Raw genomic sequence first — 57671 nt, forward strand, 5'->3', positions numbered from 1 at the left:
AAATTAAAATCGTTGCTCTCGAAAAAATGACTAGAAAAAAACAAAAAAAAGAAAGCATCTCTGATACTCTCTTTTTTGACTATTCTTATTTTGTTAAAAAAGCGATTGGATCGACCAATTGCGCTTGGCTCAAGCTAGGCGATGCACTGACTTCAAAGTGCAGGTGTGCGCCTGTGCTATTGCCCGTACTACCCATGAGGGCAATCGTTTCTCCTTGTTCCACTTGTTGACCAACCTTCACAAGGTTCTGTTGATTGTGGGCATAGAGTGTCGTCATCCCGTCCTCATGGAGAATCGCTACATAATTCCCCCAAGAAGGATGAACCTCTGAACGAATGACCGTTCCAGATTGACTCGCCAGGATTGGAGTCCCAAACGCTGCAGCAAAGTCAACGCCCCGATGAAAGCTTCCCCAACGTGGGCCAAAAGTAGAAGTGACAACGGCTTTTTCAACAGGAAAAAGATACGTCTCACTTGCGGTCACATCAGGTTTTTTCTGATCATAACGGGTCAACGCATAGGCTTCGATCAAAGCTGTCAGTTTTTGAGCATATGTCGTATCTGTGGCATACCGACCAGTCAAATAACGGGCAGCCTCTTGATAAGAAGCCGCTTCTGATTTCCATACGCCTTTATAAAAATCAGACTGCTGCCCGACCCCTTCTTTCAACAAGCGAGCATAGTCCATCAATGACTCTTTGTAGCCAGTATATTGGCGGAACGTTGCCGTGATCGTATAGTGATTTCCCGTACCATCATCTTCTTGTGTCCGAAAAGCGACACCCTGTCCTTGATAGGTTCCTTTGATACCAAAGAGATTGAAGTACGGCGCCTGACTCAGTCTGCTTTGCCCGCCACCTGACTCTAAAATAGCCTGTGCAATCATGACAGAAGCGTACAAATCATTTTTCAAGCCGATTTCTCGGGCATCTTCACCAATTTCTTGGATAAAATCCCACACTTCTTTTACTGGTGTGACCGTCAAGGTCGTTTCGCTGCCTTGCTGCGGTGTCGGATCGGATTGACTTGGCGCGCTTGGTGCTTGGGTACTTGGTGGCATGATTGGTGACACAGCCGCCGGTGTTTCTTGACTTGCATCACTGTTTGCTTCTGGTGTCGGTTTCGTTTCTACAGGTTTTGACGGTTTGGGCTTCTCTGGCTGCGTCTCAGGTTTGGGTGCTTCAGGCTGTGTTGGTTTTTCTGGTTTCGGTGCTGGCGTTGGTTCTTCTGGCTGAGAAGGCTCTGGCTTACTCGGTAGCTCTGGATCTGGCTCTGGTTCTGGCTCTGGGGTCGGTTGGGGTTCTTCGGTTTGCTCTGTTCCCTCCGGCGCTGTCTCAGATCCTTCTGGTACACTTTCTACAGGTACCGATCCTTGCTCAGAATCGGGCACTTGTCCTTCCACTGCTGGAGCGGTTTCTTCGATCGTCCCTGCTGTGCTGCTGTCACTTGCTTGTGCAGCTGTTTCTGATGTTTGGGTAACGGTCGTACTTTCCGATGCAACAACCGCAGCTGAAACTGGCACACCAGCTAAAAGTTGTCCGCAAACCAAAAGAAGCGCTACCCCTTTTTGCGAATGCTTCATAGGCGAAATCCTTTCTCTTTCTTTTTCCTCTTAACAACCTCTATTGAAAAAACATCTTGCCATCCAATTAGTAAATAAATATCAATTCTCTTTTATTATACTACGCTTCGTTTTTTCGACTCAAGCAAATGACTCCCGCCCTAGCAAAAGAGAACGAGCTTTTGGAGAATGGGTCTACTGGTAAAAGATCAGGTTTTGCATCCAACGCATTGTCGATCCTCGGCTTCAGCAGTTTTTTTCTGTTGCCTAAGATCCTCTGGCGTCATCAGAAAAAAACACTGTTGTTCAAATAGGCGGCTGCCCGTTGAACAACAGTGTTTCAATTGTCTCTTCTTGCTCCATTGGCTTTTTATCGAGCGTTGGGACCCTTTCTATTCGTGCTTCATTTTTCTCAAGTTTATGTATGATTTTTGGCAATTGGTTTCTCAGGTCCTTGCTATACTTACTCTGAAGAATTGATATTCTTAGAAATTTTCTGCTGGCAGTCAGAGTCTTCAAGGGACTATGACTAAAAACGCCGAACAGTTGAAGGTTTCATTATCTGTGCAAATGATTATGCTATAATTATTGAAACTTATTTTGTTGGAGGCTGACATGAAAACATTTCAATTAAAATTCATGCGAAACCGCACGTTGATTCGCTGGCTGCAATTGTTAAATGAATTTGAGAAAAGTCCCACCCGTACATTGGGAGAACTTGCTGAAGTGACCGAAAGCAGTACCCGTACGTTGATTACTGACATCGCTAGCCTGCGAGAGCACTTTAAAGGGGCGATTGCGATCCATACAGCAAAAATCGGGTACCTTTTTGAAGTAATCGATCAGGATAGGTATCGAAAGCAAAAGCAAGAATTAGTAAATGATGAACCGATTTTCCAAATTTTAGAGAGTATTTTTTATAATGAGCAGCAGTCACTCCTTGATTGGAGCTTAACGCTTAATATTTCTGAACAAGCACTGATCAGCTATTTCCGAAAAATACAGCCTTTTTTATCCCCTTTCGGTTTAAAAATCAAAACTGACCCCGTCTCTTTGGCAGGTTCTGAGATCGATATCCGGAAATTTTTCTGTCTTTTTTACTACGAGTCTGACATTAATGTCCACACGCTATTCCCTTCGATCCATGTCCAAGATGCGGTGATGGAAATCACTGATCTTTTGGAAACGAAGGCCTTACAGAGCTCTTCGTTTTCTTATTTTGCTTATATCCTTTATATTAGCGTGGAGCGCAGCAAACGTGGTTTACTTGCTGCCCCCTTCCCTCAACTCAAGGAGCTGATCAAAAAAAATGATCTGCTGTTTGATTATGAGGCGCTAAAAACAATCATTCGGCGTTATTTTCATTATGAATTCCCTCAAGAAGAAGCCGTCTACCTTTTGACGTGTATCATTTGTCGCCGCAAAATCAACACCGACCTAGCAGCCAGCGAAGCGTTTTGCCGCAATTACAACCAATGGCCAGAGATCAAACAGATCACTGCAGATTTTTACGCACAAAATCGTGGGCATAGTTTGGATGAACAAAAAGACTTGCTTTGGCTAGAATCTTTTTTCATCGTTGTCAAACTCCGTGAATTGTTATCGCCAACGATGAATATCAATATTGACGACCTCAATGACTTTGTCCAAGAAAAGTTTGCCGCAGAATTTGCGAAAAATCGCCAGTTTCTCCTTTCCCACCCGCTTGTAAAAAATCTCTATTCTCTCGATCATTTGGATGATTTTTGTACAATCCTCACGTTCCATATGGAAGCAATTATTGAAGAGAATTGGGGCAAGCCGCGAATCATTGCCGTTATTTTTGAAGGCAATGAATATGTTTGCGAGCATGCCGAAAGCATTATCCGAAAATATCTAGGTTTTTATCATGAAATGTACTACCCTGATTCAAACGAACTTTCCCATGAGTACTTAAAGGAAAAAAATATCAACTTGCTGATCACCAACTACCCTGAATATGCGACGGAGTATTTGCTAGATGTCGAAAGCGTCTTATTAAAATCGATACCTGATGCTGCCGATTGGAATCATCTCTTGAATCGGATCAATCCAAGGATTTTGCGATTAGTTGTACTTGATAATACATGACGATACCACCATCCGAATAGAAAGAAGCACAAAAAAGCAGCGAAGCGTTGGCTTCACTGCTTTTTTGCGTTCCATTCGATTCAAGACCACTCTACTGGCGATCAATTATTTTTGCTGCCTGCTGCTTATTCGGCAGCTTCAATATCTTTGGCAATTTTTGCGACATCGATCTCCCGCTGCAAGTAGTCTTGGTTGTCGATAGGAAAATGCTGACGAAATTCGGCTAGTTCCATCAATTCGACTTCACCAGCTGCCACTTCAAAGTCTAAGACATGGCCAGCAAATGTCCGATCATCACTAATAAAATGCAGGTGGAAACCAGCAGCCGCAGCGCCGTGGAACAACAGCGGGGTAAAGAATCCGACGATCGTTCCGCTGATATTTTCTGTCTGAAATTCGGGCTGATGCTGGATGATCTCAATGAATTTTGGATATGGTTTTTCTTGCTTTGGGGCAACGCGGACGTGCATCTTGGTAAATACCCCATGGATTTTGACAGCGGAAAACAAATTCGGGCTGACTTCGGTCAGGACGTGGTTTTTCACTTCTTCATCGGTCATTTCTTGGCTAACCTGCAGGTGCTTCGCCGCAGAAAAATCAACAACTGCCGCATAGGGGGTTCCTTCATTGCCTTGGAGCACTTGCACCTTGCCCGATTCGTCTACATGGTAGATTTCACCATCTAAAATAATCACTTCACCATTGGAACCAGCCAATGTACCGATCCCAAAGTTGCCATATTCAAGCATTTTGCCGATTTGCTCCGTGCCATCCATTAAATCCTGCATCAACCCACCTAGGGTGCCATGCTGATATAAATAACTTTTGCTTTTCACTTTCATCTTGCTGCTCCTTTGGTCTTAATAAAATTGATCAGGTAGGATCGTTTTGCCCAGATCGGCATTATCTGAATAATCCACAGGGATATCAATGATCACTGGACCATCCGTTGCAAAGCCTTCTTCGATGGCTGCCATCAATTCTTGTTTAGTGGTTGCCCGTAGGCCTTTGGCACCAAATGCTTCGGCATATTTTACGAAATCAACGGGTCCAAAATCAACCCCAGAAGCACGATCATATTTCATTTCTTCTTGGAATTTCACCATATTGTAAGTACCGTCATTCCAAATCAAGTGAATGATGTTTTGTTTCAAACGGACAGCTGTTTCTAACTCTTGGGCAGAAAACAAGAAGCCGCCATCGCCAGATACAGAGATCACTTGAGTATTTGGTCGCACGAGCGCTGCAGCAATCGCCCATGGCAAAGCGACCCCTAAGGTCTGCATGCCATTACTAAAGAGCAGATGCCGTGGCTCATAACTACGGAAATGACGGGCCATCCAAATGTAGTGGCTGCCGACATCCACCGTTACCGTCATATCGTCGGTCACTTCTTGTTGCAAAGCATCGATGATTTCCAAGGGATGCAAGGTATTGTTACTGCCTTCGACATCCGCTGGTTTTTCATTGAGTTTGGTTTGCAGCGTCGTTAAATAGTTTTGGGCGTCTTCGCTCAAGTGATACTGATTGATGGCTTTTGATAGTTGTTCAATAATTTTCGCGATACTGCCCATCAATTCAACTTCTGGCTGCATAAATGGATCGATCTCCATCGGTACTTCATCGATGACGATCACGCGGGCATCTTTTTCCGCATTCCAGTTGCGGGCTTCGTATTCGATCGGGTCGTACCCTACAGCGATCACTAAGTCGCTGCGTTTCAACAGCATATCACCCGGCTGATTGCGGAATAAGCCGACGCGGCCAAAGAAATGCTCTTCTAATTCACGAGAAATGATCCCAGCACCTTGGAAGGTCTCTACGACAGGCAACCCAGTTTTTGCAACTAAATGACGAATCGCTTGTGTTTCTTTCACGCCTGAAGCCCGCATCCCTAAGAGTAAGACAGGCAGTTTGGCTTCTTTGATCCGATCGACGAGTGCCTGGATATCTTCTGCATCGGCACTGCCTAATTTAGGCGAAGATAGAGGTTTGATCGCTGCCCCTTGAACGGTTCCGTCTGTCACATCTTGAGGAATGGATAAAAAGCTCGCCCCTTTTTTCGCTGTTTTTGCGATGCGAAAGGCGTTGGCAATACTTTCAGAAAGGGTTTCAGGATCTTGGACTTCACTGCTGAATTTCGTGATCGGCGCAAACAACGCCGCATTATTCATGCTTTGGTGGGTCAATTTTGAAAGGTCAGAACGCTTCACTTGGCCTGCTAGTGCCAAGACGGGATCACCTTCGGCAGTTGCCGTGACCAACCCAGTCGCTAAATTACTGGCTCCTGGTCCGCTTGTTGCAATGACGACTCCTGGCTCTCCTGTCAGGCGACCGATTGCTTGTGCCATAAAGGCCGCGTTTTGTTCATGTCGTGCCAAGATCAACTCTGGTCCCCGATCACTCAACACGTCAAACACGCCATCGATTTTTGCACCAGGAATCCCAAAGATATAAGGCACCCGATGATTCTCTAAACTTTCAACAATGATTTCTGATCCTTTTGCACTCACTGTATTACCTCTTTTCAAAAACTGTATTAATCACAATACATATAATAGCACTTTTTATTTATTTATCAACGAAAAACACTTATTAAAATCTGTATTATAAAAACGAGTTTTTTTAGAGAGCGTTTGCATCTGCTTCAGACTGCAGGTGTACGTCTTTCAATTTTTCCGACAAAAAAAGGAGTGGATCGCTCCACTCCATACATCCTTTTCTGTCTCAGAACACCGCATAAAAAGAAGCTTCTTTTGACGGTTTTTTATTCTGCGGGGACATTTTTTTCCGTCAGCCATCCGACAGCCAGTGTCATGGCCGCTCGTGCGGCTTGGGTCTGATCCATCGCATTGACCATCACAAAATCATGGATGATCCCTTGCATCCGTGCTTGGGTGACTTCCACGCCAGCTGCTCGTAAATGCTGCGCATAGGCTTCCCCTTCATCCCGCAAGACATCTGCTTCGCCTGTAATGATCAACGCTGGCGGAAGATCGGCTAACTCCTCTTTGGTCGCGCGTAGTGGAGAAGCAGTCATTTGATCCCGCTGTGTTTCATCCGTCGTGTATTGATCCCAGAACCATTGCATCCCTTCTTTGGTCAGAAAATAATTTTCACCGAATGCTTCATACGAAGGCGTATCAAAGCGGGCATCTGTCACAGGATAGAACAATAATTGCTGTGCGATCGGAATGCCGCCACGGGCTTTCGTCAACAAGGTCATAACCGTCGCCATGTTCCCACCTACGGAATCGCCAGCCACGGTCAAACGGCTAAGGTCTAAGTCTTTGACATCGACAAATCCTGGTAATTGCTGCAAGACCGCATAATTTTGTTCGATCGCCGTTGGGTATTTTGCTTCTGGTGAACGACTATATTCAGGAAAAATGACGATCGAGTTGGTTCGTACCGCCAATTCACGGATCAATTTATCATGAGTCGCGGCACTGCCGAAGACCCAGCCCGCGCCATGGAGATAATAAATGACAGGAAGAATCGCATGATTTCCTTCAGGACGAACAAAACGAACATTGATGCTCCCCCATTCGCCTGTATCTACGGTCTGATCTTCTATCTCAACCGCCAATTTATTGACGGGTGACTCTTGGACTTGTTCCAATAGTGCGCGCCCTTCTTCTGGCGGTAATTCATAGATCCGTGGGTGCGGTGCATTTGCCTCACTAAATTCAACGGCTGCTTTTTCCAACGAAATTCTATCTGTCATACGATTCTCTCCTTTTGTTTGAAATCGTTCGTGTTGAACTTAAGGGTACCACCAAGTCATTCTGATGCAAAGAATCTTGCTTCCTTCTGCTTCCAGGTATTTTGTTCGACAAAAAAGGTGGTTTTTGCACTCTTAACTGCCTTGCCTTCATCACCGATAACTGTAAGACACTCGCTGTGTAAACTTCCAAAAAAACTGAAAGGCGTAGGTAAGTACGTATGAAATTAACATTAGATGAAACACAAAATAACCGTCTGCTCGCTGCTATTTTTCAAGAACTCGCTGTCATAGTCTTTGATCCGCAAAAAGAAGTTGTTTTCGCCAATGCCAACATGACGGATATCCTAGGTTATAGCCAAGAAGAAATCATTGGCTTGCCGCATCGGACCTTTTGTTTTGACCATTATGCTGCCAGTACGGATTACCAAACTTTCTGGAATCAACTGCTTTACTCAAAGCAACGGTTTCAAGACAAAATCATTCGGAAAAACAAACAAGGAGAAAAACTGATTTTAGAAGGGATTTACTTCCCCGTCCTCGATGAGCAGCAAGAAGTCGTTAACGTCGTCAAAATCGCTTTTGACATTACCCAAAGAGAACAAGCCTTAGCGGTCACTATCAAAAAAGTGCAAGAAAGTGCGGCTTCCCTGACACGACTTTCTGCCAACGGACACCAGCAAGTCGATCATTTGTCAGAGAACTTGGCGCAAGTCAAACAGCTGTCTGATCAAAATCAAGCAACGACCCATGCCTTAGAAATGGATAGCCAACAGGTGACAGCGGTGCTGCATGACATCGACCGCATTGCGCAACAAACCAAACTACTGTCCTTCAATGCTTCCATCGAAACGGCACGGATCGGCGAACAGGCAGCTGGCTTTCGGGTGGTTGCGGATGAAATGCAAAAATTAGCTGAACAGACCAAGCAGTTGACCCAAACCATTGCCGCAACCATGCAAGCCATCAACCAACAAGCCTTAGTCGTGTTAGATAGTGCCGATTCGACGACCATGAAAATCAGTGATTCGCAAAAAAGCCTCGCTGCCGTTTTGCATTCTTACGACACGCTGCGAACGACGGCCAGTCTTTTAAACGATGAAGCCGAGTATTTATCAGAAACCAACGACGCTGAGTTGGAAACCTAGAAACCAAATGAATAAAAAAAGAGCGCCGCTGTTTGCGACGCTCTCTTTGTTTTTTTGACCAATAAATTGATTCCCTATTTGATTTCATCGATACTCAGCACTAGCCAGCCTCCCACTCTTGCAACAACTGCTGTAATTCTTGCAAAAATGATTGGGTCGCAAAGCCCAATGCTTGAAGAGGAACACGATATTCCTGTTGAACCACCAAAAAACTGCCAAAGATTTTATGTTGGAACGAAAAGGAAAGAGTTTTCCAAATACTCCACGAAAAACTGGCTATTCGTTTTTCTTTCTTTTCGTACGTGCACAAATACACTCGCTCGATACCAAAAAGTAGCCCCGCATTCGCTTTCTTGCCAGTCATCTGTGCCGTTAGCAGTGCCAGAGGCGTCTCCGTTTCAGGCACTTGAAAACTGGTAAGGACTTGTCTTTGCCATTGCCGTGGCAGCACTTGTCTTTCCCCAGAAAAATAGAACAAAAAATCTTGCTCTTGCAAAAAAGCATTCAAACGAGTTTGCCGCTCCTTGACTGGATCGCGTGGCGCCTGCTGAATCAAAGACGTCTGATTCATTGCCGATTGCTTTGACTGCTTGTGATCACTTGAACCCCCTGCCGCTGAGGAGTTTCCTAGGGGAAGAGGATCCATCGTTTGGTTGGCAGCAGCTGATTGACTGATTTTCTTCAGCAAAAAAGCAAGATGCGTCAACGAAAGCTGTTTTGCTGTCATAGGATTGGCATGCGGCCTTTTGGTAGGATCGAAAGATTGTTTGATCACCATTTTCCCACGACAATACAGACAAATCGCCGTGCCAGCGTCCCAGTTGACTTCTAGTTCTCCTAGGCAGTGGGGGCATTGAATCGGAATAATATCCATTGAATTATCCTTTCGTTTCGATACAGGCATCGGAGCTATCCGTTGTAAAGATACGGATCGTATTCCAGCTGACAAACGCCAGCAACACTAGCAGCGATAAGCCATAAAAATCAAAATACCAAGTCAGGATTGCTAAAAAAAGAATCAAGGCAAATTCATACGCCATGTTTTCCAGACCGCTGTAAAATACTGTCTTTCGGACGAGTTTCTTCCTACGGGCTTCAAAAGCTTTCTTCACAGCAGCCGTTGATCCATCCGACTGACTCAACGCCTGAGAAAGTTCTGCTTTGAATCTTCCGTACTCTGAGAAAAACTTGACCTCTGGTACGAGCAAGAAATACCAAGTCGCAAGACAAGCAATCAGCAAGATGACCGCTGAAGCGAGCAGACTAAAGGCAACAGCAGGCATTAAAAAGCCACCAAAAAGAACATTTAAAAGGGTCCCTGAAATTATTCCGAATGAAAAAAAGGTATAGCAGAACTGCCAAAGGACACTACTGGTTTTGGAAAAACTTTTCTTCACTTGCACCAGCTGCTCACATTCAGGAAGCTGGGTTGGAAAGAGACGTTCAGCATCGGTGCCATCAGCCACGAAAGAATAGGTTTGGTTTCCGTACTTGAATTCGCCAATGTAATAAGGAAAATACAGTTTTTCCGTATCACATTGTTTCGGAAAAAGAGTCAGTTGAACCTCATTAGCAACATCTGATCCCACCAAATGGTCTTTGGCTTTTGCTTCGAAGACTTCCAATAGATGGGTATCAGAGAGTGCCGCTTCTCTGGAAATATCAAAGGGTAGCACCTGAACGTCTTGGCTAAGTGCCGAAAACTGCTGCATATCCGTGCAATAGGCGGCTCCTTTTTGAAGATGCAGCGGCAGCTTACCATTGATACTGTAATCCGCTTCTTTTTGGGTATCCGTAGGGAAATATTCATTGAAAACCGTTGTGTTCCCGCTGTTATGTAAAGAAATGTCGGCAGTAATGCGCCCACTCTCCCTCTGCTGTTCCTCGTAGACATAGCTCCCTCTCACTTGCGCATCATAAGCAATTTGAAAATAATACATCGGGATAAATACACGTTTTAGATGAACCATCTCTAGCTCAAAAAAGATACTTTCCGAGATGGTGTCTTGCCAGGCTAGTTTATTTTTCAACGCAGCTTCACATGCCTTTTCATCATAGGCAAACGGATAAAATCCTTCTTTGACGGTCCCTTGAATGCGTGGCAACTCTTTCAGCGAGACGACTTGGTTTGTTTGTTCCTGGTTTTTTTGTTCTGGTTTGATCAACAGCTCATTCAAGCAATACTGACAGACTGCTTTTCCTGAGTCCCAATCAACTTCTAGACGCCCTAAGCAACTGGGGCATTGGATTTGTGTGATTTTCATTTTTTCTCCTTTTTTATGAATCATTTTTTTCAACAAGATGGCTTATCAAAAAAACCGACGAATGTTCCAAATAAGGGTAGCGATCACGACCACATAAGCAAGCGTATCGAGCCATTCATAATATTTCCTGATTCTTGCAAGATGCTTCCCACGCTTCTCATAGTTTGCTAACAAAGCTGTCCCAGCCGTTTTCTTACCTAATAATTCTCTTTTAAGCTCATCTCTAAATTTTTGGACTGTTTTGAGATACTGTTCTTTTAGAAAGTGCAACACTATCCCCGATACTACCCAATAGACGGCAGTTGGCAGGGAGCTCATGACAATCCCCCCTATGACAGCCCTGAATACTCTTCCTAGAGGGATCCATTCAGAAATGAATAATGCAAGGAACAGCAGGAGCACGCCTAACGTAAAAAAGAGTACAGAGGACCAGCCAAAAACCTTGCGAGCTTTTGAAAAATTCGCAACCGTTTGTAAGGTTTCTTGGCATTGTGGGATAATCGGCAGCTTCATTCGGTCAGGATCTTTGCCGTCGATCGCAAATTCAAAGGATCGCTCTTGGTACTTGAAGATGCCCATATACAGGGGAAAGTAGAGCTTTTCTGTAGCACAGCTGATCAGGGAAAGATCTAGGTGCAGCTCTTTTAGATGATCGGCAGATTCTTTCTTCTGGATCACGGCATTCGCATGGGCTCTCAGTTCCGCTTGTTTTTCAGAACCAAAGAGCGCCTGCTCTTGCTCAATATCAAAGGGAAAAACATGAATAGCATGTGCTGAGACTAGCTGTTGAAATTCCTTTTGATCGGTACTAAAGTGCGGTTTTCTTTTCATTTCATCATTGACCTCGAAGCTCTGAGGAATTTCTTGCTCGATCACCTCCGAACTGCCGCATTGATAGAGTATGACCGTCTCATCTGGATGGTCGCCTCGCTTCTTTTCCCACGTGGTCGTATGCGAGCCGTCCCAAGCAATGGAATGGGTATCGTAGCCAAAGGCCCCCTCCCAGTGCATCGTATAGGTCACCTGAAATTCATAAATCGGAATAAAATATCGTTTTACCTCGCTGACTTCAAGATGAACGACAATGTCCTCAGGAACTGATTCCTGTTGGATCAGCCATTTTTTCAAGGCATTTGCTACCTCGTCTTCATTAAAGGTAAACGAATAAAACCCTTCTTTGACTTCTTGAAAAACTACGGGAACCTGTTCATTCGAAGCTTCTTGCGTTTGTTTTGGCGGCGAATGTAGGACTGACTTCGTTAAGCAATACTGGCAGACTGCTTTCCCTGTCTCCCAGTCAACGGTTAACTGACCCAAGCAGCTGGGACATTGGATTTGTGTGATTTTCATTGCTTCTCCTTTTGCACATACTGATTTTCTTATCAATGAAGTGGCTTGGTTGCAAGTGAGAGGGAATATTTTTTTATGGTGTTAGTTGGGGGAAGCAGCGAAGGAAAGCTGCTTGTTTGCAGGTAGTTGCTCGCTCTCATCCGTTTGTTCGAAACATTTTTTCCAGTGATGAAGCAAACAAGTGTATTCGTACCAAGAGCTGTTTAACCAAAAAAACAACCGCAAACGAAAAACAACTCTTTTCTATATCATTTTATAATAAAAAATACCTTAAATCTATTTAATATTGATAAAAATAATTGCTAATTTGCTAGTTGAGCTTCTTCCGTACGCTCAGCAACCCTTACTAGTCGGTTATTGATGGCGGATACGTTAGTAAAAATGTTATAATTAAAATATTCACAAGAAAGGAATTGAAAAGAGTTATGGGGATGTTTATTTTTGTTATTGGTTTTTTGACAATGGTTGTAAGCGGAATCTTTTTTATTCTTGGATTGATCAAGAAAAAGCCGCTTCGCAACAAAATCGTTATTTTTATGGGTGGTTTTCTCTTATTGATTGGCGGGGCACTATTGACTCCTGCAGCAACACCGGAGCTTCACGTAGATGAAGCAGAACTGGTTACGAATGAGCAAGGCGAAGCGGCGATCACTGGGCGAACCAACCCAGAAGCGCAACTGACGATCAACGGGGTGGAGGTTTCGCTGGCGGACGAAACATTTTCTTATGCTGTCCAACTGGAAGATGAAGAGGAACAGGAATTTACTCTCCAAACCTCCATGGGTGGAATCACTAAAGAAGAGGGCGTCACCGTCAAACCTTCTCACGCATTCCTAGCGAGTTTGCAAGCTGAAAAACAAGAACAAGAAGCACTGGTAAAAGCCGAGACGGCACTGGCTCTTGCCGAAACCCAGCCAAACCAAAAGAATTACAACGAAGCCGTGACGCTGATTCATGCTTTAAGTAAAACCTACGAAGATCTCGCTACTCGGCTCGCGGTAGTTGAAGACCATCTTGCCATCGGCAAAGCCCTTGATACTGCTGAAGCTTCTCTTGAACGCAGTGATTTCGATCAGGCAAAAGAATTGGTCGCACAAGCGGTTTTGAATAAGGAAACGTTTGAAAGTCGGTTATCCACTGTAGAAACCAAGATTTCTGAGAAAGAAGCAGAAGCCCTCGTTACAGAAGCTGTCCAAGCGGTGGAAGCAGCAGAGGCGGAACTGACAAAAGACCGACTCGCTCAGGCAGAGGATGCCGTCGCTCGTCTCAAGACCCCCGATGAGGAATTAGCTGCTCGAACGAAAACAGTGGCGCAAACGATCATTGCCAACGAACAAGCAGCCGCCCAAGCCAAGGCGGAGGAAGAACGACAAGCAGCGGCAACTGTGCCAGAACAAAGCCAGCCAGCCGCTGCTAGCAACCAAGCCCAAACGTCGGTCCTCGTTACACCAACAGGTTCGAAATACCATACGAGAAAATGCGGCAACGGTACCTAAACGCCTGCAACTTTAGCAGAAGCGCAAAGTCGCGGACTTACTCCTTGCGCAAAATGTTTTCCGTAATAGCCACTAAATTTTGCAACGAAAAAAAGACAAACCTCATTTTTGTCTAAGGTTTGTCTACTGTCTGAAGCGGTTGTCTCGTCGGAGGCAGCCGTTTTTTTGTCACTTGCTAGTTTTCCTCATACGAAAACTCGTACTCGTTTTGTTCGTCATCGATCAGACGCTTGTCATTGTCGTCCGCCATTTTGAATACTTTCTCAAAATCATCGCCAGTCATGCGCACTTCCTTTTTCTCTTGATCAATGATCACTTGGGCATTGGTCACTTCAAAGGTGTGCATAGTGCCGATGTCTGCCGCAGTCAGTGCTTTGCTTTTGGGAAACTCTGCTTGTAGTATTTCGTTGATCTGTGCTAATTGTGTCTCTTGTTCTTCTACCAAGTCCGCAGGTTCCTGATTCGGATTGGTAAAAAAAGTCAGCGTTTTATTGACAGTGATCCTTCCATCTTCAAATAGATACAAAGCATATTGTTGATGACTGTTGCTATTGGTCAATACTTGATTCGCAGCTGCAGAGTCAACCCCTGAGCTGCTGCAGCTTGTCAAGAAAAATAGTGTCGCTAAACAAACGGCAGCAAATATTCCTCTACCTAACATGCTTTTCGTTTTCATTTTTTCCTCCTCTTTGCCCCTAATTTTGCTTCTTTGATGATTTTTCCGCAATCCGCGGATTTGGGTTTCCTACAGATTAAAGTGCTTTTAGTATAGCATAAATTATTTGCTTTTATAGCTATTTTTTATAGTAAGATTAATTTTACGCACAAAAAAAACCAACCTTGTTGAAACAAGATCGGCTTTCTTTAGGATTGATTCGTTGAGACCTTTGAACGCTCTCGCTGGGGTATGATCGTTGCCTACTGTCCAATCAAGCCGACAACAAGTCCTAAAACGATCACTCCTAGAAACCCATTCACAAGGTGCAACCCGACTAATTTGCGGGACTGTCCCGAGTAAACAGCCATCACGAAGGTGGCGACCCCATAAACCCCTAACCACAATAAGCAAGCGACTTGCAAGGAGGTCATCAGCCAACCATCATGATCGAATGTTGCAAACCAATAGACGACTTGATAGGTCGCTGCTGATAAGAGGATCCCACCAACGATCGTGCCGCCAAAGGTAAAGAGCATGTCACCGGTCGTCATCTGCTGATCAGCCATCTTCTCTGCCATTCCTGATTCTTTCGCCCAAAACTTGCCCCACTTATGCATCGGGTTGTAAAGCAGACTTTCCACCACGACCCAGCTGAGGGTGCCGAAAATCAATGTCCAAAAATTAACCATTTTCGTTTTCTCCTACACTTTATTTTATCGTCACATTCCTGAGAAACGAAGAAACAACCGAACGCGGGGTTCCTTCCCCATCAGTTTATGTCTTAAGGGACGTTTCTTCAACTTTTTTCACTGGTTTCCCCTATTTTTCGATGGTTCCAATAAAAACTAAGAAAAATGATCGTATACAATAGTGCGGTGAAGCCAGTGACCGCCAATGGGTTAGTGATCAAAATACCGACAAACAGCAAAATCAGTGCAAGGATCGCCCCACTCAAGAAAATCGTATAGCCCATTTTCTTCTGCTTGCGTACCAAAACAAACGCCGCCGCACTGATCAGCAACCAGATCAGCAATACAGTATAAGACAGGGAGCCTGCTAGATAATTGAAGAGTTTGTCGCCTAAAAAGTAAGAAAGAACGACCCCAAGATATAAAGTACCGCTGCAAAACATGATCGCTCGTTGGGGCACGCTGTTTTTATTCAGCATCGTAAAGCGGCTTTTTTTCTGGCCATTGTTGCTTAATCGGAAAAACAACGTTCTTGAAGAAGCATAGACCCCAGAATTGATCGACGAAAACAAAGCCAAAATAATCACTAAATTGACGATGTCGGAGGCAAATGGGACATGGATTTTTTGAAACACCATCACAAAAGGACTGACATTTGGATCGGCTAATTGATTCCACGGATAAATGATCAGTAAAAGAAACAAGGGAATGATGTAAAAAGCGGCAATCCGAGTCATCACTCCTTTGATTGCTTGCGGGATCGCTTTTTTGGGATTTTCCGCTTCACTGATCGTAATGGCTACTAATTCAGAACCGCCGTACGAATAGATTACGACCAGTAAAGAATTGATAAACCCTTTGATGCCATGGGGGGCAAAACCGCCATAGTCTGTCATTTGTCTCATCGTCGGTAAAAAGCCCAGATCTAAAACTTGCGTGGCAACCAGATAGAGACCCACCAAGATCAGCGCGATCACCACACTGATTTTGGCCCACGAAAGCCAGTATTCCGTTTCCGCAAACAAGCGAACCGAAAACAAATTGATGATGGTCGTGAGCAGTGCCAAAATCAACACAAAGATCCAAGCTGGAATATTGGGAAACCACAACTGCAAAAAGCTTGCGGCAGCAACTGCTTCGGCGATGATGTTGATCATCCACATTGACCAGTAGATCCAGTCAATGAAATCGGCTGTATGCACGCCAAGATATGGCTGGACTAAGCCCGAAAGACCATGTTGTTTTTGGTCAGATAAGACCAACTGTCCCAGTCCTGTCATGACGACAAATAAGATCAGCCCGCAAAAAATAAACGCCAGCAAGACCGCAGGCCCCGCTAACTGGATCGCTTCACCGCTGCCTTTGAATAGGCCAGCACCGATGGCGCCACCTAGTGCCAACATAGTGATATGTCTGGTTTTCATCTGCTTTTTTAATTGATTTTTTTCTGTCATAGGTTCCTCCTTGAAAACCGTTGATCCTCCATACAAGGTGATTCTCTCATTGTCGCTATTTTTAATTATATGAATGATTTTTTTAACTACCTCATAGAGAATACCAGACGCTTCTGCTATTGCAACTAAGAATTGAAAAAAATATCTATTTTTTCTGAAAATTCTATCATCCTCTAATCTTTTTCACCTAAATCAAATCTTGGCGAGCTTTTCTCTAAGTGAATACACGAAAAAAGCCATCTCCCAAATTGCGGGAAATGACTTCCTGTCCTTTTTTTCAAGCAGGCTTGATGATCAATGAGTCGTAACCAACTCGTCTTTGACGGCGTCAGGGAGATCTTGCTCGGTCACCTCTTGATACGACTCCACATGTTTGCCCTTTGCATCAAGCTCTAGGTAGGCATTTTCTTTTAGCTTTTGTGGTGCCCAAAACGTGATTTTTATCTTTTGCCCATCTTCATTGACCCCTTCTTGTGTATATTCGTAGGAATCGTGTTCTTGCAACACGCCATACTCGTTGGATGTTTTGACATAGACCTTTTTCTCCGGTACGAACGGATTGAAACGATCCACCAGCTGAATCAGTTCGCTGGAATCATCTTTCGTAAAATAAGACCCTGTAACCAATGTGACGGTCCCGATCGTTAACACGAGCAGGATCATACTAATTGCTTTCTTCAAGTGATTGTCCTCCGTTTTTTCTATCTACCTTCAGTATAAAAAAACAAGCGATAAATATAATCAAACTTAAGGCGTATTTTTCCGTCGGTCATTGTGACTAAGGTATCAATGGAATATTTCTGCTTTTTCCAACCTCAATGTATAGACAAACAACTAAGTTCTCCTACAAAAACGTCCCTTCTCACAGGAAGACCAGACTGTTTAATAAGTATCGTGATTTTTCATTCTTTGTAGTAAACTAAACTGCAACAACTTACTTTTAAATACTCATGATTGAAAACTATAGAAAATCGAGGTGCCCCATGCTAGAAATCAAACGGATCGATCAAAAACATCAAGCTGATATCCGCTTGAAAAACGAACCCTTCTCCTTATGGGGGAAACTGCTGCCGACTTATAATGAGGGCAACTGGCAGTACACGATCTGTAAATTTGCATCCGAAGACATTCAGACGATGTGTTTCCCAGATGAAAATTATTGCTATGACGAAATGAGCCGAAACAGTCTGTTTATCGGTGCTTATGATGATGGAAAATGCATCGGCTTAGCGATCGTTCAAGACGCTTTTTTCAAGTATCTGTACCTCTATGACTTAAAGGTCAACACAGACTACCGTAAGCAAGGAATCGGTCAACTACTGATCCACCAGGCACTGAAAGCGGCCCTTGCCAAAGGTTATCGCGGCATCTACACGCAAGCACAGGACAACAATCCTTCTGCCTGTCTGTTCTACTTGCGAGCAGGCTTTCGTATCGGAGGTCTGGATACGGAAGTGTACAAAGGAACCAATCAGGAAGGCAAAAGTGACATTTTGTTTTATTTGGATGCAGCGGAAACGGCAGGCAAAAAATAGCTAAAAAAAGAAAAAAATTCCTCCTGCCAGATGGTACACTTAAGGCAACAATGTTTTAGAAGGTGAGGAAGAAGAATGTACGTAGGATTTGATATTGGCGGAACAAGTATTAAATATGGTGTTTTAGATGAAAGCGGAGTGATCCTTGAAAAATCAGCGATCCCTACTAGCTATGAGCCAGCCCAGTTTTATCAGGATCTACTCACGATCATCGAAGATGCCCAGAGCCGCCACCCGATTGATGGCATTGGGATCAGCGCCCCCGGGATCGTTCAAAAAGACGGCTTTATGTTAACTGCGGGCGCCATCAAATCGTTATATGGCGAAAATTTCAAAGCAGTCTTGGAAGCGCGTACAGGGTTGCCTGTGGCGGTGGAAAATGATGCCAATGCAGCAGCGATCGCTGAAAAATGGATCGGCAATGCGCAAGAGGCTGCCAACTACTTGTGTCTTGTCCTAGGCACTGGTGTAGGCGGTGGGATCGTGATCAATAATCAAGTCTACCGAGGTGCTCATGGCATGGCTGGTGAATTTGGCTGGATGGTGATCGATCAGCTGCCAGAAGAAGGCAATATCGAGGAAAGTTCCATTAATAAAAAAACTGCCGTCGTGGGCGGCTTGATTCGCCTCTACAATTTAGCGGGGGCAGCAGTTCCTGGCTTTGAACCCACCCAAGACGCCAAAGAGATTTTTGACCGCGCGCAGCAAGGCGAAGCGTTGGCGCTGAAGCTGACGGACCAATTTCTGACGGATCTGTCTGTAGGGCTGATCAATTTGATCAGCTGCTTTGATCCAGAATTGGTATTGATCGGCGGCGGCATCAGTGCCAATCCTTATTTCTGGGAACGCCTGCAGGCTCGCTTGACGATCACGGAAACACGGCATGAAGCGATCAATTATTTGCGCGGACAAACCATCGCACCTGTTCGTCCAGCGAAGCTGAAAAACGACGCCGGCTTGATCGGCGCAGTCTATCAGATCCACCAACAGCTGCACCGTTAAAAGTTCGGATATGCTATACTGGTGTAAATTGATTATCTAGGACAGCGAGGAACCAGCATGGCGCTTTTTGAACAATTAAACTTGAACAAGCTCTCTGCGGTAGAACAAGAAATCTACCGTTTTATCGTCAATCACTTAGAAAAGATCCCGTATATGCGTGTGCGCGACATTGCCGATGATGCTCATGTCTCTTCGACTTCGGTCTTTCGTTTTATTCAAAAAGTCGGCTTTCAGTCGTTTCCAGAATTTCGCTTCTATATCAAAAATCATTTAGAAAAAGCCCATTTTGACGCACATCCTGAACACTTAGGTTTAGAAGCGCGCATCAAAGGCTTGAATATGCAGATCTTCCACCCTGATGCGGAATACCAAATACGAAAACTCGCCGAAGCGATGCGGGATGCCGATTTGATCTTATTTATGGGGATGGGGGCATCCGGTGCGATCGCGCAATACGTTGCCCGCAAGTTGGCCAGTCTCGGTTACTTTAGCATCAGCATTGATGAACTGACCTACCCGATCAAAAGCTTTTTGCGAAAAGATCAAAAGAATGTTTTGGTTTTTTTGAGTGTCTCTGGTGAAACCAAAGAACTGATCGAAGTCATTACCGGTTTAGACAATCAGGCGATCGTGCAGAAGTACTGCATTACCCCAAATCGGGAAAGTACGTTGGCACGCCTGTGCGATTATTCGATCGAGTATGCGATCAAAGAGGAACGCAAAGACATCTTTCTTGATTTGACTAGTCAACTGCCTTCAGTAGCGATTTTAGAAACGCTGATCGGCTATTTGCAAGATTATCGTGCCCATTCTTGATGGTTCAGTTTACTGAACCATCTTTTTTTGTAACACTGTGTTCCAGCTGCGGAATTTTTTTCATTTCTTGAGAGATATGTACGGAATCCGTATCCGCTTACTTTTAGACGTTTTCATTCGCTATAATGATGGCATCAATTAATGAAAGGTGTTATTATTATGCAAAAATTCAATGACCTGTTAGACCGCTCGTTGGTACCAATCGCAACAAAGTTGAACAATCAACGCCACGTAGCAGCGATTCGAGATGCGTTCATGCTGATTTTCCCACTGACCATCGCTTCTTCTCTCGTTATTTTGGTCAACAATATTTTATTTTCCAATGAGAGTTTCATCGTGCAATTATTTCAACTGAATCGACTTTTCCCGAATCTGGAAAGTGCCCAGCAAGTCCTGGCTTCCGTGGCGAACGGGACCATCAACATTATGAGTTTATTTATTGCGTTTCTTGTTGCTCAGCTTTTAGCCAAGCATTTCCAAGCAGATGCTACGCTAGTTGGTTTGACAAGTGTCGCTGCCTTTATGATCTTGTACCCGACCTCCTTTGCAGTAGATGATGTCAATGTGATCTCCACACAATATTTAGGCGCCCAAGGGTTGTTTGTAGCTATGATCGTGGCTTGTTTGGTCGGTGAATTCTTGCCGAAGCTTTTCAAAGTCAAACGACTGCAGATCAAAATGCCTGAAATGGTACCACCAGCAGTTTCTCGTTCCTTTTCTGGCATGATTCCGATCGTGATCATCGTGGCAGTCACTGCTTTGATCAATTTCTTAGTTTTGATGATCGCGCCAGAAGGCATCAATGAACTGATTTATAATGGGATCCAAAGTCCATTGCGGGATCTGGGGGGCAATGTCGTCGGTGTCTTGATCTTGGCGTTCTTGCAAACTACGTTGTTTGCGATCGGGATCCATGGACCAAATACTTTGAATGCGGTTCGTTCAGCGATTTTTACCGAACAGGACCTAGCTAACCTAGACTTTATCAACCAAGGCGGCTCCTTGTGGGACGTTCCTTACAAAGAAACATGGGGCGTTTTAAATGATATGTTCGCAAATATGGGCGGAACTGGTATGACATTGGGCTTGATCATTGCGATCTTCATCGCTTCAAAACGTCCAGAACAACGTGAGATCGCTAAAATGTCCTTAGTTCCAGGAATTTTCCAAATCAATGAGCCGATGATCTTCGGTCTACCGATCGTCTTGAACCCAATCATGATCATTCCGTTTATTTTGACGCCAATGGTCAATATTTTAGTGGGTTATTTTGTCACTGTTGTCTGGCCGATCATGCCGACCCCAGCGATTGGGGTACCATGGACGACCCCAGGAATCATTAATCTCTTTTTAGGAACTGGAGGAAATGCGATCGCTGCAGTTGTCGGTGTCGTTTGTCTTGCGATTTCGGTCTTGATCTATTTGCCATTCGTGATCGCCTCTAACCGTTCCCAAAAAGTGGAATTATAAGCAAACGAATGAGTCGAGGAGGAATGAAATTTATGTCCGCAAAAATGCCAAAAGATTTTTTATGGGGCGGCGCGATCGCTGCCCATCAAGCGGAAGGCGCTTGGAATGTTGCTGGCCGTGGAATGAGTACCGCTGATGTTATGACGGCCGGTGGCAACGGTATTCCCCGTAAAATCACCAAAGGCGTCATTGAAGGAGAGTATTACCCGAACCATGAAGCCATTGACTTTTATCACCGGTACAAAGAAGATATCCAGTTATTCAAAGAGCTGGGCTTGAAATGTCTACGGACATCGATTTCTTGGAGTCGGATCTATCCAACTGGAACAGAAGAAGAACCAAATGAAGCCGGTCTCCAATACTACGATGATCTTTTCGACGAATTGCAGGCAAACGGCATCGAACCCGTGATCACTTTGTCCCACTTTGAAATGCCTTATGCCCTCTATGAAGAATTTGGTGGGTTTGCTAACAAAGAAGTGATTCCCCTCTTTGTCAAATTCGCTAAGACCGTTTTTCAACGGTATCGTGACAAAGTAACGTATTGGATGACCTTCAATGAGATCAATAATCAAGCAGATGGGCAAGAGCCGCTGCACGTTTGGACCAATTCTGCCATGATCATCGAGGATGACAGTCAAAAAGAAGCACTCGTCTTTCAAGCGGGCGTCAATGAGTTGATTGCCAGTGCGGCAGCGGTGATCGAAGGCAAAAAAATCAATCCAGATTTTCAGATTGGCTGTATGATGGCCTATGTCCCAGTCTACCCCTACTCTTGCGCACCCGCTGATTTGATGGCATCCGTCAAAGCCAATGAACGGCGCTATTTTTACAGCGACGTCCACGTACGAGGCAAGATCCCAACCTATGTGCAAAAATATTGGGCGAAAAAAGGCATCACGATTGAGATCACGCCCGAGGAACAAGCGCTATTAAAAGCGGGAACCGTTGATTATATTGGGTTCAGCTATTACATGTCAGGAACGATCTCAACCCTTGATGAGGTGGCTGGCACACCAACTGAGGATATCCCAGGAGCAAAAATCGTGAGTAATCCTTATATCAGTGCTTCTGATTGGGGCTGGCCTATCGATCCAGTCGGGTTGCGTTATGTGTTGAATACGATCTATCAACGCTATGACTTGCCGCTATTTATCGTAGAAAATGGCTTTGGTGCTTACGATCAATTAACCGATGAACAGCAAGTCCATGATGACTACCGTATCACTTACCTGAAAGAGCATATCGAACAGATGGAAAAAGCGGTGGTTGAAGATGGTGTACCGTTATTAGGCTATACGCCTTGGGGGATCATTGACATCGTCAGCTTCGGCAGCGGCGAAATGGAAAAACGCTATGGCATGATCTATGTCGACAAAGACAATACTGGAAAAGGAACCTTGAATCGTTTGAAAAAAGATTCCTTTGCGTGGTACCAGCAAGTGATCGCCTCTAATGGTGAAACGCTCTAATTACTGCTTCCATGACTAACGTACAAAAACCGCCCCTCGTTGCGCCATACTCCTTTTCACATTAGGAGCCCGGCAACGAGGGGGCGGTTTTCTTATTAAAGAGGGGCGCCATTGCGAGGATGGCTTTTCTTATCATCACTAAACACTACCTCAATGCTGTGGTACACTATAGCTATTCATTTAATTTCACTTTAAGGAGGAGCTGCATGAAGCCGATATTTCGTTCGATCCAATCTCAAGATGATGCGCCCTTAGCCGCTATCATTCGCAAAAGCTTGACCGACCACCAGTTGGCGGTTCCAGGGACTGCCTATTTTGATCCCGAGTTAGACCATTTAAGTGAATTTTATGCAGCAGATCCTGCTAGCCGCCATTATTTTGTCGTCACTAATGAATCGGGTACCCTTTTAGGCGGCGGTGGTCTTGCCGCTTATGATTCAGAAGGGAAAATAGCCGAGCTGCAAAAATTTTATCTCAGTGATGCTGCCAAAGGGCAGCGCCTCAGCTATCCCTTGCTGGCGAAGATCGAGGCCAAAGCTGTTGAACTAGGTTATCGGCAACTCTATTTAGAATCCCATCATTCTCTAGAAGCAGCCTTGCATGTCTATCAAAAAGCCGGCTATCGCGCATTGTGCCAGCCACTATTGGCAGCACAGCATACCACGATGGATCGCTTTTATGTGAAAACATTAGAGCCGCAGCAACCAAATCAATGCAACAGCACCCACGGTTTGGACGGCGCCAACGGAAAGACCATAGAATAAAAAGCGCGGGCCTTCTTTTAAAAACTTGCGGAAATCCAGGCGCAAACCGATGGCTGCCAACGCCGTCGTTTCAAACCACGTACTGATAAAATGAGCGCCCTCATTCAACCAGCTAGGCAGCGGCAAGAAGCTGTTCAAGATACAGATGGTCAAGAAGCCCAACACATACCAAGGGATCGGCAGCCGCAGCTTGCCTTTGGCTTTGGTTTTGGTGGGGGTCTTTGTCGTCATTCGTTCAAAAACAATGACGACGACTGCCAACATGATGATGCGCGCGATTTTAAAGAGCATCGCGTATTTGACGGTGTCGGCATCAATCAAACTAGCCCCCGCCACGACTTGTCCGACGGATTGCAGCGTGCCACCAAGTAAGGCGCTTTTTTGCAACAGATCATCGCCGTATAAGGCCAAGCCTAAAAACGGCAGCGTCAGCATCATCACTGTTCCTAAAAGATTGACCAAGGTGATGATCTGCCCTTTTTCTTCATCATCGGCATCAATGGCCGGTGCGATCGCCGCAATCGCAGAGGATCCGCAGACAGCATTGCCGCCTGCCATCATCAGGCTCATCTTTTGATTAAAGCCCATTTTTTTCCCTATCAAATAAGCAGCGGTAATGACCAAGCTCATCATCAGCAATATAAAGAGAAAGCCCCGAAGGCCCATTTCACTGATGGTCTGGAAAGTGACGGTAAAGCCCAGCAAAACCACCGAATATTCCAAGAGCCGACTTTCCGCAACCTTCGTTCCGACTTGATAGCGTTCTTGCTTGAACAGTGTATTTCCTAAAATGATTCCTAATAAAATAGCAAGGGTTGCTCCCCCTAATTTTGGCACAGCCAAAGCCATGATTCGGGCGATGACGGCTACCGAAAAGGATAGGAACAAACCGGGAAGTATCAAAGCTGTTTGTCGTTGCTTCATTGCTTTCATCCTTTCATATAACATCCATTATACACAGATTGACCGATCAGTAGGATTTATTGGTATAATAGTTATGATTGAATTTTCTAATGGAAGGGATTGCAATGTTAAAATTACTGGAGACCTTCAAGATGGTCTATGAAACGAAAAATTTTTCGAAAGCTGCCGAATTGCTGTTTATTTCGCAGCCCACGGTTTCTGCTCAGATCAAGCAGTTGGAACAAGACCTGGATACACCGCTTTTTTTACGCAATGGTCGCAAAAACGTGATCGCCACGCCCCAAGCAGAGTACCTTTACGAAAAGGCACTGAATTTATTGGATGAGTGGTCGACGATCGCCAGCGAGATCCATACCAACACGCAGCATCAAAGCCACTGTGCCCTAGGCATCTCTCATACCTATGCGATGGCCTTGATGCCTGACTTGATGATTGCTTTATACAACGCCTTTCCCACGGTGCGTTTTCGGGTATCGATGATGAACTCCGCTGAAGTCTTAACAGCGCTTGAGCAACATCAACTAGATTTAGGGATCATTGAAAAACCCTTATCTGCACCAAGTATTTTGCGTTTCCCTATTTTGAAAGATCAGCTCGTCTTAGCTGGTGATCCCCAAGTCGGTCCTTGGCTCGTCCGAGAAGCGAGTTCTGGTGTCTACTATTACACTAAGCGCTATCTAGAGGAACAAAATATTCAAGGACCGATCATTGAGATCGCCAGCAATGAATTGATCGTCGCTTTACTGAAACAAGGCTTCGGCTGTTCGATCCTTTCCAAGCGAGCCGCCCACGGCATTGGCTATCAACTGCTGGATAAAAATTTTGAGCGGCAATTTTACATCATCCAGCGCAAAGCCGTCACAGAACCAGCCATCGAGGGATTGCGGACCTTCATTCAGGAGTGGTCGCAAGAGGATTCCTCACAAGCAGAAAGCAAATAAATTCACTTGTTTTTAAGGGAGGAAACCACCGCCTCGTGGGATTTCTTAACCTTTTCTTACGATTACGCTTCCTCGCTGCCGATCTGGCCCGTTTGATTGTTTCTTAAGAAATTTGTGCTAAAATGAAGAGTACTGGCTATGGGCTCTAATGTTCCCCTTTTCGGTGGATCTTAGACCGCCCTTTGACTACCTTTACAGTTCGTGAGCAAACCAGTAAGAAAGGATCTTGAAATGAACGAACAAATCAAGAACAAATTAGCGCTGCTTCCTGACCAACCCGGTTGTTATTTAATGAAAGATAAAAATAACAAAATTATCTATGTTGGGAAAGCCAAAATTTTAAAAAATCGTGTCCGTTCGTACTTTACCGGCAGTCACGATACGAAAACCGAACGGCTCGTTCAAGAAATCAATGATTTTGAGTACGTCGTTACCGAATCAAATACGGAAGCCTTATTGCTGGAAATCAATTTGATTCAAAAAAACAAACCGAAATACAATATCATGCTAAAGGACGACAAGTCGTATCCTTTTATTAAAGTGACCAAAGAGCGCTATCCGCGTCTGATCATCACTCGTAAAGTTTTAAAAGACGGGGCTTTATATTTTGGCCCTTATCCTGATGCACGAGCAGCCAACGAAACCAAACGGGTGCTGGATCGCCTCTTTCCATTGCGAAAATGCGGTCCTTCTCAAAAGCGGCCTTGTCTTTATTATCATTTGGGTCAATGCGTCTGTCCTTATGTCAACAATGTAGATCCCAAGGATTATCAGAAGATCGTTGATCAAGTCAAACACTTTTTCCACGGCGGTCACGTCGATATTTTGAAAGACCTGAAAGAGAAGATGGGCGAAGCCATTGAAACGTTAGAGTTTGAACGAGCGGCTGAGCTGCGGGATCAGATCCAAGCGATCGATACCGTCATGACGCGACAAAAAATGACCCTGACCGACCTGATGGACCGTGATGTCTTTGGCTACAGTGTCGACAAAGGCTGGATGTGTGTCCAAGTCTTCTTTATCCGTCAAGGAAAGCTGATCGAACGAGAAGTCTCTTTGTTTCCTTTCTACAATGAAGCGGATGAAGATTTCTTGACCTTCGTCGGCCAGTTTTACCAAAAGAATGAACACTTCATTCCCAAAGAAGTCTTTGTTCCGCAAAATGTCGATGCTGCCCCATTAGAAGCGCTGTTGGAAACCAAAGTCCTGCAGCCCCAACGAGGCGACAAAAAGAAATTGGTCGATTTGGCCAATAAAAATGCCCGCATTGCCTTGGCCCAAAAATTTGCGTTGATCGAGCGTACTGAAGAACGGACGATCGGTGCTGTGGATCGTCTAGGCGATGCCATGGGGATCGCGACACCTTATCGGATCGAAGCCTTCGATAACTCCCACATCATGGGGACCGATCCCGTTTCTGCAATGGTGGTTTTTGTCGACGGGAAGCCGTTTAAAGATGATTATCGGAAATATAAGATTCGTACTGCACAAGGCGGCGACGATTATGGTTCTATGCAAGAAGTCATCTATCGCCGATACTCTCGTGTCCTAAAAGAAAACCTGCCTTTTCCTGATCTGATCATCATCGATGGTGGGAAAGCCCAAGTCGGTGCTGCCCAAGAAGTGCTGCATAACCAGCTAGGTTTAGATATTCCGGTTGCAGGTTTAGTGAAGAACAACAAACACAAAACCAGCGAGTTGATTTTCGGGGAATTTTTAGATCCGATCCAACTGGAACGCAATTCTGTCGAATTCTTTTTGCTGCAACGGATCCAAGATGAGGTCCATCGTTTTGCGATCACCTTCCATCGCCAACTGCGCAGTAAAAACAGCTTTTCTTCCAAACTGGATGAAATTCCTGGCTTAGGACCAAAACGCAAGCAACAGCTGATGAAAACCTTCAAGTCGTTAAAAAACATCCAAGCAGCTTCCGTGGAAGAGATCCAGCAAGCTGGCATCCCCAAAGCCGTTGCGGAAACTATTTTAGCCAAACTAGGTGATCAAAACCAACCCACTTCTTAAGTCAAAACAAAAACGCTCCATAGCCAACAGTAGCTATGAAGCGTTTTTTCGTTGAAGAAGCATTTTGTAAGCCGTTACTTTTTGCGGTGCTGTAACAGGTCAGGCTTCATGTCTAACATGGAATAGCCACGAACATCATACCGATTGCGGCTGCAGGAATAGTCCACTGGACGTCCCGATTCTAAATAGATGATCTGTTCTAATTCCAATACTGGGTCATCTGCTTGGCACGCTAAATAGGTTTGATCGTATTCATCGCTTTTGGCAGCCTGAAAGGTCCGATAAGCACCAGCAAATTTGTAGCCTAAATCTTGCAGTAGATAGTCATAGACGGATTCTTCCAAGATTTCTTTCGTCAAACCGCTGACTAGATCCAACGGCATATAGGAATGCTCGAGTATGTATGGATTGCCTTCTAAGATCCGCAAACGGATCACATGATAGATTGGTTGTTCGGCAGTGATCTGAAGCATCTCTTGAATTCTTGTTGTAGGAAAACAGACTTCAAAGGTGATGACTTGGCTAGTCAATGTCCGTTTTTCTTGTTTCATCTGATAGCTCAGGCCTTTGTATTCTGTCACCAATGAGGTATCTTTGCCCCAAAAGGAATGATTCAAAACTTTGGTCCCTAAGCCGCGCTTTGTCAGCAGCAAGCCTTCCATAATCAGGATATTCACCGCATTTTTAATCGTCATTCGGCTGACGCCAAACTCTTCTACTAACTCTGTTTGATAAGGTAAAAGACTGTCTTTCGGATAAGTTCCGTCCTTGATTCTTTTACGCAGAACATCTGCGATCTCCATATATTTGGGCATTTTGCCACCTCCAAAACGTGTGTTGTATTGTATTGATTGAAAAACGAGAAAAGAACCGGCCAAACGAAAAGAGTGTCATCACACCACTGCACCTTCCAATGAAGCAATGTGATAAGGGGTATTGCACTCTGATCGCGGCCGGATAAGGTCTATTACGTTTGGCGCTTGTTTCTAATCGACTCGATCAGACATTACGCATTTTTTAAACGGCGTGTTTCTTGAATTTGCGCCATTTTCACGAACGGCAAGTAGATAACGATCGACAAGATCAAGTTAACAGCTGCCAAGATTCCGCCAGCAATACTTTGTGTCGACAAAATACCGCCGATGATTGGTGGCGTCGTCCATGGTGCGATGACGGTACTTGCAGGAACTAAGCCAGTTGCGGTTGCAAAATAAGCAGTCGTTACTAAAACAAGTGGGGTCAACACATATGGGATGAACAAGATTGGGTTCAAGACAACTGGCAACCCAAACATCACTGGTTCATTGATCATAAACACACCTGGTGCAACGGATAGTTTTGCGACAGTCATATATGCTTTATGATGACGAGCAACTAAAAAGATCGCAATCAAAAGACCTAGTGTCGCACCTGTTCCGCCGATGTTCACGAAAGAATCAAAGAATGGTTTGTTCACGATATAAGGCAAATCTGTTCCTGCTTCTAATGCTCGTGCGTTTGCTTCGATCGCAGGCACATTGATCGTTTGCATGAACGGGTCGATGATGTTGGCACCATGTAAACCAAAGAACCATAAGAATGCAGAGATAAAACCTAATAGCAAAGCAGCTGGGTAAGAGTTTGCCAAGCCCATGAATGGTTGTTGCACCAATTCATAGAAGGACAATACGATACTTGTCACACCAAATGCTTGGAAAATTGCTGTAAACAAAGCAAAGATCGATACGGTGATCATTGCTGGGAATAATGCAGCAAATGAACGTGAAACTGCTGGTGGTACTCCATCAGGCATGTTGATGACTAAGCGTGGGTTGCCAGCTAGACGACGGAAGATCTCAGTAGAAATGATCGATACGATTAATGCTAAAAATAATCCTTGAGAACCAAGTCCGGCAGCTGTTAACAAACCATCTGGGCCTGTCGCCATTGCACCTAATGCGAAGAAACTTGCAACTGAGATCGCCCCAGCACCTAATGCGTCTTGATTGTAGCTTTTAGCTAAATTATACGCTACTGTGAAAGCGATTAACAGACCAAGTATTGAAAAAGTACCTGCTGACAAGTTGTTCCCAAAGGCTTGCCATGTTCCTTCACCAAAAATGCCATTCATAAAATCAATATAGGCAGGAATTGGCAAGTTGTTGATCAATACCCCAAAAGAGCCTAAGATCATCAACGGCATCGTTACGATAAATCCGTCACGAATGGCCACTAGATGTCTTTGAGAGCCTATTTTAGAAGCGATCGGAATAAAGTGCTTCTCCATAAATCCAATAAATTTATCCATTGTTTTTTCTCCTTTCAAACCCTAAACAAAATAATGAAACCGATTTCTACTAAAGAATACCACCAGAACGTTTCCATGTCTAGTCTTTTCTATATCAAAACTGTGCTTTTGTTTAACCCAGCTTATCATTTGCAAAAACAGGTGGTTTTTTAATAGAGAATGCCCTTCGGAACAAGACAGAAAAATCCGCGATTTTACACAAAAAAAGCAATGCTTATCCCTACAGCATTGCTTTTTTCATTGTTATTAAAAGCCGTTATTATCTGAAACTTCTTTAAACCAACGACCTGATTTTTTCACCGTTCGTTTAGCATCATTTGCTAAGTCAACGGAGATAAATCCGTAACGGTTCTTGTAAGCATTGGTCCATGACCAGTTGTCCATGCAGGTCCACATATGGTAGCCGACACAATTGGTTCCTTCTTGGATCGCTTGGTGGACGTACTTCAAGTGGTCAGAGACAAATTCGATGCGGTAATCATCTTCGATCACGCCATCAGCATTGACGAAGCGTTCTTCTCCTTCGACACCCATGCCATTTTCAGAAATGTAGCACTTGATATTGCCATAGTTTTCTCGCGTGTTCGTCAAAATATCATAGATCCCTTTTTCATAGATTTCCCATCCACGATACGGGTTCATTTTCTTGTTCGGCATATCATAGTTATCAAAGTAATCATCAGGCATTGGACTTTTCGCTTCATCGATCGGTGATTCTTTCTTCATGATACGACGAGGTTGATAATAATTGATCCCCAACAAGTCGATCGTATTTTCGCGAATCGTTTGTAAATCATCGGCTTCCATCGCTGGTACCATATCCAATTCCTTGACGATGGTCACTAATTCTTCTGGGAACGTGCCTTTGACCGCAGGGTCTAAGAAAGAACGATTAAAGAAGGCATCCGCGATTTGCGCTGCTTTGACATCCTCTGGATCGTTCTCATCTCTTGGATAGCTTGGCGTCAAGTTCAAGATGATGCCGATCTCCCCATCAAGGTTCATCTCATGATAGACTTTGATGGCTTTAGCACTCGCCAACGTTTCGTGGAACCCAACTTGGACTGCATGTTTCATGTTGATCTCATTTGGATAATGGAATTGGTAAAGATAGCCGCCTTCAACAGGGACGATCGGTTCATTATGAGTGAACCATTTCTTGACACGATCACCAAATAATGTAAAGCAGGTTTGCGCAAATGCGACATAGGCGTCCACGGTCTCTCGGTTCAACCAGCCGCCTTTTTCTTGCAGCGCCATCGGCATATCGAAGTGGTAAAGGTTCATGAAAGGTTCGATCCCGTTGGCGATCAACTCATCAATGTAGGCATTGTAAAAATCAACGGCTTTTTGATTGACTTCTCCTTTGCCTTGCGGGAAGAGACGACTCCATTGGATCGACGTCCGAAACGTCGTATGGCCGGTTTCTTTCATTAGTTGAATATCTTCTTGATAGCGTGTATAGACTTGCGAGGTTTTTTCAGGACCTACCTCATTGAAAAATTTCTCTGGTTCTTGCTGATACCAGTAATCCCAGATGCTTGCCCCTTTGCCATCGCCTTCAAATACACCTTCTGTTTGTGGGCCACTAGCGGCTGACCCCCACCAAAAGCCTGCTGGAAATTGATAATCCATCTTCATTCACTCCTCATTTTTTCTTTGCTGCCCTAATCATAAAGGAAGCAGTTACAAAAATCAATCTTTTTTAAAATAAATGTATAGACATTTAAAATAAAACATGATACATTATCAATGTAATCGATTGCAAAAAGAAATTTAAGGAGTGAAATAATAATGAATGGTTTTATGGACAAGTTATCTGAAAAGATTTTGCCCTTGGCGAATGCCTTAGGACAAAATCGCTACCTGACCGTCTTGCGGGACGCGTTTATGCTTTCGTTCCCAATCACTATGTTTGGATCGATCGTGGTCGTTTTAAACAACCTGCCCTTCTTCAGTGATGCCACTAAAGGAACATTAGGAACACTGTTTGGCAATGGGCAAAATGCAACAATGAGTATCATGACTGTTTTCGTTACTTTCGGTATTGGCTATTATTTATCAAAATCATATGATGTGGAAGGGATTTTTGGTGGTGCCGTTTCGTTTGCCAGCTTTTTGATCTTGACTCCTTTCTTTATGACTACTGAATCTGGCGAAACGATCTCCGGTGTGCTGTCTCTTGATCGTCTTGGCGCAAAAGGGATGTTTATCGGGATGATCGCAGCATTTTTGGCAGCTGAAATCTATTGCCGCATCACAAAACGCGGCTGGCAGATCAAAATGCCTGATGGGGTACCACCAGCAGTTTCTAAATCTTTTGCCGCTTTGATTCCAGCAATTATCACCTTAACGGTATTCTTAGTGATCAATGCCATCATGACGGGTGTCTTCAATGCCAACTTGCATGACTTGGTTTATGAATTGATCCAAAAACCATTGACTGGACTAGGCAGCAGCTTGCCAGCAACTCTATTGGCTTTGTTCTTTGTTCAATTCCTTTGGTTCTTCGGTCTACATGGTCAAATCATCGTCAACTCTGTGATGGACCCGATTTGGAATACATTGATGTTAGACAACTTAGAAGCGTATCAAAATGGGGATGCACTGCCGCATATCGTCACAAAACCATTTATGGAAACCTTTACCGTTGGATTAGGCGGTTCTGGTATGACGTTAGCCGTTGTTATCTTGATGGCTTTCGTATTGAAGAAAAAACAATACCGCGATGTTGGTCGTTTGGCTTTAGCACCAGGGATCTTTAACGTTAACGAACCAGCCATCTTCGGTATGCCGATCGTCTTGAATGCGACGATCCTGATTCCTTGGGTCGTGGCACCTCTTGTGGTAACGACCTTCAACTACTTAGTGATGGCGGCTGGACTTGTTCCTGCACCAACTGGTGTTTCTGTTCCTTGGACCGTTCCAGTGGTCTTCAGTGGTGTCTTAGCAACCAACTCTTGGTTAGGTGGTTTGCTGCAAGTCATTGACGTGGTGATCGTCGGCTTGATCTGGTATCCATTCTTACGTGTGTTAGATCGTCAAGCAGAACCATCAATCGATTAAGCGCAACGGCTGGCTGAATTTTTTCAGTCAGCCGTTCTTTTTATAAAAAAACCAAGGTTTGATTGTCGAAACCGCTTTTTTCAGCTATACTTCTTGCGAGGTGATCAGATGCCAAAATACCAAGAAATTGCCAATATTTTACGCACACGTATCAAAAACAAAACGTATCCGCCTGACAGCTTACTGCCGAATCAAACTGATTTAGTCGAGGAATTCGGAGTCAGCCGGATGACCGTCAAAAAAGCCATCGGTATCTTAGCCATGGAAGGACTGGTTTATTCTCAGCGGGGCGCTGGAACAAAAATATTGAACCACCCATTCTTAAAAAAAGACACCACTGCTTTAACGGTCTATGAAGGCTTGTCAACGGAAATGGGCAAAGCTGGCCGCAAGCTAGTCAGTCAGGTCATCGATTTTCAAGTCGAATTTCCTGACCAAACGATCCAAGAAAAGTTGATGTTAACGGAAGAACAGCCGATCTATAGTATTGTCCGCTTGCGGATTCTTGAAGACCAACCGTTTATTTTAGAATATACCTATATGCCCGTCCATTTAGTGCCCAATTTAACTCGTGGCCATTTAGAAAGTTCTATCTACCGTTATGTCAAAGAGGAACTAGGGGTCCAGTTTGCTGGCGCCTACCGCACCATCGCCGCTGATAAAAGTACCGCATACGATCAACAGTATTTGGACTGTAAAGCCGATGATCCGGTCTTAGAGATCGAACAGATCGTCTATCAGAAAAATGGCTCACCTATCGAATTTTCCCGTAGTCGCAACCGTTATGACGTGCGAGCCTACTCTTATTTAGATGTCCAGCACTAAAAAGACCTGCCCACGGTTTTCTTCCATCAGAAACCGTGGGCAGGTCTTTTTGTTGGTGCATTCGTTGCTTCGTTTATTTTTTCGCTGAGGGTTGGAATCGTTTCAGCCGCAAGGCATTCAATAAAACGGATACCGAGCTGAAGCTCATGGCCGCCCCAGCGATCATTGGATTGAGCAAGGGGCCACCGAAAAGATGCAGCACACCCATTGCGACAGGGATGCCTAAGACGTTATAAGCAAAAGCCCAGAAAAGATTTTCTTTGATGTTTTTGATGGTTGCCCGACTTAACTCGATCGCTGATGGGACGTCCATCAGATCGCTGCGCATCAGTACGATGTCTGCCGATTCGATGGCGACATCGGTACCGGAGCCGATCGCGATCCCTACATCGGCTTGGGCTAACGCGGGCGCATCATTGATCCCGTCACCTACCATCGCAACCTTTTGGCCTTTGGCTTGCAGGCCAGCTACTTTGGCGGCTTTATCTTCTGGCAAGACGTCACTGATCACTTCATCGATACCGACTTGTTTGGCGATGGCTTGGGCCGTTCGGGCATTGTCGCCCGTGATCATTGCTACGTACAAGCCCATTTGATGCAACCGGTCAATGGCTTTTCGACTGCTTTCTTTGATAGTATCTGCCACAGCGATGATCCCGATCGCTTCGCCGTCTTTGGCAACATACATCGGTGTTTTCCCTTCGTGAGCCAATTGTTGGGCTTGCTCGATCAGGCCATCAATGGCAACGTTTTGTTTTTCCAACCATTTCTGGTTGCCTAATAGGACTGGACTGCCAGCGATCGTTCCTTGAATCCCATGCCCTGGGATCGCTTCAAACCCGTCAACTTCTTGTAGGGCGAGAGCTTGCGTGCGGGCTTCGATCACAATGGCTTCGCCTAATGGATGTTCTGAACCTTTTTCAACAGAAGCCGCCAGCTGCAGCAATTCCGTCGGCGTGTGGTTGCCGGCAGGCAGGAGATCGGTTACGACTGGTTTGCCTTCTGTGATTGTGCCGGTTTTATCAAAGACGATCGTCGTCACGTTTCTAGCTGTTTCTAACGCATCGCCGCTTTTGATCAAGACGCCATTTTCTGCCCCTTTGCCCGCACCCACCATGATGGCGGTCGGTGTCGCTAATCCTAAGGCACACGGACAAGCAATCACTAATACAGAAATCGTAATGGTCAATGAGAAGATCCAGGTTTCTTGTCCTAAGAAAAACCAGGCAAGTCCTGCAAAAACCGCCAAGACCATGACGATCGGGACAAACACCCCCGAAACTTTGTCAGCCATGCGAGCAATCGGCGCTTTGGAGCCTTGGGCATTTTCTACTAACTGAATGATTTGCGCTAACGTTGAATCTTCTCCCACATTGGTGGCTTCATATTGAAAGGAGCCGTTTTTGTTGATACTGGCGCCGATCACCCGATCACCGACTTGTTTTTCGATAGGTAAGCTTTCTCCAGTAATCATTGATTCATCGATGGCAGAGCGGCCTTGGGTAACGATCCCATCCACAGGAATCTTCTCACCAGGTCGTACGATTAAGATATCGCCAGCTGCGACTTCTTCAATACCCACTTCGACTTCTTCGGCTTGATTCCCGCTGCCGCGGAGCACGCGGGCTTTTTTCGGTGCGAGATCCAACAACTTCTTGATAGCTTCGGAGGTTTTGCCCTTCGAGACCGACTCAAGGTATTTTCCTAAAGTAACTAATGCCAAAATAACGGCGGCTGTTTCATAGTACAAGTGCATCGCATAATGGGTCGTGCCCAGGTAGACCATCACGGTCCCATAAATACTATAAAAGAAGGCAGCACTGGTTCCCAATGCGACGAGGGAATCCATATTGGGATGGCCTTTCCAAAGTGCTTTGAAACCAGCAATGTAAAAGGCGCGACCGAGGACCATCACCGGTAAGACCAAAAGCAATTGAGTGGTAACAAAATTGACTGGATAGGCCATCGGATCTAAAAAGCCAGGGATCGGCAAACCGATCATTTCCCCCATCGTCAAATAGAACAAGGGGATCGTAAAGAGCGCTGAAAGCCAAAACCGTTGCCATAAAGCACGAATCTCTGCCTGTTTTGAATCCACCTTGTCGGCAGAAGCGGTCGGCAGCTGTGCATCATAGCCCGCCTCTTTCACGGCAGCTGCGATCTTCGCGGCGGTCACTTGATCTTGTTGATAGCTGACCGTCAGTTTTTCTGTTGCCAGATTGACGGAGGCTTGCTCCACACCCGCTAATTTTTGGACAGCTTTTTCTACTGTTTGGGCACAAGACGCACAGGTCATGCCCGAGATGGCAAAGGTCTCTTGTCTTTGGGAGCCGATCAGTTGATAGCCCGCTGCTTTGATGGCCGCAGCGAGTGTTTCTTCGGTGAGCTGCTGCTCGTCATAACGAATATGTAATTTTTCAGTAGCCAAATTGACAGCTGCTTGATCGACCCCCGCCAGCTTGCTGACTGTTTTTTCGACGGTCTGGGAACAAGACGCACAGGTCATCCCTTTTACCCCATAATTCTTTTCGATCATTGTTTCCTTCCTCCTTGCTTGCTATGCAAACCCATTAACCTTTTATGTTTACAGTTGTAATCTTCTTATACTTTACAATTATCGTTTACACTTGTCAACGATAATACTCAAAAAAAGGACGTTCTCCTTTGAAGCGGCCCAAAACGCGAGACTTTTGGTCTACCTTTGGGCGGTCGCTACAGGTGGAACGTACTTTTTTCTAAGAAACGATCACTGCCGTTGCAGGGGTCGTTTCGCTTATTCAGGTATTGGTTTTAGGAGGCTAGCACTCTTGCCCGTTGGTTTTGATCAGCTCTTGGTACCAGTAGAAGCTGTCTTTCTTGTAGCGTGCCAAAGATCCTTCTTGCGTTTCATCTTGGTCGACATAGACAAAGCCATAGCGTTTTTGGTAGCCGTTCAACCAGCTTAGCAAATCAGTGAAGGACCAGGTGCAATAGCCAAGAACTTCCGCGCCGTCGCTGATCGCTTCTTTGATGGCATGGACATGCCCTGCTAAATAATCGATGCGGTATTGGTCATGGATTTGATGATCATCGGTTAGTTTGTCGTATTCACCAAGTCCGTTTTCTGTAATGATCACAGGCACCCGATAACGGCTAGTGATTCGTCGTAAAGCGATCCGCAGCCCTTGGGGATCGATCTCCCAATCCCAATTCGTCCGTTCCACAAATGGATTTTCGGCTTTTTTGAACATTCCTGGTGTCCCGGTTTCTTCGGAGCTGCCTTTTTTCCCAGTGGTGTTTATTTTCCCCGCACCGACACCATCTAATGGATTGTAGGCATTTGTTGCTGTTTGGTAATAATTGATCCCTAAGAAATCTGGTTTTGCTGAACGCAGCAAGTCCATATCTCCTGGTTCAATCGTTGGTGCGATCCCTTGCTCTTTCAAGTAATTCATTGCAGCAATCGGGTATTCGCCCCATAGATAGACGTCTAACCAATAATGCGCCATCAAGTCTTCCGCGTTTTCAGCTGCCAAAATATTTTTCGGGTCGCTGTTGATTGGGTAGTTTGGTGAGTAGGCGAAACTTGGTCCGATTTTCCCTGGGATTTTCATCTCATGGAACTTGTTGATCACCGAAGCATTCGCCAAGTTAGCGATATGATTGACTTCATACATCCTTTTAGGATCGGTCACTCCTGGGGGATGGGCAGCTAAAAGATAACCTAAAGAAGTAAAGATATTTTGTTCATTCAAGCTGACCCAATAGTGGACTTTGCCGCGAAAGGCTTCAAACAATACGGCCGCATAGTTGGTGAAATCTTCAATGATTTTGCGAGATTCCCAGCCACCGTATTCTTCTTGCAAAGCTCGTGGCAGATCCCAATGGTACAAGGTCACCATCGGTTCGATCCCTGCTTTTATCAGTTCATCGATCAATGCTAAATAAAAGTCTAACCCTGCTTGATTGACTTCTCCTCGTCCTTCTGGAAAAATCCGTGTCCAAGCAATGGAAAAACGATAGGTTTTCAATCCTTGTTCTTTCATCAAGGCAACATCTTCTTTGAAGCGGTGGTAATGGTCGACCGCGACATCTCCGTTAGTTGCTTTAAAGGTTTTTCCTGGAATGCGGACAAAATCGTCCCAAACCGAAGCGCCTTTGCCGTCTTCTTGCCATGCGCCTTCTACTTGATAGGCTGCTGATGCTGAACCCCATAAAAAATCATTGGGGAATTCTTTTAGTTGTTTATGATCCAATTGTTTCCCTTCTTTCTGTTTGATGATACCCCTTTCTTAAGTATACCGATAATTGCCTGATTTGTCATAAGAAGATTTTGTACCTATGCCAAGAAAGCCGATAGCACGCAAAAAACATCCTTGCAAGCAGTGGCGTTCTCCTTGCAAGGATGTGGACTAGCTATGGATCATGCATCAAATTGTGCCTGATAGAGTGCGGCGTAACGCCCCTCTTTGGCTACTAATTCTTCGTGGGTCCCTTGCTCTACGATATTCCCCTGTTCCACCACGAGGATCGTATCGGCATGTCGAATCGTGGACAAGCGATGGGCGATCACAAAGGAGGTTTTGCCTTTCATCAATTTGGTCATCGCTGCTTGGATCAGCAGCTCTGTTTGCGTGTCGACATTCGATGTGGCTTCATCAAGAATCAACAGATCGGCATCCAACAGCATTGCTCGTGCAATCGTCAACAGCTGTTTTTGCCCTTGTGAGATACCGGTTCCGTCTTCAGAGATCAAAGTATCATAGCCTTTTGGCAGGCTCATAATAAAGTCATGGATATGGGCGGCTTGTGCAGCAGCTTGGACTTCTGCCAACGTCGCATTCGCCTTGCCGTAGGCCAAATTGTCGAAAACCGTTCCCGTGAACAACCAGGTATCTTGCAGCACCATCGCATAGCTTTGCCGTAGGCTGCGGCGTGTCGCTTGGCGGATATTTTTACCGTCTAACCGAATCGCTCCTTGGTCAGGGTCATAAAACCGCATCAAGAGGTTCACGATGGTGGTTTTCCCCGCTCCGGTCGGTCCGACGATCGCGACCAAGCTGCCAGCTGGTACTTGTAGCGAAAGGTCTTTGATGATGGGCTGCTGTGCTTGATAGCCGAAGGTCACATGGTCAAAGGCGACATCACCAGACACCTCGTGGTATTCGTAGGCTCCAGGAACATCAGAAACTTCAGGTTCTTCATCCAGCAAACGGAAGATTCGTTCTGCCGCCGCCAATGCTGATTGCAAATCGCTGAAGATGTTGGCTAACTCATTGATTGGTCCTGAGAATTTTCTGGAGTAAAGAACAAAGGAAGAAACATTCCCTAATGTCAGATGACCGAACAAAAACAGCAAAGCGCCAAACATACTGATCAAGGACAACGACAGATTGTTGATAAAGTTGATGGAAGGACCAGTCATACTGCCGTAGTACTCGGCATTGTAATAGGCATCCACCGCTTCTTGGTTTTTTTCGTCAAAACGGCTGATGATCGCTTCTTCTTGGTTATACAGCTTGATCGTTTGCTGACCAGAAATAATCTCTTCCACAAAGCCGTTCAATTCGCCTAATTTGCGGGAACGACGGCGAAACAATGGTTGAAATTTGCTCATCAAAAAGCGGGTCAAAAAGATCGAAGCGGGAACCGTTACGACAAAAATCAGCACCAGCAGCGGCGAAATCAAAACCATCATCACAAACGAACCAATGATCGTCACAAGACTGCTGAGGACTTGAATGGCATCGCTGGCCAATGACGTATTGATGGTATCGACATCATAACTGATGCGACTGATGATATCCCCAGTGGCGACTCGGTCAAAATACCCCACTGGCAGTTCGGTGATTTTATCAAAAATCGCCTTGCGCATCGCTGCCACCACCCGCTGACTCAAGCGGATCATCATGAGCGAAATCAGATAACTAAGAAGGGAAGACGCAAGATAAAACAGCAGCATCAGCCCACAATAAAAGAAGACTCGGTCAAAAATGACCTTGCCGGGACCCGGTTGAATGGCATCAATGGCGTACCCTGAAAGCAACGGTCCCACCAAGGCGAAAATGTTGCTGGCCATCATCAATACAGCGGCTGCTAGCAAGAGACCTTTGTACTCGTAAAGATAGCCCCACAAACGCCGTAGTGTTTTCTTACTATCCTGCGGTTTTTCCGTTTTTTTCTTCGGCATCGTCGGCACCTCCTGTCTGACCTTGATAAATGGCTTGGTAGATCGCATTTTCTGCTAGTAATTCTTGGTGACTGCCAAAGCCGTTCATTTGCCCGTTTTCCAGTACCAAAATTTTGTCGGCATGCTGGATCGAGCTGATCCGCTGCGCGATCAAGACCGTCGTCGTCTGTTGAAACTGCTGTCTCAGGACCTTGCGCAACTGAGCGTCGGTCCGATAATCCAGCGCACTGGCAGAATCATCCAAAATCAAAATCTCTGGATCCCCCGCCAAGGCCCGCGATAACAAGACCCGCTGCTTTTGACCCCCGCTTAAATTGCTGCCTTTAGCATGCAGTGGATGAGCTAAGCGCTTGGGTAGTTGATTGATAAACTCCTTGGCTTGGGCGCGAGCCGCCGCTTCTTCGATCTGTTCTTTGGAAAACCGCCGACCAAAAGCGATATTTTCTTCGATCGTTTCCGCAAAAAGCACGTCTTTTTGTAAGACGACACCGAATAACTGATGCAGCTCCGTCGGATCGATGGAGCGAATGTCGCGACCAGCGATGCGAATCATGCCCTTCGTTGGGTCATAGAGCCGCAGCAGTAGTTTGACGATCGTTGATTTTCCACTACCAGTCGCACCGATAATCCCTAAGGTTTCTCCCGGCTGCAAGGAAAAATCGATGTCTTTCAGCACCTGGGTACCGTTAGGATAGGTGAAGGAAACTTTTTCAAAAACGATATGCGCAGACTCTTCTTTGACAGGCGCCTCAATGACTTGCATATTTTGCGGCAGGCGCAAGACGGATTGGATTCGATCGGCAGAAGCCAGCCCCTTTGACACGATCACAAAGATGCGCGTGATACTGAGCATGGCATTCAAAATGATCGTAAAATAAGTCAAAAAGGCGATGATGACGCCTGGTTGGGTCAATCCTTGATTGACGCGAAAGGCACTGACGACGATCACTAGCGTCAGTCCGATATTCAAAAATAGGTCCATCAGGGGTGGTGTCGCAGCCATCGTTCGATTAGCGGTAGTTTCCGCAGCTACTACGTCTTGGTTGACGTGGTCAAAGCGCTTTTTCTCGTAATCTGCTTTGGACAAGGCCTTGATCACCCGAGCCCCAGTCACATTTTCACGGACAGTTCGCACCAACACATCCACTTGCTTTTGCAATGAGGCAAACAAGGGAATCCCCCGTTTCGAGATCGTGACTGCCGCCACTAAAGTGAAGGGCAAGACGCCTACTAAGACCAGCGTCAACACGGGATCTAATGTGGCAGTGATCATGATCCCCCCTAATAACAGAATCGGGGCACGAATCCCCATCCGTTGGATCATCCCTACCGTTTGATGGATATTGTAAGTGTCTGTCGTCAAGCGAGACACCAAAGAAGGGATCCCGACTTCTTCGACTTGCGGAATCGACAGATAGGAAACTTTTTCAAATAAATCATGGCGTATACTGCCGTTGGTATCGCGAGCAACACTGGAGGCCATCCGATTGGCGATGATATTGGTGACGACTGCGATGATGGAGCAGACCACCATCGCCCCACCCCAAGCAAAAATTGCAGATACCTGCTTGGTGGGGATCACAGAATCGATGATATACGCCAAAATCCAAGGCAATAGCAAGTCCATCAGGGAGCCGAAGAATTTGATACTGACGCCAAGGGAGATGCGGCCGATATAGGGTTTTAAATATTGAGTCAAAAGATTCATTCCATCGCCTCATCTTTCGCTAAAATCCGCTGGGAATTTTCTTTGACGATTTCCAGATCGGCGATCAACTGCTGCTGTTGGGCAGCAGAAAAACCTGCTACGACTTGTTCATTCCAGCTTTGAAGCAGCTGTTGGATCGCTGGTTGGACGGCGAGTGCTTTTTCGGTTGGATAAACCAGTAATTGTCGTTTGTCGGTGGGACTGCTGGTTCTAGTGACAAATCCTCGTTCTTCTAGGATTGCTAGTTGACGGGCAACATTGCTTTTATTCACAAAAATCTTCTTGGCTAAGGCTTCTTGACTGATCCCCGGTTGGCGGCAAATGTTTAAGATATAGGTATGATGCATCCCGCCTAAACCAAATTTTTTCAGTTCTTTTTCCCGATAAAGGGTGGCGAGACGGGCAATATGATTGATTGAGCGGATAATGGCTTCCATGAGCACTCCTGCCTTTCTTAGTTCTTCAAAGTGTCTAATCTATTATAAGGAATAATCGTTGCGTGCGCAACGATTATTGTTTCTGACGAAAAGCAACAGGTCCACTGTTGTTGATCAGCAAAAAAAGAACTTCAGCCCTCTCGCTGAAGTTCTTTCCTTATTCATTTTATTCAGATTCTTTCAATAAAGCTTGTACGACCTTACGACGACGGTACAGCTGTCTTGTTTTCCAGCTGATAAAGCCGATGAGTAAAGCGAGCCAAGAAATGATCGTCAGCCATAAAGCTCCGTCGAAAAACCAAGGCGCGTCGTAATCAACGACTAAGACATTCTCCCCTGCTTGCTGTTGGACAGAAACGGCACCAATGGCACTCAAAGAGACATCTTTTTCAGTTAGTGGCTGCTGATTGAGGGTCAATTCAGTATATCGGTAATTGATGATCGGTAAAGCCTTCCACGTCTCTTGATCACCTTGCCAACGTAAAGTAAGCTTCCCGTTTTCTACGGTTTTTGCCACGCTATCATTCTTTTCAATGATTTCTTCCCCGTACAAATTGTACTTGTTCTTCTTGGTTTCTTGATAGAGGGGCAGATAATCTGGCGTAGAACGTTGATACAGCGCTAATGCTAAGGACTTGTCTTTACTAAAATAGGCTTCCTTCAATTGCGCTTCAGATTCCGCCGACAGATAGGTGTGGTTTCGCAGTGAAACCGCAGCTTCATCGGAGTGCCAGTCCTGCATTTTGACCGTGTTTTGGATCAGGATTTGACCAACACTCAAGACTAAAACGAGGACGAACCAACGCGGATTTGCCAATGGCTTGCCCCGATAATAAGGAACTAGCAGGCACAAACCGACTAAGATCAAAATCGTGGCAGGAACAAAGAACCGAAAAGGAAATTGCAGTAAATTGATCACACCATTGTCCAGACTGCCTAGCCATTGCCAAGGAACAGCGTTCGATGATAAAACGAAAAAGACTGCTGCAGCTGCCGTCATTAATTTGAAGCCGCCAGATAGACGTGGCCACACACGGATCGCACCGCAAAAGAACAAGGCACATAAGATGGGCAGCAGGTACGGAGTCGTCCACCAATAGCTGCTGGTTCCAGTAATGGTATTGTTCTGCATGTTGCGATTCACAAAAGGCGCGATCAACGTGTTACTCGTATAAAGATCCAACATCCCTAACCAAATATTGGCGGTCAGTAGCAAGAAGATTCCGATCGCTCCTGCTAAGCGCAGCACCAATTGTCGTTTTTCTTCGCCAGAAGTCCCAACAAAAAAGGCGCGTAAGAAAAAGGGCACGTATAAGAACACTAACAAGATGCTTGAAAACACATGGATTTGAAATAAGACCGCCACGGAAACCCCTACCGCAAAAGGCCGTAACCGTTTATGTTCCCCTAGTGCGATCAGTGGGATCAGGCACAGCGGCAGCACAGCCGCCCCCCAAGCAGAAAAGCCCTGTCGCTCAATCCAATACTGGACAGAATAGGTCGCCATAAACAGGACGCTCATCCCCACTGACAGCCAACCATTGACTCGTAATTTCTTTAATAAGCCAAACATCGAAAACCCTGCTAACAAATAGAGCAGCCCGTTGGCGAGCAGCTGGTAGGAAAACCACGAAGGACTCAGCAAGACCAGCAATCCTTGGAAATAGGCAAAAAAGGGCCCGTATAATGCATTGACGATACGAGCAGATTGCTGAAACCCGTAGATAGAAAGAAAATATTGAAAATTGCCCTCTTTGATCTGCTGGCTGGTCTCATAAAAACGATTGAAGTGAAAGACCACATCAGAGCCCAAAATCATGCCTTGGCCTAAGATCTGCGGTAATAAAAAAACACCACTCATTGCAATCAGAATCACCACTTGCCAGAAAAGCGGCTTTTGTACTATTTTTTGTTTCAAAAAAAAACCTCCTTGCACCTTTTCGGTACGCTCATAAAAAGAGTACCAGATAGGGACGAGGAGGGGAAAAAGAAAGCTTAGTGAAAAGGGATACATGGTAAAAATTTAACCAATTACTAAACTTTTCTAGGTTTTAGGTGGTCGTTTCTGTGCTTTTTCTCAAATTTATTGGGTGATCGTTTGCCAGCTTTCCAGTAGTTCGCTTAAAAGCGGGACGACCGTTTCTGCAGGGGCTGCCTCTTTTTGGACATTGGCACTGACTAGCTGATCGTACATATAGCCATACAGAGAATCGAGATCTTCTGCAATAGCGCCGCCTTGCTCACGGTCTAAAGAGACCCGTAATTCCAATAAAATATTCTGCGCCTTGACAAATTGCTGATGAGCTTGGCTCAACTCTTCTTTTTCCAATGCGATCACCGCTAATTTGATATTTTTGATCGCTGCTTGCAACAGCATTTCAATCAGTTTGTTGGGGGAGGCACTCATTACTTGGTTCTGCAAATAGTTGTTTTGCATTTTTTGATAATTCATCTTTTTTTCCTCACTATAAATCAAATTCGACGAAGGCGGCACTGTCTTCTTGCTGCAAATACGTTTTGACAAGATTATTTTTGCGGTTCAAACGCCCCAATTCTTGTTTGATCTCTTGCTGCTGGGCTTTGACCTGGTCTAAGAACGCTTGATACGCTTGGATCACTTGTTGCGCCAACGCACTGGTTTGTGGACTATGGCTCTGTTCTTCTGCTTGCATGGCTGCTATGACCGCTGCATTGGCTGCCATCAAACGACCGGCTTCTTCGCTGTCGCCGCGCCATTGGGCAAAACCAGTTAAGATCTGATTCAAACGTTCATCTAATGATACGTGTGGCTCCATCGGTTGTTTCCTTTCATGTTGACGAGGGTTTCTTATGCGAATGAGAAAATGACTGCTTTAATCGGCTATCCTGCCTAGTTTGACGTATTGGCAAACTGATTGCTTAGGTAGCTCAGCTGATTTTCAGCCTCCATCATCACGGAGTCTAACTTGGTAAACATTGTGATGTAACGCTCTTTTTTCATTGCTAAAATATCATCAAACCGTGTGATCTGCTTGTTTAAATCCTTGATGGTACTGTCATAGGTCGCAGATTTGGTGGCAATGATCCCTTTATTGGCTGAAGTATTGACGACATAGCTGTTGGCTAATTCTTTTAGGGCTAGTGTATAGCCAGTCTCTTTCGTGCTCGCACTGCCATCAGCTTCTTTGGTTTTCGTACTTGCATAAAAGAAAGACTTCACAGCAGCGGGATCTTCCGCTAAGGCTTCTTTTAACTTTGTCGTATCCAATCCCAATGTACCATCATTATCGACGGTGGAGATGCCTAGCTTATTAGCGGTCAGCTTTGAACCGCTGACGGCTGGAATGGTGATCAAATTTCGCAATTGGGTCTGTAGACGAGTCAACGCACTGTCTCCCACCAAGGTCCCCGTCTTGTTGTTTTCACTACTAGGATCTCCCACGGTCAAATTGTCGCCGATAAAACTCATCAAGCTATTGTATTGATCCACTAATCCTTGCACTGCATCAACGACTTTCGAGGTATCATTGGCTAAAGAAAGCGTCACATGCTCCTCGCTTTTTTTCGCTAACGTCAGCGTGACACCATCGATAACATCCGTCACACTGTTGCTGTCGCGAGTGATCTTCATGCCGTCTAGCTCAAAAATAGCCGGTTGGCCTTGCGTCGTTGTCGCAGTTGAACCGATCCCTAACCCTTCGGCGGCATTGCCGTCGATCAAGAAATTTTTGTCGCCCATTTTGGTATTTGTTAAAATCAAACGGTTATCCACAATGCTCGCCGCGACGAAGGTCGTCTTGCTTTGGCTATTGATCTTGGCTGCCACATCTTTTAAGCTGTCTTCGGCCGTGATCTCGATCGAAGCGGTGATCGGTTTGCCATCTTCATCGACTTCCGAACTGGTCAATGACAGCTGACCACTGACATTTAGGGCCGTTTTGCTGCTTTGAGCTACTTGACTCCCCGTCACCTTCGTGGCTGTTGCTAGTTGGTTGACTTTTAGATCATAGGTGCCTTCTGGAGCTTCCGTTGTTCCTGCAATTGAAGCGATGCTGCTATTGGTGGTCGTCGCTTTTTTCGTTTGATAAGCATCATCTTTTTGTAATGCATCGACTTTTGACAAAAAGTTAGTCAAGCGAGTGCTGATATCACTCCACGCCGTTTTTTGTGCTTTAAGCGACGTGATTTTATTCTCAGCGCGGGTCTTGTTGATCGCATCTGCCGCCAATAATTTTTCAATATCTTCTGAAGTCACGCCAGAATAACTCCCTAGCGTTGTACTGATTCCTGAACTGCTGGTTACACTTGCCATGTTTTCATCCCTTTCGATCGACCGCGATGCCCATATCATCCCATATTTTCCCAATCACATCTAGCATGTTGGCGGGCGGGATCTCTTTGATCACTTCGTTGGTCTGCATATCCACTAAACGCACCATCGTACGCCCCGTGCGCTCATGTACTTCATAAGCCAATTTCATATCTTTGCCAAGTAGTCGCTGATTCACTTCCTCCACGGAGGCTGCGATCTTGTGCTGATCGGCTACTGAAAAATAGTGGATCGGCGGTTCAGTGGCCACTGTCTGTTCCTTTTTCTCCGCCAGTTTCCCCTCTTGGTGTTGCGGCTGAAGGTTGGCGGTCTCTTGATCTAGGGATTCGATCGGACGTGCTTTAGCGACCGACGCAACGGCTTCGATCGGGTGTATTCCTGACATTGGCTGAATATCCATCAGAGCTTCCTCATTTCTAAGCGTTTTTGTGCTGCTATGTAAAACACAAGAACTGCGCTTCCCCTAGGCAGTCCTTGTGTCAGTGGTTCACTTGATCAAAAATTATCCTTGTAACAAGCTCAATACGCTGTTAGGCATTGAGTTTGCTTGTGCCAACATTGAAGTTGCTGCTTGAGAAAGGATGTTGCTCTTCGTAAAGCTCATCATTTCTTGCGCCATATCAACGTCACGGATACGTGAGTTTGCTTCAGATAGGTTTTCTTGCGTTGTACCTAAGTTGTTGATTGTGTGTTCTAGACGGTTTTGCGCCGCACCAAGATCCGCACGTTGTGCAGAAACTGCTTTGATCGCTTCATCGATTTTTGTGATTGGGTTGTTTTCAACGCTGACAGTTGCCGCTGCTGCTTTGCCTTCATCAGAAGCGGTAAATGTTGCTAAAGCATCATCGTATGTTTTTTGAGCTGTTGCTTTTGCTGTATCATCAGCAGCTGTATCGATGGCTGTTTGTAATTCAGCAACTGTTTTACCAGCTGCCGCATCAACTGTGCCGTCCGCTGCATATTTTGTTGTAGCATCTGCTTTAAAGGCAGTCGCTACTGCTTTATCTTTTGCTGCAGCAACAGCTTTAGCATCGCTTGTGTCAATGGCTTGGGTTAAATCTAAGCCTTTTACTTTCAATGCAGATGAGCTCATGTTGTTGATTGAAACGCTCATTGTTTGGTTTGCGTTGGCACCGATTTGGAAAGTGAATGATTTCGCATCATCGCCTTCACCAGTTAACAAGCTTTTTGTATTGAATTCAGTGGTATTACTGATACGGTCGATTTCATCAGACAATGCGGTGTATTCTTTGTTGATCGCACTGCGGTCGTCATCACTTAACGTACCGTTTGAACTTTGTACCGCAAGATCACGCATACGGCCTAAGATGCTGTGGGTTTCATTTAATGCACCTTCTGCTGTTTGGATCAATGAAATACCATCTTGTGCGTTGCTTTTTGCTTGTGACAAACCGCCGATTTGGCCTTTCATTTTTTCAGAAATTGCTAAGCCAGCTGCGTCGTCCCCAGCTTTGTTGATGCGTAAGCCTGAAGATAATTTAGACAAAGAATTGCTTTTAGAAGCATTTGCTGCCGTTAGGCGTGAGTAAGTATTCAATGCTGAAACGTTTGTATTGATTCTCATGTGTAGTTCCTCCTAATTTTATTCGCTAAGGTTTCCCTCTGCTACTATTTATCGGAAGAAACCGTTCAGGGTTAAGCCTTTTTTCTAAAAAAAATAAAAAACTTTTGCTCTCAGCAAAGAACAAAAGTTTTTGGGTTAATTTAAATAATCTAGAATGGACATCTGCATGATCTTTGTTCCCATCGCTAGTGTTGAACGGTAGGCAGTCATTTGATTTTGATATTCCATATACTTTTCCGCAATATCGACGTCTTGTTTGTTGGACAGTGTTTCGGTCAAGTTCAGCTTTTCCGTCTCATTTCGATCAGCTGCCGCCTCCAAGCGATTGTAGAGGGTGCCGATCTGCGCCCGTACATTCACCACATTAGTGGCATGCTGGTCATGAGCGGTTAAAAGCTCGCCACCTAAGGCATCTTTATCATCACTGCGCAACGCAGACAACAAATCATTGAAATAGGTGCTTAAATTTTGGGGATCCGCAGCTGTGCCCGTCTCGTTCATCAGACGATCACCGCTGGCTAACAGATCCACCGAGACCCCATTTGCGATTTCTCGCGGCAAGTCTTCGCTGGTGCCATTGTATTTGATACCGACGATGGCGTCATTTTCTTTGACGATCTCAAAAGGCGCCGTCGTCGTATTCGTTCCGCTAAATAGATAGCGGCCATCAAAGTTGGTGTTTAATGATTCAACGATGCCTTCGATCTCTTGCTCGATCTCTGAACGATTTGCCCCTAATTCCTCACTGCCAGCTGTCGCATTGGCAGAAGATTGAACCAACGAGCGAATCCGCAGCATCGAAGTACTGACACTTTCTAAAGCAGAATCTTGGGCTTTTGTCCAAGAAATACTGTCTTTGATCGTATTGTTGTAAGTTTTGTTTTGATTTAACGACACATTGAGATCCATGATTTTTGAAACCAGCAGCGGATTATCCGAGGACTTGCTGACTTCTTTTAAGCTCGATAGCTGATTCAACGTGGATTGGACTTTGGAGGCGTTGGTTCCTAGATTTCGTAAAAAATCATTGTAGGTGATTGAATTGGAAATACGCATGGTCTACACTCCTGTTCGATTGATCAATGTGTCTAACATTTCAGAAACGACCGATAATATGCGGGCATTGGCCTGAAATCCTTGTTGGAAACGAATCACATCGGACATTTCTTCATTTAATGAAACCCCAGACACCGATTGATTTTTGTATTCTAGTTGATTCAGCAGCGACAATTGGGCACTGACTGTATTGTCGGCTTGCTGTTTTGAGATCCCGTTTTTGGTGACGATGCTGTTAAAATAGCTGCTGACACTCATGCCAGATGCTGCATTGGCAAACGTCAATGTCTCAGAATCAAAAGAAGCGATCGTCTTTTCTGACAACGGGAAGTCCAATTTGGCACTGCTGAGTTTCGCCATTGCAGCAGCTCTTGAACCATCTCCTGCTGCATTGCTCGTTCCGCCGGTCACCAGACTTGGGTTATCTAACAGTGCTTGGCTGACCCGAATCGTCGTCGCTGTACCAGTATCATCTTGGCCGATCTCAAATAGACCGCTAGTAGGAGAAGCGCCGCCGGTAAAGACCATGTTCATGGCTTGCGCGATCGTCGTCGTAAAGTTGTTCAATTCCGTCAAACGGCTGCCGATCTCCCCAGATGATGCTTGCAGGCCTCCGATCGCGCCTTCTTTGATCGGCAATTCTGTATAGGCGGTTTCGCCATTGTCGGTGGTTTTCGTCAACAAGACGGTTCCAGCTGGATAAGACCCTGTGATGGTTTCGGCAGGATTCAAGGCGTTGCCGTCTTTGGAAACCAAGGCGCCTGTGTCGCTTTGTCCCACCACCACACTAAGGGTATTGCGTTCCTCCGCACTTAAAATCGTCTGTCCGCTCATGGATACAAACCCACGGCCATACTGATTGGTCTTGGTTTCGATCCCTGCTAGACCCGAGAGATCTTTCAACAGACTGTCTCGACGATCTAAAAGATCATTGGGTGTCTCACCACTTGTCGTCAACCCATAGATCTGTTCATTCAAGGATTGCAGCTGTTTGACCTTCTCATTGAAGTCCAGCGCGGATTTTTCGATGGTATCCAGCGTATCGCTTTGCAGCTGCGTCATTTGTTTGCCCATTTGGTTGATGGTATCGGCAAACGTACTGCTGTTTTCCAGCACAAGGGTCTTAGACGTATCCAGTTCAGGATTGTTGGCTAATGCGGTCCAAGAATCAAACATCGTTGCCAGCTGTTTGGACAGTCCGTTGTCAGAAGGCTCATTCATTAAACTTTCCAGCTGTCCTAATATGTCTGCTTTTTGTTCATAATATGTATAGGTAGAATTGGCATTGCGTACTTGTCCAATGACAAAATCATCGACGATCCGTTCGACACTGCCGACTTTCACACCCATACCGATGCTGCCGACACCCGCTAAATGATAAGACGCTTCGGCTTGCAAGTTGACTCGTTGTCTAGAGTAGCCGTCTGTATTGGTATTTGCAATGTTATGGCTGCTGGTTTGCAACGCTGCTTGATTGGCGGTCATGCCCCGGGTTGCGGTGCCTAATGAACCAAATAGTCCTGTCATAGAAGTACTCCTTACATTTTTTGATCGATGATCGCTGTTGAGACAGCTTGTTTTTCTTGGTATTTCGAATACGTATTTGCCGATGTCTTGATATTTTCTTTGACTGCATCCATCAAAACGGTTTGGAAACTAATGGCTTGCTCCGTCAGCAGGAGATTTTCGGCTTGCTGCACTTGGATCTGGCGGATGAGTTCTTTGATCGCCACTGAAAGAGTTCCTTCATACGTGGAAAAAACGGGTACGAAGGCGGTTTTTTTCTCGACGAGTTCTGGTAATTTTTCTGCTTGATTTTTGATCAAGCAGGTCTTTTCTTTTTGCAGCAACCGCAAGAACTGCTGAAGCTGACGCTCAAATTCCCGTTCTGTCATCTAGTCGACCTGCTTTTCATCTTGTTGCAGCATTTTATCTGCGATCGTTTCGGCAGATACTTGGTAGGTGCCTTCTTTGATCGCTCGCTTCAATTCTGCCACTCGCTCACTGCGACTGGCTGTTTGATTGGCACTCTTTTGAATGGCTTGAGCTGTTTCGGACAATTGAACATCGACGGTTTTTTCTGTCTGAGCAGCAGATGGCTTTTCTTGTTTGACCGCTTCACGTTTGATGGCCTTGTCGCTGTATTCTGCGTAACCTCTTTCGATTTTCATAGGTTCTCCTCCGTTCTCATTCTTCTACCCTCTACTATCGGTCAAATCACAAAAAAGTTAAACCCATATGTTTAACTTTTTGCGATTTCTTCAAATTAATGCAAATTGTGGATGCGTTGTTTTTGCGAAAGAATGTTGGTGATCCGCACACCGAAGTTTTCATTGATGACCACGACTTCCCCAGTGGCGATCAGCTTGCCGTTCAACAAAATCTCTAGCGGTTCATCCGTCAGTTTTTCCAGTTCGATGACGGACCCCGTATTGAAAGATAAAATATCCTTAATGGTTTTTTTGCTGCGGCCTAACACGACACTTAGATCCAATGGCACATCAAGAATCAAGTCCAAATTATCCCCATCGCTCACTCCGCTGGAGGCCAGTGTTTGAAACGCAGGTTTGCTGACTTCCACGGGCTTTGATGCAGCCGCTGGTTCTGGCGTAGGTGCAGCAACGGGTGCCGTTGGCTGCGGTGTTGGTGTTTCCCGAGTAACGACAGTCGCTTCGTCTGAGAGCATCGCACTGGCGATATCGTTGACCACAGGATCGGTAAAGATCTGCATGATTTTGCTTTCGATCAAACCTTCGACGCGCAAAGAAAATGAGATACAGTAAATCTCTTCCTCTGCCTCGATCCCGCTATACTCAATGTTTTCTGGTGTCTCCCATAGTTTGACGATCGGCGGCAAGATATCCACTTTGCGGCTGATCATCGTTGCCATCGAAGTCGAGGCAGTCCCAATCATTTGGTTCATAGCTTCTGCCACAGCACTTAGCTCTAATTCCGTAAATTGAGTGTTGCTGGTTTCACCAGTTCCACCCATCATCAAATCGGCGATCACGATGGCATCTTTGACTTCTAATAGCATCAAATTACTGCCTAAAAGGCCTTCTTTAAATTCAACTGTCGTCGCTACTTTTGGTGCAACGAGGTCGTTTAAGATCTCACCAAATTTGATTTTAGACACCCGGGGAGTCGTGATGCTGACCCGACGATCAAGAATGGAAGACAACGTCGTCGCCGCTTGCGACATGGAGATATTGCCAACTTCGCCGATAATGTCGACTTTGACTTGCTCTTCTAATCCTTGTGGCTGGGCTGGGGCACTTTGATTCAACAATGCATCGATTTCTGCTTGGGATAAACGTTCACTCATAGTTCTTGCTCCTCTTCTAACTTGTCTAATAATTCAATGGCTAAACGGTCCTCTTGCTTCCCAGGTTTTGCTCGGAAGTAAGGTTTTCCATCGATGAAAGTCTCCAATGGTTCAGTAATTTTTTTGTCTAGTTTGATGACATCGCCTTCTTCTAAGTGGAGAAACTCAGAAAGACTCATTTGAGCATGGCCCAGCAGAACTTCTAAATTCAAACCGACGCCATTCAAACTTTTTTGCAACTCGCGGCTATCGTCTTGGTTGACTGGCTGATTGCTATCAAACCAATTGCGGAAACTTAATTTATCAATGATCCCTTCAAAGAAGACATAGGGGATACATAGATTGATAAAATGTTTCACTTCAAAAATTTTGATAGTAAAGGTCACTAACACGACGGGTTCGTTGGGCGACATGTTTTGCATCAATTGCGGATTCGTATCGATTCCATCCAAAACCGAATCCAAGGCAACGATGTCCTTCCAAACATTTTGGTAGACCCGGACAAATTGTGCCACCACTTCTTCCAAGATTGCTGTTTCAATATCAGTAAAACTTTTTTTCTCGCTAAAATCTATTTCGATCGGCTTGTTTTGATAGACATCCAAGCCGCCGCACAACAACTCCACCAACATCATACACAGTTGTGGGTTCATCTCGATCATTTGAATCCCGCTCAAAGGCTGCGAATGAAAGAGCCCCAACAAAGTAAATTTTGGTATCGAATGGATAAATTCGTCATAACTGACTTGTTCGATAGCTGCCAACTGCAAAGAAACATTGGTCCGCAGTTGGGTAGAAAGCATGCTACTGCTCATCTTCGAGAAATCCTCGAAGATCATGTGCAGGGTATTGACGTATTCTTTCGACAGCTTTGTTGGTCGGCGAAAATCGTAGGCTTTCACTTTGGCTTGTTTGTCTTCTATCTCAATAATTTCTTGATCGATCTCTCCGCTGCTCATCGCATTCAACAATAAATCAATCTCTTGCTGCGTCAATACCTGATCCACACTAATCCCCCATTTTTTTAAAAAATCATGTGATCGATTTGAATCACACTGGCTACTTTTTCACCGATCGTCACGACCCCAACGGCATGTTCTGTCTCTTGATTGCTCAGTTGGATATCGTCTTCGGTGATATCAAGAACTTCAATTACTTCTTCTACAAGGACTCCTTTGGTCTCCTCTTGCTTCTTCATGATCAATATGTTTTTTTCGTAGGCTGGTTCCATGATGGGAATCAATTTTGCCAAACGAATCACCGTTACGACAGACCCCCGCAGATTGATCAGCCCTTCCACCCACTCTGGTGCTAAGGGCACCTTCGTAAAGGAAGGGGCATCAATGACCTCGTCCACCGAGTCCGCTGAGATCAAATAGTACTGCTGAGCCATTTTGAAAAGAATCATCTGCATGTCGCTATCCTCCTAGGCATTAGGCAAAGGCTTTGTCGATGGCAGTGATTACGCGGTCCGTGTCAAAGGGCTTCACGAAAAAAAACGGTACCATCTATAAATATTCACAAAAATTGCAAGCTGTACCATTTCAAAAATTTGCCGTCACTTGCCCAAAAAACAACAAAAAAAGAAGAAGCTGAAAATTTATTTTAGTTATTTTTAGGATTATTTTTTTTTGCTATTAAGAATGATTTTAATTCACCGATAAAATAAATGAGGGTTTAAAACCTGGAAATAGAATTTAGGAGGACGCAACAAATGGATTTTTTCTTGCTGATCGGTATTATTTTAGGATTGATATCTGTGGTGGTTGGGATGATTGTAAAAGGTGCCAATGTGGCCGTTTTGATCAATCCGGCAGCCGCGATCATCATTTTCGTTGGTGTGATCGCAGCCGTTATCAATTCATTTCCCAGCAGTGATATCAAAAAAATCCCGAAGATCTTCGGCGTTCTGCTGAAAAATAAAGAATACGACTTAAAAACAACCATCAATACCATCGTTGAATTAGCCAACCAAGCCCGGCGCGATGGCTTGTTATCTCTTGAAGGTGCCATCCAAAACTTAGAAGATCCTTTTTTAAAAAAGGGCTTGGAAATGGTGGTTGATGGCATCGCTGCCGAACAGATCCAAGAAATCATGGAGAATGAGATCTATGGGATCGAAGAACGGCATCGCATCGGCTCGGCTATTTTTAAAACCGCCGGCACGAGTTCCCCGACCTTAGGGGTGTTAGGAGCCGTGATCGGGCTGATTGGGGCGCTAGGTAATTTAGAGGATGTAGAGGCACTGGGGCACATGATCTCGGCGGCCTTCGTGGCGACCCTTTATGGTATTTTCTTCGGCTATGTCCTGTTCATTCCCTTTAGCTCACGCCTGACCTTGAAATCGGAGCAAGAGGTCCAAATGATGTCGATCATCGTGGAAGGGGTCTTAGCGATCCAAGCCGGGCAATCGCCGAAAAGCATTGAGAAAAAATTATACAGCTTGATCGATCCGAAAAAACGGCAAGAACAATTATAAAGGGTGAAGCGACATGAAGCGAAAAAAGAAACATGAAGAACATGTAGACGAAGCGTGGCTTTTGCCTTACTCGGATATGTTGACCTTGCTGCTGGCTTTGTTCATCGTCATGTTTGCCATGGCGAAAGTCGATGATGAGAAGTTCCAAGAAATCAAAAGCGAATTTGGCACCATCCTTTCCAGCCACCACAGCAATTCATCTGTGATTGGGTCGGTGATCGATATGGGCGAGACCACGCCGCGAAAAAAAGCCGCCACTTCTGCCGAAGCACAAGCGCAAGAAGCAGCGGTTCGGACCCAACTGGAAAATCAGCAACTAGAAAAAATCAGCGACCAGCTATCACAAGAGCTGGCAGCTTCTGGCTTAAAAGAGCAGACAGAAGTCCGCTTGGAATCCGATGGCTTGCATATCACGCTTGCCAGCAGTATCTTGTTTGCCTCTGGCAGCGCCGAGATCACGGACACCACTCGTCAGTCACTGGATCTGCTATCGGACTCACTGAAAAAATTAAAAACCAACAAAATCGTGATCGCTGGGCATACCGATAACGTACCTGAAAAAGGCAATGGCCGCTACCAATCTAACTGGGATCTTAGTTCCGCTCGGGCCATTACCGTTATGGAGTACTTCATCAGCAAAGGCGCCGTTTTAGAAAAAAATGCTGCCATCCAAGCCTTTGCCGATACCGAACCGAAGGCCGATAACAACACCCCCCAAGGCCGCTCGGAAAACCGCCGCGTGGAGATGATCATTCAGCGGACTGAAACGGCAGCTGCTCAATAAATAACCTTTTCCAATTAAAAAAACGATCCCCTTTCAAAGGCGATCGTTTTTTTTATCTATAAATAAATTGTAGTAGCCGTAACAAATGATGACAATGCCCACCAATGTGGAACGGTCAATAAAAGGAATCTCAAAAACCATAAAAAGCAACCCTTTTAAGCCTAAAATGATGATACCCATAACTAGCATCAGCCAAGAGGCGAGACGAATCAATTGGTATTCTTTTCCAAAAATCTTCAGCAACCGTACCCCTCCTTTTCTCAACTTAAAGTGTACGCTTTCTTAATGAGCAATCACAGTTCACCTGTCTGATGTTGCTGCTTGGCAAAAGTCGACAGCCATTGGTTGCTTCTTCTCATTATAACAGATGCTTCATGCCTCACCCTACGGTTTCCTAACTGACCTTCTTTTTTTGCAGTTGGACAATTCTGATTTAACCATACACATCAAAAAACCCCCATTACCAACGAATTTATTGGGAATGGGGGGATGATCAGCTTTCGCTAGTCAATCATTTATTTTTCCACTTCAAACCGATTGGTCAATCGCTTCAACTCTTCTGCAATGTCTCTGAGATCGGCCACATGGTTGGTAAATTCATCCATGGTTGCCAAGACTTCTTCTGCATTTGCGGAAACTTCTTGTGTACCAGCGGCATTTTCTTCCGTTGATGCGGAAATGTTTTCTAAGTTTTCCAGTACACTGTTTTGAATGTTTTCGATACGGGCACTGGCTGCTTCAATATGATGGATGCCTTCGATCATATAGCTGCTGCGTTGGAAAACTTCTTTTGAAGACGAGATCGCTTCTTTGATCAAGTTGGTTTGGCGAACGCCGCCTTTGACAGATGCCGACGTTTGTTTGACCATTTGACTAGACTGCTCACGAATTTCTTCAATGATCGCTTCGATCTCTTTGGTAGAAGCCTTGCTTTGTTCCGCCAATTTACGGATCTCAGCTGCCACGACGGCAAAGCCTTTGCCCGACTCACCTGCACTTGCGGCTTCGATCGATGCATTCAAGGCTAGCAAGTTGGTTTGGTAAGAAATATCGTTGATGACCCCAATGATCGAGTTGATGTTTTGGATACTATCATTCATTCCCGTCATGTTCGACATCAAGCGCTCCATCTGTGCCAACTCTTGTCGCCAGCTGTCATCGACTTGATCCATGATCGTTAAGTTTTCTTGATTGATCTTCGTAGATTCTTGCGACTTGCTGCTCATGCCGCCAACATTTTCTCGTAATTCTTTCACGACCTGCGACAGATTTTGCATTTGGGACACGCTGTATTCTGTTTCTTGGGCTTGAGCACCGGTCACTTCAGCAATCCCCGTAATGGTTTGAGAGACTTCTTCTGTCGCAATATTGGTTTGTTTTGACAATTCTAATAAAGAATCCGACATTCCTGCGACACTGTTGCTTTCTTTTTGTACTTTTTGGATCAATGCACCCGTGCCTTCGATCATCACATTGTAATTGTCCGCCATTTGCTGGATCTCATTGCCTGCTTTATCTGGATATACAACTCGGCGTGCCAATTGATCCCATGTCCATTTTTCGCCTTTGGCTCTTTTGGTTTTGCTCATCTTCTCTAGTTTGCCTTCACCGACTTTTCTAAAGTAACGATTGAAGCAATCGATGATCGCTGCGACTACTTTGATCGCGGCATAAGAAACCAGTCCTACAAAGAGCAGCATCAAGATCGTAACGATAATGGTGGTGCGGACTAACGCTCCTAGCTCTTTGTCTAGATCACTAGCTTTGACTTCGGAGTACGCCCAAACATTGGAATCAGCAGACTTGTCATACAACACATCGTTGACTTTATTCGAGTCGCCTAAACCAACCATGCCTGTCGGGTTTTTAGCTTCTTTGATTTTTTGGAATACTTCTTCTTCTTTGATATTCTTACCGATTTGTTTGGTGTTTTTTGAGGTCACGATGACCCCAGATTCTGAAACTAAGGTGACATTCCCAGTCCGCCCTACGGTAAAGGAAGACAAGATGTTTTGAATGCTTTCATAGGAAACATCGACGCTTAAAACCCCCACTTGATTATGGGAATTTTTGACCCTGATCGAAGCCGACGTCACAAATTGATTCGACACCGTATCTAAATAAGGTGCTGTCCAATACACTTCTCCTTCAGCTTTTACGGCCCCTTTGTACCATGGCCGAATCGTAGGCTTATAATCATCTGGTAAGGGATTGAAGGTCACATACTCATCATCTTCTGTCC

The 57671-nt window shown here is 45.1% G+C and carries 50 protein-coding genes (1 of these 50 only partly in view); 15 read left to right on the forward strand and 35 right to left on the reverse strand.

Features of this window, described 5'->3' with window-relative positions:
• Positions 1-85: 85 nt before the first annotated feature.
• Entirely contained in the window at positions 86-1582 is a 1497-nt protein-coding gene (locus tag ECA1_RS02440; RefSeq protein WP_060791627.1) for a glucosaminidase domain-containing protein, read from the reverse strand.
• Positions 1583-2176: 594 nt separating this feature from the next.
• Here ECA1_RS02440 and ECA1_RS02445 point away from each other — a divergent pair.
• Entirely contained in the window at positions 2177-3670 is a 1494-nt protein-coding gene (locus ECA1_RS02445) for an AcpB/EbpR/MafR family transcriptional regulator (protein ID WP_060791628.1), read from the forward strand.
• A gap of 125 nt (positions 3671-3795) precedes the next feature.
• Here the strand turns inward: ECA1_RS02445 and budA are convergent, their stop codons facing one another.
• The 3 genes from budA to ECA1_RS02460 all read right to left on the reverse strand — a co-directional run bounded on the left by budA (position 3796) and on the right by ECA1_RS02460 (position 7397).
• Positions 3796-4512: an acetolactate decarboxylase gene (gene budA / locus ECA1_RS02450; RefSeq protein ID WP_060791629.1), complete on the reverse strand. Its 717-nt coding sequence runs from the start codon at positions 4510-4512 to the stop codon at positions 3796-3798.
• A gap of 18 nt (positions 4513-4530) precedes the next feature.
• Positions 4531-6183, reverse strand: a complete 1653-nt coding sequence (gene alsS / locus ECA1_RS02455; RefSeq protein ID WP_060791630.1) for an acetolactate synthase AlsS — start codon at positions 6181-6183, stop codon at positions 4531-4533.
• A gap of 254 nt (positions 6184-6437) precedes the next feature.
• The gene (locus ECA1_RS02460; RefSeq protein ID WP_060791631.1) at positions 6438-7397 is read right to left on the reverse strand and encodes an alpha/beta hydrolase; all 960 of its coding nucleotides are present in this window, start codon (positions 7395-7397) and stop codon (positions 6438-6440) included.
• A 218-nt stretch (positions 7398-7615) separates the two neighbouring features.
• On the opposite strand from ECA1_RS02460, the gene ECA1_RS02465 reads away from it, so the two are divergent.
• On the forward strand, positions 7616-8542 hold the full coding sequence (locus ECA1_RS02465) for a methyl-accepting chemotaxis protein (protein ID WP_060791632.1): 927 nt from the start codon (positions 7616-7618) through the stop codon (positions 8540-8542).
• 100 nt (positions 8543-8642) lie between these two features.
• On the opposite strand, the gene ECA1_RS02470 is transcribed toward ECA1_RS02465, so the two are convergent.
• The 3 genes from ECA1_RS02470 to ECA1_RS02480 are packed head-to-tail and all read right to left on the reverse strand — an operon-like array spanning position 8643 to position 12156.
• Complete coding sequence (locus tag ECA1_RS02470) at positions 8643-9416, reverse strand: hypothetical protein (protein ID WP_060791633.1); 774 nt, start codon at positions 9414-9416, stop codon at positions 8643-8645.
• A gap of 4 nt (positions 9417-9420) precedes the next feature.
• A complete protein-coding gene (locus ECA1_RS02475; RefSeq protein ID WP_060791634.1) occupies positions 9421-10806 on the reverse strand; it encodes a hypothetical protein in 1386 nt (461 codons plus the stop codon).
• A gap of 45 nt (positions 10807-10851) precedes the next feature.
• Positions 10852-12156 (reverse strand): hypothetical protein, encoded by a 1305-nt coding sequence (locus tag ECA1_RS02480; protein WP_016609083.1) that lies wholly within the window; start codon positions 12154-12156, stop codon positions 10852-10854.
• Between the two features lie 431 nt (positions 12157-12587).
• On the opposite strand from ECA1_RS02480, the gene ECA1_RS02485 reads away from it, so the two are divergent.
• Positions 12588-13652 carry a serine protease gene (locus tag ECA1_RS02485; RefSeq protein WP_236596106.1) on the forward strand — a complete coding sequence of 355 codons (1065 nt, stop codon included), beginning with the start codon at positions 12588-12590 and terminating at the stop codon, positions 13650-13652.
• A 175-nt stretch (positions 13653-13827) separates the two neighbouring features.
• On the opposite strand, the gene ECA1_RS02490 is transcribed toward ECA1_RS02485, so the two are convergent.
• From ECA1_RS02490 to ECA1_RS02505, 4 genes are all read right to left on the reverse strand, one after another.
• On the reverse strand, positions 13828-14328 hold the full coding sequence (locus tag ECA1_RS02490; RefSeq protein WP_060791635.1) for a hypothetical protein: 501 nt from the start codon (positions 14326-14328) through the stop codon (positions 13828-13830).
• A gap of 242 nt (positions 14329-14570) precedes the next feature.
• The gene (locus tag ECA1_RS02495) at positions 14571-14999 is read right to left on the reverse strand and encodes a DUF1761 domain-containing protein (RefSeq protein ID WP_005226702.1); all 429 of its coding nucleotides are present in this window, start codon (positions 14997-14999) and stop codon (positions 14571-14573) included.
• A gap of 107 nt (positions 15000-15106) precedes the next feature.
• Positions 15107-16453 (reverse strand): amino acid permease, encoded by a 1347-nt coding sequence (locus ECA1_RS02500; protein WP_060791636.1) that lies wholly within the window; start codon positions 16451-16453, stop codon positions 15107-15109.
• A 294-nt stretch (positions 16454-16747) separates the two neighbouring features.
• A complete protein-coding gene (locus tag ECA1_RS02505) occupies positions 16748-17116 on the reverse strand; it encodes a YxeA family protein (RefSeq protein WP_060791715.1) in 369 nt (122 codons plus the stop codon).
• Positions 17117-17436: 320 nt separating this feature from the next.
• On the opposite strand from ECA1_RS02505, the gene ECA1_RS02510 reads away from it, so the two are divergent.
• From ECA1_RS02510 to ECA1_RS02535, 6 genes are all read left to right on the forward strand, one after another.
• Positions 17437-17988, forward strand: a complete 552-nt coding sequence (locus ECA1_RS02510; RefSeq protein ID WP_060791637.1) for a GNAT family N-acetyltransferase — start codon at positions 17437-17439, stop codon at positions 17986-17988.
• A gap of 75 nt (positions 17989-18063) precedes the next feature.
• Positions 18064-18990: an ROK family protein gene (locus tag ECA1_RS02515; protein ID WP_060791638.1), complete on the forward strand. Its 927-nt coding sequence runs from the start codon at positions 18064-18066 to the stop codon at positions 18988-18990.
• A 57-nt stretch (positions 18991-19047) separates the two neighbouring features.
• Positions 19048-19806 carry a MurR/RpiR family transcriptional regulator gene (locus ECA1_RS02520; RefSeq protein ID WP_060791639.1) on the forward strand — a complete coding sequence of 253 codons (759 nt, stop codon included), beginning with the start codon at positions 19048-19050 and terminating at the stop codon, positions 19804-19806.
• A 159-nt stretch (positions 19807-19965) separates the two neighbouring features.
• Positions 19966-21276, forward strand: coding sequence for a PTS sugar transporter subunit IIC (locus ECA1_RS02525; RefSeq protein ID WP_008376519.1), 1311 nt, complete (start codon positions 19966-19968; stop codon positions 21274-21276).
• A gap of 32 nt (positions 21277-21308) precedes the next feature.
• On the forward strand, positions 21309-22748 hold the full coding sequence (locus ECA1_RS02530) for a 6-phospho-beta-glucosidase (protein WP_060791640.1): 1440 nt from the start codon (positions 21309-21311) through the stop codon (positions 22746-22748).
• A gap of 206 nt (positions 22749-22954) precedes the next feature.
• Positions 22955-23512 carry a GNAT family N-acetyltransferase gene (locus ECA1_RS02535; RefSeq protein ID WP_015508754.1) on the forward strand — a complete coding sequence of 186 codons (558 nt, stop codon included), beginning with the start codon at positions 22955-22957 and terminating at the stop codon, positions 23510-23512.
• On the opposite strand, the gene ECA1_RS02540 is transcribed toward ECA1_RS02535, so the two are convergent.
• Entirely contained in the window at positions 23438-24460 is a 1023-nt protein-coding gene (locus ECA1_RS02540; protein ID WP_060791641.1) for a YeiH family protein, read from the reverse strand. The genes ECA1_RS02535 and ECA1_RS02540 overlap by 75 nt on opposite strands.
• A 65-nt stretch (positions 24461-24525) precedes the next feature.
• On the opposite strand from ECA1_RS02540, the gene ECA1_RS02545 reads away from it, so the two are divergent.
• Positions 24526-25377, forward strand: coding sequence for a LysR substrate-binding domain-containing protein (locus ECA1_RS02545; protein ID WP_060791642.1), 852 nt, complete (start codon positions 24526-24528; stop codon positions 25375-25377).
• A 231-nt stretch (positions 25378-25608) separates the two neighbouring features.
• A complete protein-coding gene (gene uvrC, locus ECA1_RS02550) occupies positions 25609-27399 on the forward strand; it encodes an excinuclease ABC subunit UvrC (protein ID WP_060791643.1) in 1791 nt (596 codons plus the stop codon).
• 74 nt (positions 27400-27473) lie between these two features.
• Here uvrC and ECA1_RS02555 read toward each other — a convergent pair whose 3' ends face one another.
• The 3 genes from ECA1_RS02555 to gmuD form a co-directional block, all read right to left on the reverse strand.
• The gene (locus ECA1_RS02555) at positions 27474-28214 is read right to left on the reverse strand and encodes a GntR family transcriptional regulator (protein WP_060791644.1); all 741 of its coding nucleotides are present in this window, start codon (positions 28212-28214) and stop codon (positions 27474-27476) included.
• Positions 28215-28405: 191 nt separating this feature from the next.
• Positions 28406-29686 (reverse strand): PTS sugar transporter subunit IIC, encoded by a 1281-nt coding sequence (locus ECA1_RS02560; protein ID WP_005232725.1) that lies wholly within the window; start codon positions 29684-29686, stop codon positions 28406-28408.
• Between the two features lie 246 nt (positions 29687-29932).
• Positions 29933-31321, reverse strand: coding sequence for a glycoside hydrolase family 1 protein (gene gmuD, locus ECA1_RS02565; protein WP_015508750.1), 1389 nt, complete (start codon positions 31319-31321; stop codon positions 29933-29935).
• Positions 31322-31480: 159 nt separating this feature from the next.
• Between gmuD and celB the strand changes: the two genes are divergently transcribed.
• Together celB and ECA1_RS02575 are read left to right on the forward strand one after the other, a co-directional pair.
• Positions 31481-32752 (forward strand): PTS cellobiose transporter subunit IIC, encoded by a 1272-nt coding sequence (gene celB, locus ECA1_RS02570; RefSeq protein ID WP_005226670.1) that lies wholly within the window; start codon positions 31481-31483, stop codon positions 32750-32752.
• Between the two features lie 108 nt (positions 32753-32860).
• Positions 32861-33577, forward strand: coding sequence for a GntR family transcriptional regulator (locus ECA1_RS02575; RefSeq protein WP_005226669.1), 717 nt, complete (start codon positions 32861-32863; stop codon positions 33575-33577).
• Between the two features lie 73 nt (positions 33578-33650).
• Here the strand turns inward: ECA1_RS02575 and ECA1_RS02580 are convergent, their stop codons facing one another.
• From ECA1_RS02580 to ECA1_RS02665, 18 genes are all read right to left on the reverse strand, one after another.
• Positions 33651-36113, reverse strand: coding sequence for a heavy metal translocating P-type ATPase (locus tag ECA1_RS02580; RefSeq protein WP_060791645.1), 2463 nt, complete (start codon positions 36111-36113; stop codon positions 33651-33653).
• A gap of 262 nt (positions 36114-36375) precedes the next feature.
• A complete protein-coding gene (locus ECA1_RS02585) occupies positions 36376-37812 on the reverse strand; it encodes a glycoside hydrolase family 1 protein (RefSeq protein ID WP_060791646.1) in 1437 nt (478 codons plus the stop codon).
• Between the two features lie 167 nt (positions 37813-37979).
• Positions 37980-39746: an ABC transporter ATP-binding protein gene (locus ECA1_RS02590; RefSeq protein ID WP_060791647.1), complete on the reverse strand. Its 1767-nt coding sequence runs from the start codon at positions 39744-39746 to the stop codon at positions 37980-37982.
• On the reverse strand, positions 39712-41454 hold the full coding sequence (locus ECA1_RS02595; protein ID WP_060791648.1) for an ABC transporter ATP-binding protein: 1743 nt from the start codon (positions 41452-41454) through the stop codon (positions 39712-39714). Before ECA1_RS02595 ends, ECA1_RS02590 begins: the two co-directional genes overlap by 35 nt.
• The gene (locus tag ECA1_RS02600) at positions 41451-41891 is read right to left on the reverse strand and encodes a MarR family winged helix-turn-helix transcriptional regulator (protein ID WP_060791649.1); all 441 of its coding nucleotides are present in this window, start codon (positions 41889-41891) and stop codon (positions 41451-41453) included. The genes ECA1_RS02595 and ECA1_RS02600 overlap by 4 nt, the downstream gene beginning before the upstream one ends.
• 166 nt (positions 41892-42057) lie before the next feature.
• Complete coding sequence (locus ECA1_RS02605) at positions 42058-43809, reverse strand: glycosyltransferase family protein (RefSeq protein WP_060791650.1); 1752 nt, start codon at positions 43807-43809, stop codon at positions 42058-42060.
• A 165-nt stretch (positions 43810-43974) separates the two neighbouring features.
• Positions 43975-44343: a flagellar export chaperone FliS gene (gene fliS, locus ECA1_RS02610; RefSeq protein ID WP_034859136.1), complete on the reverse strand. Its 369-nt coding sequence runs from the start codon at positions 44341-44343 to the stop codon at positions 43975-43977.
• A 13-nt stretch (positions 44344-44356) separates the two neighbouring features.
• Positions 44357-44686, reverse strand: coding sequence for a hypothetical protein (locus tag ECA1_RS02615; RefSeq protein ID WP_060791651.1), 330 nt, complete (start codon positions 44684-44686; stop codon positions 44357-44359).
• A gap of 74 nt (positions 44687-44760) precedes the next feature.
• Complete coding sequence (gene fliD / locus ECA1_RS02620) at positions 44761-46182, reverse strand: flagellar filament capping protein FliD (RefSeq protein WP_060791652.1); 1422 nt, start codon at positions 46180-46182, stop codon at positions 44761-44763.
• 4 nt (positions 46183-46186) lie between these two features.
• On the reverse strand, positions 46187-46600 hold the full coding sequence (locus ECA1_RS02625) for a flagellar protein FlaG (RefSeq protein WP_016609033.1): 414 nt from the start codon (positions 46598-46600) through the stop codon (positions 46187-46189).
• Between the two features lie 102 nt (positions 46601-46702).
• Positions 46703-47785, reverse strand: a complete 1083-nt coding sequence (locus ECA1_RS02630; protein WP_005226642.1) for a flagellin N-terminal helical domain-containing protein — start codon at positions 47783-47785, stop codon at positions 46703-46705.
• 135 nt (positions 47786-47920) lie between these two features.
• On the reverse strand, positions 47921-48841 hold the full coding sequence (gene flgL / locus ECA1_RS02635; RefSeq protein ID WP_005226641.1) for a flagellar hook-associated protein FlgL: 921 nt from the start codon (positions 48839-48841) through the stop codon (positions 47921-47923).
• 3 nt (positions 48842-48844) lie between these two features.
• Positions 48845-50368 carry a flagellar hook-associated protein FlgK gene (gene flgK, locus ECA1_RS02640; RefSeq protein ID WP_060791653.1) on the reverse strand — a complete coding sequence of 508 codons (1524 nt, stop codon included), beginning with the start codon at positions 50366-50368 and terminating at the stop codon, positions 48845-48847.
• A gap of 11 nt (positions 50369-50379) precedes the next feature.
• Positions 50380-50736 (reverse strand): hypothetical protein, encoded by a 357-nt coding sequence (locus ECA1_RS02645; protein ID WP_060791654.1) that lies wholly within the window; start codon positions 50734-50736, stop codon positions 50380-50382.
• Positions 50737-51012 (reverse strand): flagellar biosynthesis anti-sigma factor FlgM, encoded by a 276-nt coding sequence (gene flgM / locus ECA1_RS02650; protein WP_005226638.1) that lies wholly within the window; start codon positions 51010-51012, stop codon positions 50737-50739. It lies immediately after the preceding gene.
• A 95-nt stretch (positions 51013-51107) separates the two neighbouring features.
• Positions 51108-52166 (reverse strand): flagellar motor switch phosphatase FliY, encoded by a 1059-nt coding sequence (fliY, locus tag ECA1_RS02655; RefSeq protein WP_005226637.1) that lies wholly within the window; start codon positions 52164-52166, stop codon positions 51108-51110.
• A complete protein-coding gene (gene fliM, locus ECA1_RS02660; protein WP_060791655.1) occupies positions 52163-53173 on the reverse strand; it encodes a flagellar motor switch protein FliM in 1011 nt (336 codons plus the stop codon). The genes fliY and fliM overlap by 4 nt, the downstream gene beginning before the upstream one ends.
• A 17-nt stretch (positions 53174-53190) precedes the next feature.
• Positions 53191-53580 (reverse strand): chemotaxis protein CheW, encoded by a 390-nt coding sequence (locus ECA1_RS02665; protein WP_005226635.1) that lies wholly within the window; start codon positions 53578-53580, stop codon positions 53191-53193.
• Between the two features lie 300 nt (positions 53581-53880).
• Between ECA1_RS02665 and motA the strand changes: the two genes are divergently transcribed.
• Both motA and ECA1_RS02675 read left to right on the forward strand, forming a co-directional pair.
• The gene (motA, locus tag ECA1_RS02670) at positions 53881-54645 is read left to right on the forward strand and encodes a flagellar motor stator protein MotA (RefSeq protein WP_005232810.1); all 765 of its coding nucleotides are present in this window, start codon (positions 53881-53883) and stop codon (positions 54643-54645) included.
• A gap of 13 nt (positions 54646-54658) precedes the next feature.
• Positions 54659-55429, forward strand: coding sequence for an OmpA/MotB family protein (locus tag ECA1_RS02675; protein WP_060791656.1), 771 nt, complete (start codon positions 54659-54661; stop codon positions 55427-55429).
• Positions 55430-55462: 33 nt separating this feature from the next.
• Here ECA1_RS02675 and ECA1_RS02680 read toward each other — a convergent pair whose 3' ends face one another.
• Positions 55463-55672 carry a hypothetical protein gene (locus ECA1_RS02680; protein ID WP_005226572.1) on the reverse strand — a complete coding sequence of 70 codons (210 nt, stop codon included), beginning with the start codon at positions 55670-55672 and terminating at the stop codon, positions 55463-55465.
• A 272-nt stretch (positions 55673-55944) separates the two neighbouring features.
• Positions 55945-57671 carry the 3' portion of a methyl-accepting chemotaxis protein gene (locus ECA1_RS02685; protein ID WP_060791657.1) on the reverse strand. Its footprint extends 319 nt past the window's final position, so only the last 1727 of its 2046 coding nucleotides appear in the window; the start codon falls outside the window, past its right edge — the gene reads right to left on this strand; it ends in the stop codon at positions 55945-55947.

This window comes from Enterococcus casseliflavus NBRC 100478 (assembly GCF_001544095.1).
GTDB lineage: Bacteria > Bacillota > Bacilli > Lactobacillales > Enterococcaceae > Enterococcus_D > Enterococcus_D casseliflavus.

What these genes read in the sequence shown, in the direction of transcription:
- ECA1_RS02600 (WP_060791649.1), bottom strand. Translation starts at nt 41,891, where the DNA reads ATGGAAGCCATTATCCGCTCAATCAATCATATTGCCCGTCTCGCCACC.
- ECA1_RS02560 (WP_005232725.1), bottom strand. Translation starts at nt 29,686, where the DNA reads ATGGATAAATTTATTGGATTTATGGAGAAGCACTTTATTCCGATCGCT.
- ECA1_RS02465 (WP_060791632.1), top strand. Translation starts at nt 7,616, where the DNA reads ATGAAATTAACATTAGATGAAACACAAAATAACCGTCTGCTCGCTGCT.
- fliS (WP_034859136.1), bottom strand. Translation starts at nt 44,343, where the DNA reads ATGAATTATCAAAAAATGCAAAACAACTATTTGCAGAACCAAGTAATG.
- ECA1_RS02540 (WP_060791641.1), bottom strand. Translation starts at nt 24,460, where the DNA reads ATGTTATATGAAAGGATGAAAGCAATGAAGCAACGACAAACAGCTTTG.
- ECA1_RS02480 (WP_016609083.1), bottom strand. Translation starts at nt 12,156, where the DNA reads ATGAAAATCACACAAATCCAATGTCCCAGCTGCTTGGGTCAGTTAACC.
- ECA1_RS02485 (WP_236596106.1), top strand. Translation starts at nt 12,588, where the DNA reads ATGTTTATTTTTGTTATTGGTTTTTTGACAATGGTTGTAAGCGGAATC.
- ECA1_RS02645 (WP_060791654.1), bottom strand. Translation starts at nt 50,736, where the DNA reads ATGACAGAACGGGAATTTGAGCGTCAGCTTCAGCAGTTCTTGCGGTTG.
- ECA1_RS02590 (WP_060791647.1), bottom strand. Translation starts at nt 39,746, where the DNA reads ATGCCGAAGAAAAAAACGGAAAAACCGCAGGATAGTAAGAAAACACTA.
- fliD (WP_060791652.1), bottom strand. Translation starts at nt 46,182, where the DNA reads ATGGCAAGTGTAACCAGCAGTTCAGGAATCAGTACAACGCTAGGGAGT.
- budA (WP_060791629.1), bottom strand. Translation starts at nt 4,512, where the DNA reads ATGAAAGTGAAAAGCAAAAGTTATTTATATCAGCATGGCACCCTAGGT.
- ECA1_RS02675 (WP_060791656.1), top strand. Translation starts at nt 54,659, where the DNA reads ATGAAGCGAAAAAAGAAACATGAAGAACATGTAGACGAAGCGTGGCTT.
- ECA1_RS02520 (WP_060791639.1), top strand. Translation starts at nt 19,048, where the DNA reads ATGGCGCTTTTTGAACAATTAAACTTGAACAAGCTCTCTGCGGTAGAA.
- ECA1_RS02535 (WP_015508754.1), top strand. Translation starts at nt 22,955, where the DNA reads ATGAAGCCGATATTTCGTTCGATCCAATCTCAAGATGATGCGCCCTTA.
- ECA1_RS02475 (WP_060791634.1), bottom strand. Translation starts at nt 10,806, where the DNA reads ATGAAAATCACACAAATCCAATGCCCCAGTTGCTTAGGGCGTCTAGAA.
- ECA1_RS02580 (WP_060791645.1), bottom strand. Translation starts at nt 36,113, where the DNA reads ATGATCGAAAAGAATTATGGGGTAAAAGGGATGACCTGTGCGTCTTGT.
- ECA1_RS02505 (WP_060791715.1), bottom strand. Translation starts at nt 17,116, where the DNA reads ATGATCCTGCTCGTGTTAACGATCGGGACCGTCACATTGGTTACAGGG.
- ECA1_RS02515 (WP_060791638.1), top strand. Translation starts at nt 18,064, where the DNA reads ATGTACGTAGGATTTGATATTGGCGGAACAAGTATTAAATATGGTGTT.
- ECA1_RS02445 (WP_060791628.1), top strand. Translation starts at nt 2,177, where the DNA reads ATGAAAACATTTCAATTAAAATTCATGCGAAACCGCACGTTGATTCGC.
- ECA1_RS02495 (WP_005226702.1), bottom strand. Translation starts at nt 14,999, where the DNA reads ATGGTTAATTTTTGGACATTGATTTTCGGCACCCTCAGCTGGGTCGTG.
- ECA1_RS02595 (WP_060791648.1), bottom strand. Translation starts at nt 41,454, where the DNA reads ATGAATCTTTTGACTCAATATTTAAAACCCTATATCGGCCGCATCTCC.
- ECA1_RS02555 (WP_060791644.1), bottom strand. Translation starts at nt 28,214, where the DNA reads ATGCCCAAATATATGGAGATCGCAGATGTTCTGCGTAAAAGAATCAAG.
- uvrC (WP_060791643.1), top strand. Translation starts at nt 25,609, where the DNA reads ATGAACGAACAAATCAAGAACAAATTAGCGCTGCTTCCTGACCAACCC.
- ECA1_RS02460 (WP_060791631.1), bottom strand. Translation starts at nt 7,397, where the DNA reads ATGACAGATAGAATTTCGTTGGAAAAAGCAGCCGTTGAATTTAGTGAG.
- ECA1_RS02615 (WP_060791651.1), bottom strand. Translation starts at nt 44,686, where the DNA reads ATGGAGCCACACGTATCATTAGATGAACGTTTGAATCAGATCTTAACT.
- ECA1_RS02500 (WP_060791636.1), bottom strand. Translation starts at nt 16,453, where the DNA reads ATGACAGAAAAAAATCAATTAAAAAAGCAGATGAAAACCAGACATATC.
- ECA1_RS02490 (WP_060791635.1), bottom strand. Translation starts at nt 14,328, where the DNA reads ATGAAAACGAAAAGCATGTTAGGTAGAGGAATATTTGCTGCCGTTTGT.
- ECA1_RS02630 (WP_005226642.1), bottom strand. Translation starts at nt 47,785, where the DNA reads ATGAGAATCAATACAAACGTTTCAGCATTGAATACTTACTCACGCCTA.
- ECA1_RS02510 (WP_060791637.1), top strand. Translation starts at nt 17,437, where the DNA reads ATGCTAGAAATCAAACGGATCGATCAAAAACATCAAGCTGATATCCGC.
- flgK (WP_060791653.1), bottom strand. Translation starts at nt 50,368, where the DNA reads ATGACAGGACTATTTGGTTCATTAGGCACCGCAACCCGGGGCATGACC.
- flgM (WP_005226638.1), bottom strand. Translation starts at nt 51,012, where the DNA reads ATGAAAATCGAAAGAGGTTACGCAGAATACAGCGACAAGGCCATCAAA.
- ECA1_RS02545 (WP_060791642.1), top strand. Translation starts at nt 24,526, where the DNA reads ATGGAAGGGATTGCAATGTTAAAATTACTGGAGACCTTCAAGATGGTC.
- flgL (WP_005226641.1), bottom strand. Translation starts at nt 48,841, where the DNA reads ATGCGTATTTCCAATTCAATCACCTACAATGATTTTTTACGAAATCTA.
- motA (WP_005232810.1), top strand. Translation starts at nt 53,881, where the DNA reads ATGGATTTTTTCTTGCTGATCGGTATTATTTTAGGATTGATATCTGTG.
- ECA1_RS02575 (WP_005226669.1), top strand. Translation starts at nt 32,861, where the DNA reads ATGCCAAAATACCAAGAAATTGCCAATATTTTACGCACACGTATCAAA.
- ECA1_RS02440 (WP_060791627.1), bottom strand. Translation starts at nt 1,582, where the DNA reads ATGAAGCATTCGCAAAAAGGGGTAGCGCTTCTTTTGGTTTGCGGACAA.
- ECA1_RS02470 (WP_060791633.1), bottom strand. Translation starts at nt 9,416, where the DNA reads ATGGATATTATTCCGATTCAATGCCCCCACTGCCTAGGAGAACTAGAA.
- ECA1_RS02625 (WP_016609033.1), bottom strand. Translation starts at nt 46,600, where the DNA reads ATGGATATTCAGCCAATGTCAGGAATACACCCGATCGAAGCCGTTGCG.
- ECA1_RS02530 (WP_060791640.1), top strand. Translation starts at nt 21,309, where the DNA reads ATGTCCGCAAAAATGCCAAAAGATTTTTTATGGGGCGGCGCGATCGCT.
- ECA1_RS02525 (WP_008376519.1), top strand. Translation starts at nt 19,966, where the DNA reads ATGCAAAAATTCAATGACCTGTTAGACCGCTCGTTGGTACCAATCGCA.
- gmuD (WP_015508750.1), bottom strand. Translation starts at nt 31,321, where the DNA reads ATGGATTATCAATTTCCAGCAGGCTTTTGGTGGGGGTCAGCCGCTAGT.
- celB (WP_005226670.1), top strand. Translation starts at nt 31,481, where the DNA reads ATGAATGGTTTTATGGACAAGTTATCTGAAAAGATTTTGCCCTTGGCG.
- fliY (WP_005226637.1), bottom strand. Translation starts at nt 52,166, where the DNA reads ATGAGTGAACGTTTATCCCAAGCAGAAATCGATGCATTGTTGAATCAA.
- ECA1_RS02665 (WP_005226635.1), bottom strand. Translation starts at nt 53,580, where the DNA reads ATGCAGATGATTCTTTTCAAAATGGCTCAGCAGTACTATTTGATCTCA.